Origin of the sequence: Nitrosovibrio sp. Nv4 (assembly GCF_900215485.1) — a bacterium.
In the GTDB taxonomy this organism is placed as follows: domain Bacteria; phylum Pseudomonadota; class Gammaproteobacteria; order Burkholderiales; family Nitrosomonadaceae; genus Nitrosospira.
This window is the reverse complement of the sequence record NZ_OCMZ01000002.1, coordinates 747506-805176: the sequence shown is the minus strand read 5'-3', so window position 1 is coordinate 805176 and position 57671 is coordinate 747506. Positions and strand designations below refer to the sequence as shown.

Sequence of the window (57671 nt, the reverse complement as noted above, 5' to 3'; positions counted from 1 at the left end):
CGCTTGGCGCCCAGACCCATCAGGACCTACCATTCGAGCAACTGGTCGAAGCGCTGCAGCCTGAACGCAACCTGAATCAGAACCCGCTGTTTCAGGTCATGTACAACCACCTGCGCGAGGACTACCGCGCGCTGGAGCAGTTACCCGGACTCATGGTGGAGAACCATGAACTGGGTGAGCAGACGGCCCAGTTCGAATTAACCCTGGACACTGTCGAGCAGCCGGACGGCCAGCTTGAGGCGACCTTGACCTATGCCCCCGAGTTGTTCGAGCCGGGCACCATCAGACGACTGGGCGAGCATTATCTTCATCTCCTTCGGCAACTGGCCGAGCATCCCGAACGCAGCCTGGGCGACATTGACATTCTTAATGAGGCCGAGCACTCACAGCTCAGGGTGTGGGGCATCAACGAGAAGCGCTACGCCGATGCCGAGCCTGTACACAGGCTGATCGAGCGTCAGGTGGAAGCGCACCCCGAAGCGACCGCACTGATCTTTGGGGATGCCGAACTGAGCTATGCCGAGTTGAACCAGCGCTCAAACCGGCTGGCGCACCGGTTGATTGCGCTTGGCGTTGAGGCGGAGACCGGGGTGGGCATGGCGGTGGAACGCTCCATCGACATGATCGTGGGCCTGCTGGCGATACTGAAGGCCGGTGGCGCTTATGTGCCGCTGGATCCCGAGTATCCGCAGGAGCGCCTGAATTACATGGTGTCGGACAGCGTCATTGGACTGCTGCTGACACAAAGCCATCTTCGGGCGCGGATACCGCATTCCGGGGGATGCACTGTGTTGGAGCTGGATACGCTGGAGCTGGGCGGCGAGCCGGACTATAACCCTGCGGTACGCCTGCATGGGGATAATCTCGCCTATGTCATCTATACCTCCGGCTCTACCGGAAATCCAAAAGGCGTGGGCGTGCCTCATCATGCCCTGGCCGAACATGCCCAGATAGCGGTCGACTTCTTTGGCCTGACTCCAATGGATCGAATGCTGCAGTTTTCCACCATCAACTTTGACGGTTTTATCGAGCAGCTTTTTCCGCCCTTGTCCATGGGCGCGGCCATCGTCTTGCGAGGTCCCATGTTATGGGATAGCGAAACCTTCTACCGTGAGCTGATCGATAAACGGATAACCGTGGCCGATCTGACTACGGCGTACTGGTTTCTGCTGGTGCAGGATTTCGCAAGGTATGGATCGCGGAACTATGGCTTGCTGCGGCAGGTTCACGCGGGCGGGGAAGCCATGTCGCCAGAAGGTATCAAAGCCTGGCATCGGGCGGGACTTGGCGCTGTTACCCTGTTGAATACCTATGGACCGACCGAAGCAATCGTGACAGCTACCGTATCGGATTGCAGCGATTACCAAGTGGATGAGGGCGCGATACCTGCACAAGTGTCTATCGGAAGGCCACTCGCAGCACGCCGTATCCATCTGCTTGATGCAAATCTCGCTCCTGTCGCACCTGGAATTCCAGGCGAGCTATGCATCGGAGGAGATCTGTTGGCGCGGGGTTATCTCAATAAAGGAGGTATGACCGCGGAGCGTTTCATAGCCGATCCCTTTGATGAGCGGGGAGGGCGGCTGTACCGTACCGGAGACCTTGCGAGATGGCGCGCAGATGGGCAGATCGAGTATCTGGGGCGTCTGGATCACCAGGTCAAGGTGCGGGGCTTTCGCATAGAGCTGGGCGAAATCGAAGCCCAGCTGCTCGCGCGGCCCGAGGTGAGAGAAGCTGTTGTCATTGCCGGGGAATGGCTCAATGGAACAGGGGGCACAGGGGGTGCAAGGCTTGTGGCCTACGTATCCCTGCATGCCGGTACTGGGGCGGACGCTGTCGCCTTGCGTGGTGCCATATGCAAGGCGCTACCCGATTACATGATTCCTTCGGCGATCGTGGTGCTGGAAAGCCTGCCGCTCAATCCCAACGGCAAGGTCGACCGCAAGGCGCTGCCGGAACCTGAATTTGCCAATATCGGCAATTTCGACAGTTATGAGGCGCCCCAGGATGAAATGGAAGAAGCGCTGGCTGGCATCTGGGCTGAAGTGCTTGGCACTGTGCAAGTCGGGCGAAATGATAATTTCTTCGAACTGGGCGGCCACTCGCTTGCGATCCTGCAAGTTCAACAGAAGGTGCAACAGGCATTATCCGTTTCACTGCCTTTGCGCCTGCATTTCGAAAATCCCGTGCTGAAAGATATTGCCGCGGCCGTAGGGGAGAAACGTTCTTTAATATCGGATGAATCTGCCGAACATGCTGAGCTGCTGGGGATGTCGGAATTACTCGATTTACTGGAGAGCTGAATGGAATTGAACAAGCAGGATATTGCCGAGCGGTTTGCGGCCCTTGCTCCGGAGAAGCAGAAAGAATTCCTGAGCGCGCTGAAAAAACGGGGATTCGATTTTTCTCTTCTTCCCATTGTCCCGCAAAAAGCGGGAAACCGGCGGGTTCTCTCCTATGCGCAGCAGCGTCACTGGTTTTTATGGCAGTTGGAGCCCTTGGGTACGGCTTATCACCTGAGCGGTGGATTGCGGCTGGTGGGGAAGCTGGATATTGACGCGTTGCGTTCGAGTTTTGAGGCATTGAGAAGGCGGCATGAATCGCTACGCACGGTATTCTGTGCCAATGCGGAAGGGCTGCCCGAGCAGATCATTGAAGACGAACCCAAGCTCGATATTCCGCTGATTGACTTCTCCAGTCTGCCGAGGGAGCAAGGCGCGGCACGGGCGCACGAACAAGCCAGCCGGATAAGCGCCACCCCATTTGACCTGACACACGGTCCGCTGCTCAGGCTAGCCCTTATCCGGATAGCACCGGAAGAACACCTTCTTGTGGTGGTGATGCACCACATCATATCGGATGCCTGGTCCAATCGCATCGTCATTGACGAATTTGCCGTCCAGTACAGAGCACGAATTAACGGACGAGAACCTTCTTTACCGGCGCTGCCGATCCAGTACGCCGATTATGCGATATGGCAACGCAACTGGCTGGAAGCGGGAGAAAAAGAGCGCCAGCTTGCCTATTGGCGCAGCCAGTTAGGGGAAGAACATCCGGTACTACAGATTCCCACCGATTACCCGCGGCCATCCAACGCCAACTACCGGGCTGCACGCCATACGTTTACGCTACCGGCCGGTCTGGTTACACGCTTGCAGCGCCAGGCCCAAAGCCAGGGGGCAACTCTCTTCATGGTATTGCTGGCGGGTTTCCAGGCCTTGCTGCACCGCTATACCGGGCAGCAGGATATCCGTGTGGGCGTGCCGATTGCCAACCGCCACCGGGTTGAAATAGAAAACATAGTTGGTTTCTTCGTAAACACGCAGGTATTGCGCAACCATATTGACGGGCGCATGCCGCTCAGGGCCATTCTCGATCAGGCCCGTGAAGCCGCGCTTGGCGCCCAGACCCATCAGGACCTGCCGTTCGAACAACTGGTTGAAGCACTGCAGCCTGAACGCAACCTGAATCAGAATCCGCTGTTCCAGGTAATGTACAACCACTTGCGCGAAGACTACCGGGCGCTTGAGCAATTGCCCGGACTTACGGTGGAAAATCATGAACTGAGTGAGCAGGCGGCCCAGTTCGAATTGACCCTGGACACTGCTGAGCAGCCGGACGGAAGGTTAGAGGCGACCTTCACCTATGCGTCTGAGCTGTTTGAGTCTGCCACCATCGAGCGGCTGGGCGGGCATTACCTTCATCTTCTGCAGCAACTGGCCGAGCACCCTGAACAGAGCCTTGGCGACATTGACATACTGGGTGAAGGCGAGCGTGCGCAGTTTAAGGCCTGGGGCATCAATGAAAAGCGTTATGGGGATACAGAACCTGTACACAGGCTGATCGAGCGGCAGGTAGAAGCGCGGCCGGAAGGAGTTGCGCTGATTTTTGGCGATACCGAACTGAGCTATGCCGAGTTGAATCGGCGGGCGAACCGGCTGGCGCACCGGCTGATTGGATTAGGGGTTGAGCCCGAGACCAGGGTGGGCATTGCGGTGGAGCGCTCCATCGACATGGTGGTTGGGCTGCTTGCCGTCCTGAAATCAGGCGGCGCGTATGTCCCGCTGGATCCCGAGTATCCGCAGGAGCGGCTAGCCCACATGGTAGCGGACAGCGCCATTGAACTGCTCTTGACGCAAAGCCATATTCAATCCCGCATTCCGCATCCGTCCAAGTGCCAGGTGCTGGAACTGGATGTGCTCGATCTCGAGGATGAGCCTGAGGGGAACCCACAAGTCTGCCTGCATGGTGAAAACCTCGCCTATGTCATCTATACCTCCGGCTCCACCGGAAAACCAAAAGGCGTGGGCGTGGCGCATGGCCCTCTCGCAATGCATGTCCAGGCGATAGGCGAAGCTTATGGCATGGGCCCGGCTGACCGGGAGCTGCAATTTGCCTCGATCAATTTCGACGGCGCGCACGAGCGCTCGCTGGTCCCCCTGGCTTTCGGCTCGGGCCTGATGCCGCGCGATAACGAGCTTTGGCCCGTGGACCGGACGGCTGCCGAAATCGCAAGGCATGGCATCACCATCGCCTGTTTCATGCCGAGCTATCTGCATCAGCTTGCCGAACTGATGGGTAGTGCGGGTCGAAATCTGCCGATCCGTTTCTATATCGTAGGTGGGGAAGCGACGAGTCGGGCGAGCTTCGAATTCATCCAGGAGACGCTGCAACCTCCCCGTATCATCAACGGATATGGGCCGACGGAAGCCGTTATCACACCGCTCATTTCAAAAGCTTATCCCGGAACGCGCTTCGAGTGCGCCTACCTGCCGATCGGCAGTCCTGTCGGCGACAGGACAGCGTACATCCTTGACGCGAACCTCAGTCCGGTTCCTCAGGGGGTGGCTGGAGAGCTGTATCTTGGCGGCACTGGGTTGGCACGCGGCTATCTCAACCGCGGCGGGCTGACAGCGGAACGTTTCATTGCTGATCCCTTCGATGAGAGAGGAGGGCGTCTCTACCGCACAGGAGATTTGGCAAGATGGCGCGCGGATGGACAGATCGAATACCTGGGACGGCTGGATCATCAGGTCAAGATACGGGGATTCCGGATCGAGCTGGGCGAGATTGAAACGCAATTGCTGGCTCAGCCTGAAGTCAGGGAAGCGGTGGTGGTTGCGCGGGAAGGGCAAGGTGCAACAGGCGGAGCAAGGCTCATTGCCTATGTTTCCTTCCACACGGGTGCGGAATTGGAGGTTGCGCGACTGCGCGAAGCCCTGGCCAAGGCTTTGCCTGACTACATGCTTCCTTCCGCGATTATAGTGCTGGAGAGTCTGCCTCTCAACCCGAGCGGCAAGGTGGACCGCAAGGCCCTGCCTGAGCCGGAATTCGCCAATACGGATAATTATGAAGTGCCGCAAGGAGAAGTGGAGGAAGTGCTGGCTGGCATCTGGGGGCAGGTGCTGGGAGTGGGACGGGTGGGACGGCACGACAATTTCTTTGAACTGGGGGGAGATTCCATTCTCAGCCTTCAGATTGTCACCAAAGCACGGCGGGCCGGCTGGAAGATCACACCCCGCCAACTGTTCGAACGGCAGACCGTCGCGGAGCTCGCGAGCGTCACGACATCGCTCAAGGCATCATTGGCAACTGCAACCGCAAACCCAAACCCAAATGTAGCCTCGGTTGTGACATCGAAGGAAGGAATAAATGCAGACAGGAATAAAGGAACCAGGGATGGCTTCATACCGCTGCTCCCTATTCAGGCTGAATTCTTTGAACAGAAAATTCCAGCACGACATCACTGGAACCAGGTCGCATTGCTGAAAAGCCGAGAGCCTTTAGACCCTGTCAATCTTGCACAAGCATTGGAAGCCGTGGTACATCATCATGAGGCGCTTCGCTTTCGCTATGTGAAAAATGCGAGTGGCGACTGGCAGCAGTTTTGTGGGAAATCGGTTCCAGGTGATTTGCTGCGGGTCCGGAAGGCTGGGACTGAAAAGGAGCTGGAAGCGTTATGCAACGAGGCCCAGCGGAGCCTGAATCTCGCAGAAGGCCTGCTGCTGCGTGCCTTGCTTGTCCATATGGCGGATGGTAGTCAACGCTTGCTGTTGGTCATCCATCACCTCGTGATCGACGGCGTTTCCTGGCGCGTCCTGCTCGAAGATTTGCAGAGTGTTTACAGTCAGGCCCGCGGCAGCAATCCGATTACTCTACCGGAAAAAACCGAAAGCTATGAGGACTGGACCCGGCGACTGCAGGCTTACGCGTGCGAACATGCAGAAGAGTTGGTTTACTGGCGGGCGTTGGCGGGGGTGCCCGTCACGCTGCCTTGCGACAATCCCTATGGCGCCAGCACCGCTCGCCATCAGTCCAGTGCAATACTTAAGCTAGGCCGCGCGCAGACCCTGGCCTTGCTTAAGCAGGCGCCCGCAGCGTATCGTACCCAGGTGAATGACCTTTTGCTCACCGCGTTGGGAAGCGCCCTCTGCCGGTGGAGTGGCCGCAAGAGAATTCTGATTGACCTGGAAGGCCATGGACGGGAAGATTTATACGATATCGACCTTTCGCAAACGGTCGGCTGGTTTACCAGCCTCTATCCAGTGATGCTCGATCCATCCGGCGATCTGGATAAGAGAATCAAGTGCATCAAGGAAAACCTGCGGAGAATTCCGAATAAAGGACTGGGCTACGGGCTGCTCAAATACCATGGAACACCCGAACAGCGTGAAGCCATGACGTCGCTGCCTAAACCTGAAATCGTGTTCAACTACCTGGGGCAACTCGATGCGAGTTTTGACGAAAGTGCCCTGTGGACGTTGGCGACCGAGCCGGTAGGGGATTTGACCGCTGAAAATGCGCCCCTCAGTCACGATATTTCCATAAACGGGCATGTGTACCAGGGTGAACTATGGCTCACGGTAAGCTATAGCGAGAGGCGCTACCACAAGCGCACTATCGAAGCGCTTATCAACGTCTACCGCACCGAGCTTGAAACGCTGATTGCCCATTGCACCAGCGGTATCCACAATGTTACCCCATCGGATTTTCCCCTGGCGGGCATCACCCAGCAGGAGCTGGACGGTTTGCGGATACCCCCGGCGCAACTTGAAGACCTTTATCCGCTTTCTCCGATGCAAACGGGGATGCTGTTCCACGCCGTACTGGATATGAACAGCGGCGTTTATCTTAACCAGTTGAGAGCTGACATCGAGGGTTTGGACGTAGCACGATTCAAGTCGGCATGGCAGACGGCATTGGAGCGTCATGAAGTATTACGTACAGGTTTTGTCGTTCAGGATGGCAAACCCTTGCAATGGGTTGCCAAGTCCGTCGGGTTGCCGTTTAGAGTATACGACTGGTCTCATCAGGCTGAATACGTACGTGAGGACCAGGAGCGTGAACTTGATGAACTGGCGCAATCAGAGCACGCTTCAGGTTTTGATCTTGCGAAGCCGCCGCTTATGCGCCTCACGCTTGTGCGGTTGGCGGAGGATAGATATCACCTCATCTGGACGGTCCATCACCTGCTGCTTGATGGGTGGAGCATCGCACAACTGATGGGGGAAGTCGTCCGGCAACATGGAGGCAACGCCCTGCCGGCACCGGAATCCGGAAGCCGGCTCCGCTACAGGAGTTTTATCGAATGGTTCCTGGGCCGCGATACGAAGGCGTCGGAAGCATACTGGAGGGAGCGGCTGGATGGCATCGAGGCGACCCGATTGGCCGGCTTGGTACCTGTGCTTCCCGATGATTCGAGCCATGGGAAGCATATCAGTGAACTGGAGCCGGCTCTTACCGAAAGGTTAATTCAGTTCGCAAGGCGCGAACGCGTTACGCTCAACACCCTGATACAAGCAGTCTGGGCAATTTTGCTTAATCGGTATACCGGGAAACAAATTGTTGTCTTTGGCGCTACCGTGGCTGGTAGACCTGCAGATTTGGCGGGAGCGGAGCGCACGCTTGGGCTATTCATCAATACGCTGCCAGTGGTCGTTATGCTTAAGCCGGAGCAAGAGATAGGTGGCTGGTTGCGCGATCTGCAAGCGCAGAATCTCGCCTCCCGAGAACACGAGCATACACCCTTGTACGAAATCCAGCGCTGGCTGGGGCAAAGCGGTCAGGGATTATTCGACACCATTCTGGTGTTCGAGAACTATCCAATAGACGAGGTCTTGCAGCAATCCGCCCGCGGGGGGCTTGCCTTCTCGGAAGTCAGAAGCAGGGAGGCGACAAATTATCCGATAACCGTATCGGTGATGCAAAGCGATACTCTATACCTGGAATATATTTACGCTACCAACCATTTTTCCGCGGATTTGGTAAGTTCTATCGCTACGCATGTTATCAAGTTGCTGGGGGAGATTGCGGATGGTTTGACTGGCTCTGCGAAGCGTCTGGGCGACATTGACATACTGGGTGAAGGCGAGCGTGCGCAGTTTAAGGCCTGGGGCATCAATGAAAAGCGTTATGGGGATACAGAACCTGTACACAGGCTGATCGAGCGGCAGGTAGAAGCGCGGCCGGAAGGAGTTGCGCTGATTTTTGGCGATACCGAACTGAGCTATGCCGAGTTGAATCGGCGGGCGAACCGGCTGGCGCACCGGCTGATTGGATTAGGGGTTGAGCCCGAGACCAGGGTGGGCATTGCGGTGGAGCGCTCCATCGACATGGTGGTTGGGCTGCTTGCCGTCCTGAAATCAGGCGGCGCGTATGTCCCGCTGGATCCCGAGTATCCGCAGGAGCGGCTAGCCCACATGGTAGCGGACAGCGCCATTGAACTGCTCTTGACGCAAAGCCATATTCAATCCCGCATTCCGCATCCGTCCAAGTGCCAGGTGCTGGAACTGGATGTGCTCGATCTCGAGGATGAGCCTGAGGGGAACCCACAAGTCTGCCTGCATGGTGAAAACCTCGCCTATGTCATCTATACCTCCGGCTCCACCGGAAAACCAAAAGGCGTGGGCGTGGCGCATGGCCCTCTCGCAATGCATGTCCAGGCGATAGGCGAAGCTTATGGCATGGGCCCGGCTGACCGGGAGCTGCAATTTGCCTCGATCAATTTCGACGGCGCGCACGAGCGCTCGCTGGTCCCCCTGGCTTTCGGCTCGGGCCTGATGCCGCGCGATAACGAGCTTTGGCCCGTGGACCGGACGGCTGCCGAAATCGCAAGGCATGGCATCACCATCGCCTGTTTCATGCCGAGCTATCTGCATCAGCTTGCCGAACTGATGGGTAGTGCGGGTCGAAATCTGCCGATCCGTTTCTATATCGTAGGTGGGGAAGCGACGAGTCGGGCGAGCTTCGAATTCATCCAGGAGACGCTGCAACCTCCCCGTATCATCAACGGATATGGGCCGACGGAAGCCGTTATCACACCGCTCATTTCAAAAGCTTATCCCGGAACGCGCTTCGAGTGCGCCTACCTGCCGATCGGCAGTCCTGTCGGCGACAGGACAGCGTACATCCTTGACGCGAACCTCAGTCCGGTTCCTCAGGGGGTGGCTGGAGAGCTGTATCTTGGCGGCACTGGGTTGGCACGCGGCTATCTCAACCGCGGCGGGCTGACAGCGGAACGTTTCATTGCTGATCCCTTCGATGAGAGAGGAGGGCGTCTCTACCGCACAGGAGATTTGGCAAGATGGCGCGCGGATGGACAGATCGAATACCTGGGACGGCTGGATCATCAGGTCAAGATACGGGGATTCCGGATCGAGCTGGGCGAGATTGAAACGCAATTGCTGGCTCAGCCTGAAGTCAGGGAAGCGGTGGTGGTTGCGCGGGAAGGGCAAGGTGCAACAGGCGGAGCAAGGCTCATTGCCTATGTTTCCTTCCACACGGGTGCGGAATTGGAGGTTGCGCGACTGCGCGAAGCCCTGGCCAAGGCTTTGCCTGACTACATGCTTCCTTCCGCGATTATAGTGCTGGAGAGTCTGCCTCTCAACCCGAGCGGCAAGGTGGACCGCAAGGCCTTACCTGACTCCGATTATACTGAGATGGGAACCTATGTACCTCCATCCACTGAGGAAGGCAGGTTGTTGGCTGAAATCTGGCAGGAAGTTCTAGGCATAGAGCGAGTAGGGGAAACGGACAATTTTTTCGCTCTGGGAGGAGATTCGTTATTGTGCCTGAAAGTAATGTCACGAATGAGCAGTCTGGGAAGCATCAAATTCAACTTCAAAATTCGTGATCTGATGGAGCGGCCTACCATTGCCACATTGCTCCAGTTGGAACCGCAAAATCAAAACGGGCCATACATGCCCTTGACATTGAACCTTTCTCATAAGAAAACAGAAACCAGATCGTTATTCTGCGTCCATGGAGGATCAGGCACAGTATTTGACTACCAGCCATTAGCACGGCATTTACAGGGAAAGTGGAATGTTTATGGGCTACCCTCCCGTATGCTTACTGATCCCGCACACCGTGACATTTCTCTCGATCGGATGGCGGCCGATTATTGTCAAAGCATTCGACGCGTTCAGCCTGAAGGTCCATACCACCTGCTAGGCTGGTCCCTGGGCGGTGCCCTTGCAGCCATGATAGCGGCTTTCCTTGAGGCGGATGCGCAATCAGTCTCATTCCTCGGCCTGGTTGATCCATTTATTCCTGGTAATGCGGAGCGAGGCAACGATGATTGGCAAGCGGATTTTCTGGATTTTCTTTCGGTGGTCATTCCGGGCAGCGAGACGGGAGACGTCATGAACGCCGCGTTGTGGGGCGTGGAATCGGAGAAGACGATTATTAGCGTGCTGGAACATTTGATTTCAGCCGAGCAGATGCGTAAACGCGAGCAGACAAGAGGTGCGCGGACTCCTGGCTATGCTGATATGGGAGCAGAGCAGTTGGCGCAAATTTTTATTGTAACGCGTCGATTGAAAGCCCTTGCCTGGCAGGCGGAAGCCCTAAATCCTCTACAAGTGCAACCTGTTTGCTGGTGGGCGGCGGAACGTACATCGTCGGATCGGCTGGCACTTGCCTCGCAAATAGACCAGGATAAATTGCAATCGATCGAAGTGGATACTGATCATTTCGCCATTGTGCGTCATAACGCCTTGCTGCTAGGGGTCGAGTCTGCATTGGAAGATTCGCTTCCCACACCAATGGAGACAGAGATGGCGCTCTGATCCAGCGCAATCAGTGGCCAGAAGATGCCATGAAATTGGAGGGAACGGTCCAGTTACGACCAACTCAACAGCGGGTTTTATGTAGTCAGCTTTGAACGATCAATTTCAGGAATAGACGCCTGTAAGACGTGGATGGCTGGGTGATCAGCCCCCAACTTCCGCTTCCTTCACCGCAACAAGGGATGCTGATCGGGTTGACGCTCACGATCTTTATTCCGGAACTATCAAGTGCTGGCATTGCCGACGCCCACTTTCACCCGATCCAGCAACACGGCAAGATCGGGGGTCAGGTCCTGCCAGGCGTTCCCCCGCTATAGTACAGCAGGGTTTTGCCGGCATATCAAAACCTCAGTTTCAATGTCCCTACAACAGTACGTCGCGACCCCAGGAAGAAGCTCCCGCTGCCTGAGGCGGGACCTGCAGTAAAGTATTTTTCATCAAATATGTTATTCGCATTGATGAGAAACTGCCAGGGGCCGTGATCATATCGAAGGACCGCATCGAACAGGGTGAACGACGGCGTAGTGCTGGTGTTTGCCTCATCATTAAACACTCTGCCCACATAGCGTACGCCGCCCCCAATGAAGAATCCTCTCAACGCGTCGACATTCAACGTGCCGAGGTTATAATCGAGCCAGCCCGAGGTTGTCAGATTGGGAACGCGGACTGGCATGTTACCTTCAAAACCAAGGCTACTTTCGGTTACCTTGACGTCGACATAGCTGAAAGCGCCGATCGCATTCAGGCCTCGAAAAACCTCTGTCCTTGCTTCCAGTTCCGCGCCCCGGGAGCGAACCGCACCTGCTACCGACAAGCCAAGCGGTGTGCGAGGATCAGGAGTCAGAACGTTGGTTTTGGTCAACTCGAACAACGCTGCCGTGAACAAATTCCTGGTGCCGGGAGGCTGATACTTGATGCCCACTTCATACTGGGAAGCGCGCGTAGGTTCGAAGGGACTGTTATTAAAAAAATCGAGCCCATATTGAGGCAGAAAAGATTGCGAATAACTGAAATAAGGCGCGACGCCGTTGGAGAAAAGGTAGGTCAGGCCGGCCCTGCCGGTGTACGCTGAATCTTTGCTCGCGGTATGCTGCGGGTTGAAAATATTAACGTCAGTAACGCTCGACACCTTGTCGTGGCGGCCGCTTAGAGTTAAAACCCAGCGCTGATCAAACTTGATTTGATCCTGTACGTAAAAGCCAACCTGGTCTATCTTCTGGACGCCGTCGATGAACAGGGAATCCGGTGTGGGTATTGGCAGGTTATAGTTGGGATTGAAAACATTAATGGAGGGTGTTGGAGCACTGGCGTTAAAATATTTGAGGGTGGATTCGACGCGGTTCCAGTCGATTCCAACCAAAGCCGTATGCCTGAAAGGACCTGTGTTAGCACGAGCTTCCACGTGCGTATCGAGCACCGTTTGATCCACTCGTTCCCGGGTACCGAATGCACTGCGACCCAAGGTTCCATCTGCGGCAAGTCCCGCTGGATTAATGTCTCTGTACCTGCCATCGAGCCGCATGAAACGGAAGTTTTGCCGCGCCGTGAAGGTTTCATTGAAATGGTGCTCAAGTTTATAGCTGAAGGAGGCCTGGTCGGTCGAAAACTGCGTATAGTTGGGTACCCCCAGAACTGTTCTGGTCGGGCGGCCATCTGGCGCAGCCTGGTAAAAGGCAGACGCTTCGCTGCGATTATTCAGGATATCACCAAAAAGAGTGACGGATGTCCTGTCGGTGGGACGCCAGGTCAGCGACGGCGAGATGTAAAAGCGCCTGATCTGGGCGCGGTCTCCTCCTGTATTGGCAAAGCGTAGCTGGGTACCCGTGTCGAGCGCGGAGGTCACAAGCCGGAACATCAGCGTTCCATCTTCATTGGCCAGGCCGAAGTCCCCCGCGATTCGCTTGCGGTCAAAATTGCCGTACTGGAGTTCGATCTCGCGGATAGGAGCGGCAGTGGGAAGCTTGGTTATCCTGTTCACGATACCTCCGGCATCGCCGCGTCCAAACGTGACTGAGGTGGGACCGCGCAATACATCCACCCGCTCGAGAGAATAGGGATCGGTGATGAAGTCGGCGAAAAAGAGCCCTCTTCCCTGCTGGCTTAAATTATCCCGGAAGTTGGCAGTGCTCAGGGAGTTGAAGCCCCTCATGCTTACATACTCGAAACCCCGTCCATCAAACCCGAACTGGTCTGCCGTTACGCCCGGTATATAACGCAGTGCTTCGGTGAAATGGAGGTTCACGCCGCGCATGGTCATCTCATCGCGGGTAATGACGGTCATCGACTGGGGTATTTCGATAATCGGGGTCTTCGTCTTTGTCGCTGTCATGGTATCTTTCGTACCATACTCGACTTTGTCAAGTCCTGTATCCTTGATAACCATTGTTGGCAAGACAGTTTCCCCCTGCTTGCCCGGTTCAGCCGGCGTTTGAGTATCTTTTGCAACCGGTGCAGCCTTCACTTCTGAAGTTTTTTCTTTCGATTCGGATGATGGTTCTGCAGAGGACTGCCCGGTGCTACCTTCTCCCGGAAGAATTTTCCTTTCGGACTGCCCAGCCTTGGCCGGTTCTGGAGAAGCCTGTTGTGCATGAGCATATCCTGTCATCGACAGGCTGAGGAGGGCGTACTGTAGCGCGGTTGCGAGTTTGGTGCGTTGGATGCGGTGGGTAAGTGGACGGCGCCCTTTAATAGTTTTTGTATAGGCTTTCATTTTTTTGTTTGCTGGAAGTTAAAAAAAGTTAAGTATCTGCATTCGATATTTTAACCGCTTTAATGCGACTGAGAGCGATTTTCGTTTCTGTTTTCGTTTCTATTTTTATACTCATTGGTTTGCCACTGCGCGTATCTGGCTTCCTGCCTGGCTTACATCCTTCTGCTCGATCGTGTCAAACAGGGCATGGCCTATCTCATCCGTCCTCACTGCAATCACCGAAAGCAGCGTATCGCTTAAACCATGAGTTTCTTCGCATGCTCCTTGAAGAAAGATAGCCGGATGGAAATTGGGTGTGCTCTTCAAACGATAGTGGCGGTCAACGGTGAAGCTGCCCATGTAGGGTGAAAGTGGCCGCAGCAATGACTTGTGATAATCTCGTCGGTAACCGGTCGCAAGCACCACCACGTCGTACAAAGCGTTGTACTCGCGGTCCGTATTGAGGTCGCGAAGGAGCAGCTCGATTCGTCCTTCAGGTAAAGTGCGGACGGAGCCCACTTCATGGCGCCTGAGGAATCGGTGGCGTAAATCGCCCGTAACCCTTTGCTGGTAGAAGGCATTGAAGATTTGTTCGATCAGGACAAGATCGGGCGCGGCGTAGTTGGTGTGCCAGACTTCCTCCAGCAAGGCGGTACGGTCCGGCTCGGAGCGGCTGAAAATAAAGTCGGTGAAATCCGCATTGAAAATTTCGTTGACGAATGGGCTGTCATCAGAGGGCTTGATCGCGCGCGCGCGCATGATCAGGTCGACGTGGGGGGCGTCGGGGCGATTATGTAGGTCCATGAAGATTTCGGCGGCGCTTTGCCCCGCGCCGACAACCGCTATCTTTTCGGCGTTCCCATGCCGGGCGATCTCACGAAGATAGCTATTCGAATGAAAAATGCGCCCATCATTTCTCAAATGATGGAAGCACTCGGGAATACGGGGCACTCCCCCCACGCTGACGATCAGGTTGCGTGCGAATCGCTCCCGGATCGCCCCCTGCGAATCGCGCGAACGCACCCGCAGCAGCGTTACTTCGTCATTCCGTTTTTCCGGCAGCACTTCCAGCACTTCTTCACCATAAGCGCAGCGATCGTCGAAGTGGGACGCAGCCCAGGCAAGGTAATCGTTGAACTCGTGGCGGCTGGGAAAAAATGTCTTGAGGTTGATGAAGTCCTGGAGCCTCTGCTTCTGGTGCAGATAATTGATGAACGTGAAATGGCTGGATGGGTTGCGCAGGGTAGCCAGGTCCTTCAGAAAGGATATCTGCATATGTGTGTTATCCAGCATCATGTTTGCATGCCAGGCGAAATTTGGTTGCTTCTCGATAAAGAATGCGTCTATTTCGTATCCTTCCTGTTTCTTTTCCTCCAGGGTAATTGCGAGCGAAATGTTAGAGGGGCCAAAGCCGATACCGATCAGGTCATGTATTTGCATAGCTGTCCTCAGGATAAAGATGTGGAATAGGTTGTTGCGACAGCGTCCCGCGGTACCCGCAGCCATTGTCCGAAGAAGCGCTCCCGCAACAGCATCCCCAGCGTGGTTCGTTTACTCGAGTTTTAGTTGATCTGCCTGCTGACGAAGCCATCACGTGGAAATTTCCGCTCCGTCCCTGGATTGCAACAGCAGTCTGCCGCCATCACAGCTCGATACATGAGTGACCTGGTCGGGACCACTTGTAAAAGGCGTAGCACAGCGCTGCAAATTCAGGCCTTGCTCATGTAAATGTCCCATCTATCAGTTCCCAGCCAACGGTTGTGTTTCCAGTGCGAATAGGTGCCAATTGCGAACCGCCAGTTCGATCCCTTATGGTGGTCATTCTGCTTAAAGACGAATGAGAAACATTATTTTTTACAATTGTGGTTTGGTTTGCTTTCAATGCCGCTCAATTATTTTCTGTTTCCAGGCTGTGAAAAAAATCTGTATGCGGTATTCAAGCGCGCGCTCACACATTCCTTCCATTCCTGGCGTGTGAACTGTTTCGAGTGGTTTGAAGGGGGCCAAATACCGAGGTCTGGCGTTGGCTACGGGAAGTAGCAGATATGCGTTCGCATGGCACCACCGGGCAAGCGGCCCGGGGAACAATTGCGCGAGGAGTGCATCGCCCTGCAAAGCGCATGGCCAACGTATTCAGCCTTGTCGAAATCAGCAGCCGGCAAGCAGCCAGGAATTGCATGAGCGCTTCCGCAGCTGGCTTTCACCGCTGCGGCACCGTTATCACTCTACGGCACGTTCATGGGAGTAGCGACTGAACCTGGCACATGAACGTATCGCCGAACTTTGCGGGCAGCTCAAGCTCTCCACCATCGCCGAGGCACTCCCTTATCCGGCCCAGAAAGCCGAATCCATGGCACCCCGTTCATCGCAGCCCTCACCCTCGATGCTCCGAATCGGCCAGCTTCCCTCACACATACCTGCCATCTGGGCCAGTCCCTGATACAACGCCGGAAACAAGCTGTTGTTGAAGTTGTTCCAACGCAGTTCCAGGATGGTGTCCTGCGGACTGATCTTCGTGTTGAGGACGTCGACGATCACCTCGCCGGAGTCGACGCCGTTGTCCATGTAATGGAACGATGCACCCGTCATGTCCGCCACGGGTACGGGAGCGGTTTCCATCGTCGTCCAATCAACCACCTTGAGGCCCCTTGCCCCATACAGCGCATCCAGCGTCGCATACGCGCCGCGGCGCTCATGGGGCGAGTCCAGACGGGTGATGCCCGGATGGATGTTGACCATCTTGCGATGGAATGGAGTGCCCGGCCGGACCAGCTCATCCAGGATGATGAGCAACCCGTCCACCACGACGAGTTCCGCCCCCACGGCCAGCAGCGTGTCCTGAAGGCACGCCTCGAAGGCGCTCTTGCCTGCCGGCCGATCGGCAGCATCGAGGGAAAGCCTGCGATAGACGGACGGAACCCCGTGGAGAAGATCGTTCAGGCGCTGGCCCTGTACCTCGAGATCCGGGGGATAGAACCACAGCCCGCCCGGCCGGCAAAAGAACCCGTACTCCTTGACCTTCTCACGATCCCGCGCCGATCCCTCGTCGTCGTCGAAAATCACCGCTTCCAGGGAATAGGCCGCACCGAGTTTCGTCCCGTTCAGAGCCTCGACCAGGTACTCGAGCGGGGACTTCATGTACCGCCGCTCTCCCTTGTACTCGACGTACTGCCCGGCCTTGTCGGCCGCGGCGTTCCTGAATGAACAGATGTAGGCAAGCTTCGTTTTCGACATGTCCGTGCAATCGCCATGAGGTTGTGCGTTACGTTCAAGACGATTTGCGACCTACAATGTTTAGTGTCCCCTGGTGAAGATTTTCGCCAAAAGTGATTTGGGGTACTCAGACCGGCTCATAAATATTTACGATACTGGTTCGTCTCTTCACTATCACTATATTGCGAGAGAGCCATGCTCAAGTATCTTATCAACCAATCACGGATATTGTTGGCGGGTGCTTCATTGGTGACCGTGTTTCACGGTGCTTGCAGCGTTTTTCTGGTTGCGCAGATCAGTTCTGCGCTCACCGCGACAGAGCAGGAAAGTGGAACAATGGCGCCAACGTTCATTGCTACCGCCGTTGCGGTAATGCTAAGTTATGTCGGCGCTGCGATTCTTTTTGAGCGCCTGGGCCAGCGCGCGCACGCAGACCTGCGCAGCTTTGTCGCGAGAAAGGTTCTGGCAGCTGATTACCGTAATCTCGAGACTGTCGGCGCCGCTCGCATACAATCGGTCCTGGCTGAGCATTGCACCCGCGTAGCGGAATTTTTTGTCAGCTTTCCAGTAATCCTGATGAACGCCGTCATCGTCGCTGGGTGTCTTCTGTATATGGCGTGGCTCTCGTCGCAAGTGTTCCTGCTTGCTATTATCGTAGTCGGCTTGGGCTCCGTGGGGTACCATTTAGCGCATTTGCGCGCAATACGCCACCTCAATAATGCGTCCCTGGAACAGGACAAGTTATTTTCCTACTTTCGTTCCCTCACAGATGGGGCCAAGGAACTTCGCTTGAACCAAAAAAAACGAAAGGCGTTTTATGATGACGTGCTCGCGAGCTCGATTGAAACCGTGCGCCGTGAAAGGACCTTTGGGATGTCGGTCTTCGTTGCTTCTGGTGGTTGGGCGCAATTCCTGCTTTATGCGTTTGTTGGGATGGTATTATTTGCCCTGGTAAGTGACGGACCCGATCGAGCTTTGATCATGACGGGCTATGCGCTGGTATTCGTCTACATGGTGGGTCCGCTCGAAGCGCTTCTATTGCATATTCCGCGCGCCAACCTGGCCAAGGTTTCCGCGGAGAGAATAGAAGAAATAACACGGGAGATGACCACATTGGAGATAGAGTCCGATAGTTCTTCCCCCCCTGGGTTGCAGTCCATCCTGCTTCAGGGTGTGTTGCACCGGTATTATCATGAACAGAGCGATGAGTTCTTTACGCTGGGTCCGATCGATCTCGATTTTCATCCGGGAGAGATCACTTTTCTCGTTGGCGGCAATGGCAGCGGCAAGACCACTTTGGCCAAGCTCCTGGTCGGGCTTTATCCGCCGGAGGAAGGCCGGATAATTCTCAACGGCGACGTGGTGGATGAGAGCAATCGTGACCGTTACAGGCAGCTTTTTTCGACGGTTTTTTCCGATTTCCATCTTTTCGACCGCTTGCTTGAAACAGGCAGGGCTGATCTGGATAGCGAGGGTAACAATCTTTTGGCCAAACTGCATTTGCAAAACAAGGTTAAGGTGCAGAATGGTGCTTTTACCACCCTCGCGCTCTCGCAAGGGCAGCGCAAGCGTCTGGCTTTGGTCGTTGCCTATCTGGAAAATCGCCCGTTTTTTATCTTCGACGAGTGGGCAGCGGATCAGGATCCCGTATTCAAGGAAGTGTTTTACCGCGAACTGCTCCCGGAACTTCGCGCGATGGGTAAGGCTGTACTCGTGATCTCGCATGACGATCGTTACTTCCATCTCGCCGACCGCCTTGTGCGCATGGAAAGCGGATGTTTGACCTTCAATAGCCGGGGACCAATGAAAGACAGTGCGACAAAAAACAGCGGCACGACGCCTTCGCTAGCGCTTGACAGCATAATTTAACGCCGTGAAACGAATTATCGCATCTGCGATGCCTGACTCAGTCGGTTCACCGGCGAGACAAGCGGCTGGCAAACGGTCTATCGGCCGCAATATTTTTGTCCTGATGCATCGTTGGACCGGACTTTTTCTGGCTGCATTCCTGTTCATTTCCGGGTTTACCGGAGCGATCATCTCATGGGACCATGAACTGGATGAGTGGCTCAATCCGGATTTATTTGAAGCGCAAAGCGAAGGTGTTCCCCGGTCCCCGTTGGTACTCGCCGAACAACTGGAAGCGGCCGACCCACGGTTGCTGATAACCTGGCTGCCGTTGACGATCGAGCCCGGGCACAATCTCGGCCTCGCGGTGAGCCCGCGCCTGGATCCGGCCACAGGCAAAGCGCTCGAGCTCAACTTCAACAATGTTGCGCTTGATCCCGTGGATGGGGAAGTACGAGGAAAACGGATGTGGGGGGAGATTTCGCTCAGTCGTGAGAACCTGCTTCCTTTCCTGTACAAGTTGCACTACAGCATGCACATCCCCGATGGATTCGGTGTTGAGCTTGGCATCTTGTTCATGGGTATTCTGGCAATGGTCTGGGCTCTGGATTGCTTCATCGCACTGTGGATTTCATTTCCCAATGCGAGCGCGTGGCCTAAATCGTTTGCATTCCGTTGGCGGCAGGGGCGTTCAAAGCTGAATTTTGACTTGCACCGCTCCGGTGGAGTCTGGGTGTGGGGATTTCTGCTGCTTCTCGCGGTCACCGCTGTCTCGATGAACCTCAATCGGCAGGTAATGCGACCGCTGGTGTCGCTATTCTCGACGCTAACGCCGAGCCCTTTTACGGGTACCCCCAGTCCACCGGACCAGCCCATCGAACCGGTAGTCGGCCGGCGCCATATTCTCCAGCTTGCCATTGCGGAAGCTGGAAAGCTCGGCTGGAGTGCCCCTCCAGGCGGGATATTTTATGTGCCGGAGCATGGAATTTATGGGGTAACATTCTTTGAACCGGGGCACGAGCATGGCGATGTCGGGCTGGGTAATCCATCCCTGTACTTCGACGGCAGGACTGGAGACCTCGCTGGGCTTAAAATACCCGGTACCGGCAGTGCGGGAGACATCTTCATGCAGGCCCAGTTCCCTTTGCACTCCGGCCGCATCATCGGCCTGCCCGGACGCATTTTCATTTCAGCAATGGGGCTGCTGGTAGCGATGCTCTCCATTACCGGCGTGATCATCTGGCAGAAGAAACGCTGGGTACGAAAGAAAATGCTCGCAAAAACCGAATAAAGGCTTTAGAAGAAGACCCTGCCGGGGTCAGATATTTTGCCTGTCGGCAGATTCGTGAGCAGGCTCACTCGCAGCTTTTGGCGGCTCCTGATTCTCATCCGCTGGTTCTGCTGGTTCTTGCTCCAGATGTTCCATGATCGCGTACGTCAGCTCCTTGCACCCCTCGCCAGCCAGCGCCGAAATAGTAAAGCTTCTTCCCTTCCAGCCGGCGCTGCGAATGAATTTTTTGCATATTTTCTCCCGTTCATCTTCGGGTAGCAGGTCGACCTTATTGAGCACCAGCCAGCGAGGCTTCTGATAAAGAGATTCATCGTACTTCCTGAGTTCTTCAACAATGGCCTTGGCTTCGTGCACGGGATCAACGTTTTCATCCAGGGGCGCTACATCCACAATATGCAGCAACAGACGGGTGCGGGTGAGATGTTTCAGGAATTGATGGCCAAGTCCCGCACCTTCTGCTGCGCCCTCTATCAGTCCGGGGATATCCGCCATCACAAAACTGCGGTTTTGATCCACCCGTACCATGCCAAGGTTCGGATGCATCGTAGTAAAGGGATAATCGGCAACTTTTGGGCGAGCGGCCGAAACCGCCCGGATTAGCGTGGATTTACCGGCATTAGGCATGCCCAGAAGCCCGACGTCCGCCAGAACCTTTAGTTCAAGCTTCAGATCGAACTCCTCCCCCGGTTCGCCAAGGGTAAATTGGCGGGGGGCCCGGTTTGTGCTGGATTTGAAGTGCAGGTTGCCAAGTCCTCCCCCTCCCCCCTTTGCCAGCAGCGCCTTTTGCTCATGCCGCTTCAAATCGACAACCAATTCTCCTGTGGCGGCGTTAGTGATAACCGTGCCTACCGGCATGCGCAACACGATATCGTCCGCGCCCTTCCCATAACAGTCGGAACCGCGGCCGTTTTCACCTTTTTTAGCGCGATGCATGCGGGCAAAACGATAGTCCACCAGGGTATTGATGTTCCGGTCGGCGATGGCAAAAATACTGCCGCCGCGTCCGCCATCGCCTCCCGAGGGGCCACCTTTTGGAATAAATTTTTCCCGTCGGAAACTTGCGACACCGTCGCCCCCTTTTCCGGCAATTACCTGGATGATCGCTTCGTCTATATATTTCATAAGCCTTTCCAATTTACCACGATACAAACAAAAAAGCCCTATCGGACTGACAGGGCTTTTTTGCGGAGATAATTAAAATTATACCGGTATGACGCTCACTGTTTTTCGTTGCTGCGCACCTTTCGTGCTGAAGTTTACTTTGCCGTCAACCTTGGCAAACAACGTGTGGTCCTTGCCCATTCCAACATTCTCGCCGGCATGAACCCTCGTGCCACGTTGACGAATGATGATGCTTCCAGCCGGGATCAGCTCGCCGCCAAAGGTTTTTACGCCCAAACGCTTGGAATTCGAATCGCGGCCATTTCTGGAACTGCCGCCTGCCTTTTTATGTGCCATGGTAAACTCTCCCTATACCGAAATGCCGGTAATCTGAATTTCGGTGTAATTCTGCCGGTGGCCTTGATGTTTCTGGTAGTGTTTGCGCCGCTTCATCTTGAAAATACGTATCTTGTCGTGTCTGCCCTGCTCCAGCACCGTTGCCTGGACCGACGCGCCGCTTAGCAGAGGCTTGCCCACGGAGACATTGTCGCCATCAGCAACCATCAGCACCTGATCAATCGAGAGTTCGCTCCCGATGTCCGCCGGTATCTGTTCTATTTTGAGTTTTAGCCCGGCCTCGACACGGTACTGCTTTCCGCCGGTTTTGATGATTGCATACATGTTTGGATTCCCTATTGCTCTCTTGTGAAAGCACCCTGAAAAGAGTAAGCGCGAATTATACATAGTCCCCTATACAACGTCAAAGGACTGTTGCGGATGAGTTTTGTGTCAAAATGCCGGGAGGTCCCGATTGCCGAACTTGACACGTTGGCAGGGACGTTTCTACCATGGCATCTTTTTTGCAGGAACCTCTGTGTCAATTGAACGTATAAGAAGCCTTATCGCCCAGGATATGGGGGCGGTCGATACCGTTATCCGCGAGAAACTCCACTCCGAAGTGGCGCTCATCCGGCAGGTAAGCGAATACATTATCAACAGCGGCGGGAAACGCTTGCGACCCTCGCTGGTAATCCTCTCCGCCGGTGCTTTCCGCTATGCCGGAAAATATCATTACAATCTCGCGGCAATCGTGGAGTTCATTCATACCGCGACTCTGCTGCATGACGACGTGGTTGATGCTTCCGAATTGCGGCGCAGCAAGGCGACCGCAAATGCCCTGTTCGGAAATGCCGCCAGCGTGCTGGTCGGCGACTTTCTATACTCCCGCGCGTTTCAGATGATGGTTGAAGTGGACAACATGCGCGTCATGCGGGTACTGGCGGACGCCACGAATACCATAGCCGAGGGCGAAGTGCTGCAGTTGCTGAACTGCCGTGATCCCGATGTTGACGAGGAGAATTACCTGCGGGTAATCCGTTATAAAACTGCCAAGCTGTTCGAGGCGGCGACGCGGCTCGGCGCGATCCTCGGCAATGCCACCTTGGCGGAGGAGGAGGCGATGGCCGCTTACGGCATGCATCTCGGCACAGCGTTCCAATTAACCGATGACATGCTGGATTACTCCGGGGATTATCACGAAACCGGCAAGAATCTGGGAGACGATCTGGCTGAAGGCAAGCCCACGCTTCCTCTTATTTATGCGATGAGAACAGGGTCAAGCGCGCAGGCAGGGATAATACGACGTGCAATAGAGCAGGGCGGGGAAGGCGGGTTTCAGCCAGTTTTAGAAGTTATCCAGCAGACCGGCGCACTGGATTATGCCCGGCAGAGGGCGCAAGCCGAATCCGAGACGGCTTCCGCAACGATTTCATTGTTGCCTGATTCCGATTACAAGGAAAGTTTGTTACAGCTGAGTACGTTTGCGGTAGCGCGAAATTATTGAGATGTTCCTGGTGCTGCGCATCTCCAGTTTGAATAGTATCGGTCGCATCGAAAAATTTGGATTTGCTCGGAAATCCCTTCCTGCGTACAATTGCTGCCCACGTACTCGGACGCGAATCGCCATGAGCGAAGAAGCACGGGGTAGATAGTTTCGGGGTGTAGCTCAGCCTGGTAGAGTACTGCGTTCGGGACGCAGGAGTCGGAGGTTCGAATCCTCTCACCCCGACCATTCGGTTTGTTCATACTGACCTTTTCCAATTTCGAGTCTCGTCTGAGAAGCGATCCCTCAGGGTTTGGGGTGCTCAAAATCCTGTCAGCACGAGGTCGATTTTATGCTGAGATTGACCAGCAGTTCATCTCCTTCAAAGTGAAGCACGTCCAGCACGCTCGTGCCAGCCAAACTGACCTGCCTGAACGAGCCTTCGGCAAAAGAATGCGTATAACTGGCACCCCTTGCTCCTTCATTCCCGCGAAAGCGGGAATCCATGTTTTTTAAAAGCTAACAGCTGGATTCCCGCTTTCGCGCACTGCTGTCCGGAATAAATCTGTTGACAAATTCATGAGAACAGCCCTATCTGTACCTGTGCCAATTGTTCAAGCCGGGATCGTCGCCTTCGATATAAAGAAACGTCGATATCGGGACGCTGAAATAGCGTGGCGCGAATCAGGCACAGGCACTCCCATAGGCTCTGCTTCAAGCCCTGCACCTGTTTATAGAGCACTACCAGCAAATAGCTGATGAGCGCGGTCAATATCTGGATGCGCACGGCGTTTTCACTGCATCCGAGAAATTGCTTGATCTTCAAATGCTGTTTGATCCATTTGAAGAACAGTTCGACTTGCCAGCGACCCTGATAGCGCTGCGCAATTTCCAGTGCCGTGCTGCGCAGGTCGTTGGTCGCCAATATCAGGGGTATTGGCTTGTCGCATCTGGCAATACTGATGTAGCGCAGCGGCTTGTCGTAGAGGTTCACGCAGCCACCGCGTGGATGCTTGTGCTTGAAGCGCACGATCCGGTCCTGCAGCACGATGGGCGCAGCTTCCGGCGGGATAGGCAGTTCCTGCTCGACCCGTAACGCAGCATTGCGTTTGAAGCGGGTGACGAATTTTGCCCCTGCCGCATCGATCCGATGCCACCAGTTGTAGTCGCAGTAGCCTTTGTCAAACACATACAATGCCCCCTCCCGCAGTGGCACAGCGATAGCTTTTTCTACATCGTTGACGTTGGCAGCACTGAAGTCGTGCCAGACCGGCGCATGCGGCTCTGAAGCCAACAGCACGTGCAGCTTGATGCCTTGGGTATTGCGAGTGCGATTCTCCAATGTCCAGGTATCAAACTTTGCTCCTTTGAGTGTGATCGAGGTCGAATCCAGCAGATACAGCAATTGTTTGACCTGCTTGCGCATTTGCCGTGATGCCTGTCCCATCAGTAACTGCGCGGTGTCGGCAAACACCGCTTCCTTGCGCTTGCCGTTGGCATCAGCCAGGGTGGAGCGCTTGATGCAGCCGGTATCGAGGTGATAGTGGTGAGCAATGTGACTATTAAAACCCGCCTCCACTTGCCGCAGGCTGCCTGCTCCGCTTAATTGGCCATATACCATCGTCAGCAGTTGGTCCCAGCAACGGAATTTCTTGCTGTATTTGTCCGCTTGATGCTGCTCGACAATGCGATCGAACGCTCCACGCGATAACCCCTTCATTAATTCCTGAAATCGGCTTATCCTAAACATGGTTGCAGGTTTGGTTTTTAAGTTGGCAAACAGGGTTTTAACCCTTTAAACCAATGCCTGCAACCCTTTCCAGATTTATGGATAAATTTATTCCGGACAGCAGTGCGCTTTCGCGGGAATGACGAAGCAAGGGTGATTGCCGCCTTCGCGGGAATGACGGAACAATCCGCTTTCGCGGGAATGACAGTCGTGGATATGGTTGAATGGAACGGAATCCTGCCGTCTATATACTGGCAAGCAAGCGTAACGGCACGTTATACATCTGTGTGACCAGCGACCTGGTGAAGCGGGTATGGGAGCACAAGAATGATCTGGTGGAAGGCTTTACCCGAAGATATAGTGTGCATACGCTCGTTTACTTCGAAATGCATCACGAAATGGTCGAGGCAATCCAGCGCGAGAAACAATTCAAGAAGTGGAACAGAGCCTGGAAGATTGAATTGATCGAAAAGACCAATCCTCTATGGCGAGATTTATGGCAGGACATCGTCTAGCGACTGGATTTGACTGGATTCTCACTTTCGCGGGTATGACCCCCCTTGGATCACAAAGCTGTGATTCGACGATCCAGCAGAATTATCTTTGTCGTCTTCAAAGCATTGGCGCAATGGGATACGGACAATGGCTCAAATGATGCGAATCAATGGGTCAAGTGATGCTGTTTAGCCGATCGCAATACTTTCCGATCAACGCTATGCTTCCTCCTTTCTGAAAACATCTGCCATTGCGTATGACGCTTGCGCAGTACCATACAACCAGTAGAATGTGATTATACTTTTAAACGGGATATGGCCGATTTTGATACGTCAACGGAGGCGGCGCATTGGGTAGACTGCTATTTTTCGCTCTTATTGCCGTACTGGCTTTCTGGGTAATAAGAAGTTATCGGCGCGCGCTTAAAAAGCGGGACGAAGAAGTGCATAGGGAATCGTCATCCCTTGAGGGAGAGGATATGGTTCGCTGTACCCATTGCGGCGTGCATTTGCCCAGAAGTGAAAGCATCGCTTCGGAAGGCAAGTTTTTTTGTAGCGAAGAGCATCGGCGTTTACATTTGCAACCGTAGTTCTCTTTCCCAAACAAAAGCGATTCAAGAAGAGTGAAGGCAGCATACGAACAACTGGAAGCAGAGTGCAGGAACGAGCGAATCAATAAAGTTGATGCAACGGATTACTTGCACAATGTACGTGTTGTTTTTTCACCCAATTGCGACGAACGTCCGGCCGGGTGCGCGATAAGCCTGCTGGTGATCCATAATATCAGCCTGCCCCCCGAGGTGTTCAGCGGTGATGGGGTGGTGGAATTTTTTACCAACAAACTCGATCCCGAAGCTCATCCCTATTATCAGACTCTCCGCGGCCTGCAGGTTTCCGCGCATTTTTTCATCCGGCGGGACGGCGAGACCATCCAGTTCGTTCCTTGCGAAAAGCGCGCCTGGCACGCGGGAGAATCGTGCTGGCAGGGAAGGAGTCGCTGCAATGATTTTTCCATCGGGATAGAGCTTGAGGGCAGCGATACCATGCCTTTTACCGATACCCAATATGAAGCATTGGCAGTGCTTACTCGGGCACTACAAAAGACCTATCCCATTACCGACATTGTGGGACATTCCGATATCGCACCAGCCAGAAAGACCGATCCCGGTCCTTGTTTCGACTGGGATCGTTACCGCACCGGGCTGGCTTGAGTCCACATTTCTCTGTTAGAGATAACTCTCGGGAAGCGTTATCTCGATGAATTGCCTCGACGAATTACCTGGACGACGCCCGAAGTTTTTCCCTGGATGGCGTTGAACTGCCACCACGCGCGCCAGCGCTATCCGCACCGACACCTTGGCCCCGTAGATAGTCTTCGTAACTGCCCTTGAAATCAGTGATCCCATCCGGTTTCATTTCAACGATACGGCTGGCCAGTGATGACACGAATTCCCGGTCATGAGAAACGAAAATCAGTGTGCCCGTATATTTCTCCAGCGCGGCGTTCAGGGATTCTATCGATTCCATGTCCAGGTGATTGGTTGGTTCGTCCATGAGCAACACGTTGTTTCGTTGCAGCATGAGCTTGCCGAACAACATGCGTCCTTCCTCTCCCCCCGAAATGACCTTTACCGATTTCTTGACTTCGTCGCCGGAAAACAGCAGTCGTCCGAGGACGCTGCGTACAGTCTGGTCGTCATCGTGTTCGCGCCGCCACTGCGTCATCCAGTCGGTAAGCGACATCTCCGCTTCAAAGTCGGCGGCATGATCCTGCGCGAAGTAACCAGGGCGCGCTTTCTCCGCCCACTTTACCTCGCCCGCGTCCGGAGCCAAATCCTCGGCAAGGCAGCGCAGCAGCGTGGTCTTGCCAATGCCATTGGGACCAATGATGGCGATCTTCTCGCCAGCTTCGACGTTAAGGCTGAATTTCTGAAGCAGCGGCTTTTCCATGCCCGAGAAATGCTTGCTGATGCTTTGCACGGAGACCGCCAGGCGATGCAGCTTTTCACGCTCGTCCACATCAATACGAATGTAGGGGTACTGGCGGCTGGATGGCTTCACATCTTCCAGTTTTATCTTCTCGATCTGGCGCGCGCGACTCGTGGCCTGTCGCGCCTTGGATGCGTTGGCGGAAAAGCGGCTGACAAACGATTGCAATTCCGCGATCTGGGTTTTCTTCTTTGCGTTATCGGCCAGCATGCGCTCCCTCACCTGGGTGGACGCGGTCATATAGTCGTCATAATTCCCGGGATAAATCCGGATTTCGCCATAATCCAGATCAGCCATGTGTGTGCAGACGCTGTTCAGAAAGTGGCGATCATGCGAAATGATGACGATGGTACTCTTGCTTGTGTTGATTACATCTTCCAGCCAGCGGATGGTATTGATATCGAGATTATTGGTCGGCTCATCCAGCAGCAGGATGTCCGGATCGGCAAATAATGCTTGCGCCAGCAGGACGCGGAGCTTGAATCCGGGTGCTATCGCGCTCATTGGTCCCTGGTGTTGCGGCAATGGAATACCGACCCCTAACAGCAGTTCGCCGGCACGCGCCTCGGCGGAGTATCCGTCCAATTCGGCGAAGCGCGCTTCGAGTTCCGCGGCATGCATATAGTCGGCGTCGGTGGCGTCAGGATTGGCGTAAATCGCGTCGCGCTCCTGTTTCACTTGCCACAACTCATCGTGCCCCATCATTACGGTATCGATCACGAGACAGTTCTCAAAGGCGAACTGATCCTGGCGCAACTTGCCCACCCGCTCGCCGGCGTCTACGCTGACATTGCCGGAACTCGGCTCCAGATCGCCGCCCAGAATCTTCATGAATGTGGATTTGCCGCTACCGTTGGCGCCGATCAAACCGTAGCGGTTGCCGTCGCCGAATTTGACCGAGACGTTTTCGAACAGGGGCTTGGCCCCGAACTGCATAGTGATGTTGGCTGTGGTGATCAAAGCTTTTTCCTTGGAAAGGATTTGGAAAAACCCTCTATTTTATACGTTTCTTCAGTGAATTCCGAATTCATTTGCGCTGGGCTGTCGGCCAGGCGGGCGAAAAGTAATGTCAAGCGGCATGCATCCGCAACGTGCATTATTTGAAATGGCTCAGTTAGGAACGGATTCGGTCTCTTGATTTATTTGATGACGAATATGCTCCATTATTATTGTCATTACCCATTACCCATTACCCATTACCCATTACCCATTACCCATTACCCTTGAGATGCCGCATCAGAAACTGATGGCCAATGATGTTGTCAGAAATATGTTTCTATCCGATGTATGACCATCATTTCGGGTAAAAATGCGATCTTTACTGCCCAATGTTCTCGCTTCTATACGCCACAATATGTGATTCGTAACGTGGTAATCGAAATTGGTTGATAAGCCCCAGGTTTTAAAGCCATTGGGCGTATCGGAGCCAATGATTACGCCGTACCTGTCATCGTAATATTCCGCCCTGACGGCAATGGCGGTTTTTGCGGTAGGCGTATACCTCAGGATAACCGTTGGATTGAACCAGGTATTCATGGCTGAGGAATTCCGGTTTCTTTGCTCGATACCAATATCAAAACCAAGCGTTGCAGCAAGAGCACTATTTATTTTGAAAATACCGTAGAAATTATGAAAGTAGCGCATTTGCCTCGCATCGTCAGGCTTGTCCGTGCCGATGAATGTGCTGCTATTCAGGGTTATTCCTGAGGAAGGCGTATAAATAACCTGGGTGCCGAATGCGGGCAGAGTATTCCCCTCCACAGGTTTGATGCGTTGCCAGCCATTCAGAACCAATGCGCTGAAGAACCATTTTTCATCGTCTGATCTATAGCCGAGTTTGGCGCCTGTCTCAAAATAAGGCGTGTTCTCTGCCATGATACTTCTGCTTAAAGTCCAGTTCTCTTTCCCCATTGCACTTTCAAAACCGATGTGTGAGGGGAAGACACCCACGTCCAGCCACAGGTTATTTTCTTTAGACAGCTTTACGCCAATATTACCTTCATAAAAATTTCCCAATATCCCAGGCTCAGCTGCATAGTTGGCATTGATATAGCTGCCGACCGCTAACGCGAGGTTTGCCCTGATATTGTTTGCGTTGTACGAACCTTTCAGGAAAGCCAGGTTTACCGAAACTTCCTCATCCTTGGTGAAATTATACAAAAAGGAAGGCCTTCTATCGTTGGCAGGTCTATTGAAATCAACGCCATAATATGTTTCGACGTAACCGCTAACGGTTAATGGGGAGAGGAGATTGCGGGTAATTCCGGCGCCATGCTGTGCATGGGTTTTCTCGCTTGTCAGCAGACAGATGCCCAACGCGACAAGCGTAGCAACGATCGGATTGAAAGAGTTTCTTAACATTAAGGTTAATTCTCATGTCAGGTGTCCGGATGTTTTTTGACCTCAGCCGACAGCCGCATTAACACATGCGTATCCTATAAGAACCCTTGGCATCAAGCTAAATTTGCTGTCGATATACCTGCTTCGGAGAATATGAAATCGTAACGGTTTGATTCGTTCCTGATACAGTCGTCGGTGTTTTGGTATTCCTGTATCATTGCACGTTTCAATTTATGCCCGTGCTCCATGAAAATTACGTTTCTGGATTTCGAGCAGCCTATCGCTGAGCTTGAAGCAAAAATAGAAGAATTGCGTTTTGCACAGGACGATTCGGCGGTGGATATTTCAGCCGAAATCCTGCGTCTGCAGAAGAAAAGCCATTCGCTTACCAACAGCATATATGCAAAGCTCACACCATGGCAGATTTCACAGGTCGCCCGACACGCGCAACGCCCTTATACGCTTGATTATATCCAGCATCTGTTTACGGATTTCGAAGAGCTTCACGGTGACCGCAGTTTTGCCGATGATTATGCAATTGTCGGTGGATTGGCGCGGTTTAACGGTCAGTCCGTTATGGTGATCGGCCATCAGAAGGGACGCGATACCAAGGAAAAAATTCATCGTAATTTCGGCATGCCCAAGCCTGAGGGTTACCGTAAAGCACTGCGCCTGATGCGTCTCGCGGAAAAATTCGGTGTGCCGCTGATTACCTTCATCGATACTCCCGGTGCCTACCCGGGTATTGGCGCCGAAGAGCGTGGTCAGTCCGAGGCCATCGGAAGAAATCTCTATGTTCTGGCGGAACTGAAAGTGCCGGTGATCTGCACCATTGTGGGGGAAGGCGGTTCTGGCGGAGCATTGGCAGTGGCGGTGGGCGATGTGGTACAGATGCTGCAATATGCGACTTATTCCGTCATTTCTCCCGAAGGCTGCGCTTCTATCCTCTGGAAAAGTGCTGACAAGGCGCCCGAAGCCGCCGAGATCATGGGCCTCACTGCTCATCGCCTCAAGACCATGGGGCTGATCGACAAGATCATCAGCGAGCCTCCTGGCGGTGCCCATCGCGATTACATGACTATCATGCAATCCGTGAGGAAGGAGTTGCAGGAATCGCTCAGGCACTTGCAGGATTACTCCACACAGTTGCTGCTGGAGAAACGCTTTGAGCGACTGATGGGATATGGCAAATTCAAGGAAGTCAAAATCAAATAGTGTTTTCAGCAAGGCTGAAAATGTTTTGCGTGAACAAATTCAGTGCGGCAATCATCTGGCTGTAGCGTTGAGCGGCGGAGTGGATTCGGTCGTTCTGCTGGATTTTCTTGTTCCGCTATCGGCCCAAATGCAGTTTTCGCTCTCTGCCATTCATGTCAACCATGGCATTAGCATTAATGCAGACCAGTGGAGCATATTCTGCCGCAATCTATGCCGGTCCAGCGGCGTCCCGCTTAAAGTTGTCAGGCTGAAAATCAACCAGGAACCTGGGGTCAGCCTTGAAGCTACCGCTCGCGACGAGCGCTATCGGGTATTCGGAAAACTGAAAGCGGATTATGTAGTGTTGGCTCAGCACCTGGATGACCAGGCTGAAACGCTGCTGTTGCAATTGCTGCGTGGCGCGGGTGTGAGGGGGCTGGGAGCCATGCCGGTAGTTCGTCACTTTGCAGCAGAAATCAATAAGCAAGGAATCGGAGCCGGAACGTCAGAGTTGTCAGGAGGTCGACCCCGAATACTGCGCCCGTTCCTTGAAGTGTCGCGGCGTGAAATCGAGGATTACGCCAGCGAACATGCGTTGCAGTGGATTACCGATGAGAGTAACGATGACATCTCTTTCGACCGGAATTTCCTGCGTCACGAGTTTTTCCCCCTGCTGGAAAAGCGTTTCCCTTCTTATCGCACTACTTTCATGCGCGCAAGCCGGCATATGGCGGAGGCATCCTGCCTGCTGGATGAACTGGCCGAGGCCGACAGCAAGGCATGTGTCGTCCCGGGAAAACTGCACGTTGAAGACTTGCGGAACCTGGGTTTTTTGCGCGCCAAAAATCTATTGCGCTACATCTTGGCGCAGCAGGGCGCGATTCTGCCCAGCACAATAAAGCTGGAAGAAATTCTGCGGCAAATGCTGTCTTCGCGTCCCGATACAAAATTGCATTTGATTTTCGGAAATACCGAGGTTCGCTGCTTCAAGGGGGAGGTTCACGTGCGCAGCGCCCGCTCGTTGAGAAAAGGTACCTCACCAGTGACGGAATGGCGGCTGGTATGGAAAGGAGAGCAGGAACTCACCATCGCCGAGCTTGGCGGCACCCTCAAATTAACGCGCCACGAGGGCGCGGGGCTCAACTTGCAAAAACTCTCCGGGCAGGCAGTCACAATACGACCGCGTCGCGGCGGGGAGCGTTTGCGCCCGGATTGCAACCGTCCGCGCCGAAGTCTCAAAAACCTTCTAAGGGAAGCGTCGCTACCCCCATGGGAGCGGGAAGCGCTGCCGCTGATATTCAGCGAAGAACGTCTCGTCTGTGTGCCGGGAATCGGTGTGGATTGCGATTTTCAAGCGGTAGCCGGAGAGCCCGGCTTGCTGGTGGAGTGGCAGCCTACTCCAGACCTTGTTTTAACCGGTGAGAAGGTATCATAAATTTTCTCGGGGATCATGTTCGGCAAAGGTGTGTTTCACAGATTAAATAACAAGTTCGTCATTCCGCTCGACGCGAAATCCGTTCAAACCAGCCCTGAGCGGCGTATGGGGCTCTCTGTCACATGACATCTGTATCCTTTATTCGGCTGGTAGTAATGACAATAGGGCGACGTTGCAGAATTCCAAGCGGGATACAGTCAAGATAGGCTCTACCACAACTCTAAAACAAGCGCCTCTGCTTTCCTCCCCTGATCGAGAATCAGGTGGTTTTCTCCGGTAAGTTTGGCACCATCGCCTGCCTGCAAAAGCGTGCCATTGAGTGACACGCTGCCGCGTGCAACATGGACATAAATAAAACGATCGTCTGCTACCGTATGCTCTACGCGTTCTCCGTCATCCACCAGCCCGGCAAACATCTTTGCATCAGCGTGAATTTTTACAGAGCCATCAGCGCCATCCGGTGAGGCGATCAGACATAGCCTGCCGCGCTTTGCCGCATCATCAAAATATTTTTCTTCGTAGCCTGGGGGGATACCCGTTTTATTGGGCAGGAACCATATTTGCAGAAAATGGACCTGTTCGCTTGATGAAGTATTGAATTCACTGTGCTGTACGCCCGTGCCAGCGCTCATGCGTTGTACGCTGCCCGGATGAATGGCAGAACCATTACCCATATTGTCCCTGTGCGCCAAGGCCCCCTCCAGCACGTAGCTGACGATTTCCATGTCGCGGTGACTGTGCGTGCCGAAACCGCCGCCGGGCTCGACGGTGTCATCATTGATGACGCGCAACGCACGAAACTGGGTATGTTCGGGATCCTGGTAATCGGCAAAAGAAAAGCTGTGCCAGGAATTCAGCCATCCATGATCGGCATGTCCACGCTCCTGGGCTCGACGTATTTCCATCATGAATATTCTCCTTGTATGAATAAAGATTGAAGACTAGACACGCACCGGCACATCATACTGTCAGGCAGCCGGGAAAAAAATAAGCCCAGCAGGTCGGCTGCGGTTTTACGGACCGGTTGCCATTGAGCTGTCCGTGGATGCCGTCGGCGCGCCTCCGACAAAATGGGATACCTTGGGTGCTGCACTCCCGGTATGAAAACGGAGAACATTTTCCTGGACGCGTTGGTCCTCACGGGTGACACGAGTATGCTGGCGCAAATGATCAAGCCAGGAATCGTGCTGGAAAAATTCGACATAACGGCCGGGCATGGCAATATCCTCAAAAACGCCCCAGGCAAATGCGCCATCGCGCCGCCGGATGGCACCGAGCGGCTGGATTGCCTCCAGGAATGCTTCACGTTGCTCCACCGCAATTTCATATTCGATGGTGACCAGTACAGGGCCGCGACGTTTGTCCAGCTCCTCCGCTTCTGGCGGGTGGGGCGGCCAATGGTAAGATGGAGCCAGATCGGGGGCCTCTTGTGTTCCTAGGCTGAACCCACGAACGGCCAGGGCGGCCAGCACAGCCCCGGTAGCGGACAGCAGCAATGCAGCGGGAATATTGGTCTGGGCTGCCACCCAACCCCATAGCAGGCTTCCGAGCGCCATGCCGGCGGAGAAGACCATAATGTAGAGCGATAACGCGCGTCCCCGGACCCAGGCTGGAACCGAAATCTGCGCGGCTACTTGCAGAGACCAGAGGACACCGACCCACGCCGCGCCGCAAGCAGCCATAACGCCATACAAAACCGCTTCGCTGCGGATCGTCGCGAGGGCCGCAGCCGTCAAGGCATAAACTATGCTTGCGACAAGCACCAGTCGATCCCGGGAGATATGCGTTTGTAGCCGCGGCAGGATAATAATGCCGCCAACCGCTCCAATGCCGACAAAGGCCAGGAGAAGTCCATAGGTTCCTGGTCCTCCCGCCAGTTCGACTCGTGCAATCAGCGGGAGCAGTGCCCATACGGAGGTTGCGAAGAGAATGAAAGCTGTGGCGCGAATCAGCACAGCGCGGAAAGGCGACGCCATATGCGCATAGCGCAGGCCGGCACGCAACGCCTGGAAGAAGCGCTCGGGCGGCAGAGATCGCTCAGCCGGCTCATGCTTCCAGTACCACAACATCAGTATCATGCCGATAAACGAGATAGCATTAACGCTATAAGCCGCCCATGCTCCAAACTGCACCAGCAACAGGCCGCCAATGGCAGGGCCAATAGAACGGGAGAGATTCATTGACAGCGAACTCAAGGCAACAGCCTGAGGCAACAGATTTCTGGGAACGAGCTCGGGCGCAGTAACATTCAGCGCGGGCGTGGCCATTGATGCACCGACACCGAGGGCGAATGTCAGGATCAGCAGATTCCACACATCAATCTGGTCCGTGGCGGCAAGTACAGCCAGTATCGCCGCCGTCAGTGCCATCCATATTTGTGTGATGAGCAGATAGCGGCGGCGATCCACAATGTCGGTGAGGGCGCCCGCCGCCAGCGCGAAAAGTACCATCGGCAGGGACGTTGCTGCCTGCACCAGGGACACCATTACGGGCGAGGGCGACAGGTCAGTCATTACCCAGCCGGATGTCACTACATTGATCCAGGTGCCGATGTTGGAACCGAGCGCGGCAAACCAGAAAACCCGAAAAACGGGCAATTTGAGCGGCGAGTATACGCCGGGATTCGAAATGTTCGAGGTATTCGGGGTGGTATCTGCGGCTGGATTGCTCATCAAGGGAATAATAGTTTTTTAATGCTTCATTTTTTCTGCGTAGTTTTCATTTATAAACAATTCAATCTAAATAGCAAGCTCTTATTCGAAGCAAGTTTTCGAGACGCAGCTTCTTCGTTTGTAGCATGGCGTTGGAATATCAGTACATGCCGCAGGGAGCACAGAATCAGTAGCGCGGTTAAACGCCAGTCCCGCCACGCTTTGTGAACGAGTTAGAATGGTAATCAAAGTATCAAACTAATGGAGATGATATGGGCGATATATGGCTGATCGAAAAACAGATTGAGCAGAATTGGCATGCGCCGTCGTGCTGTCGCCCAGAAACAGATGAAGGATCGATCTGGCTCTGGATCGCAGTCATGCGGATTACGGCATGTTAATTTCTTGAAAATGGCTAAAACAAAATCCACTTATTCCTGCACCGAATGTGGTGGCCAGACTCTGAAATGGCAGGGTCAGTGTCCGCATTGTCAGGCATGGAACACGCTGGTCGAGGCAATCGCGGAGAAAACGGTATCGCGTTTTACTCCCGTATCCGAAACCGGCCAGGTGCAGAATTTGAGCGAGGTGGAGGCGGGGGAGGAAGAGCGTTATTCCACTGGTGTGGCCGAATTTGACAGGGTATTGGGCGGTGGTCTGGTGCATGGCGGGGTTGTACTGCTGGGAGGAGACCCGGGAATCGGCAAATCGACACTGCTGCTGCAAGCGCTATGTCATATGTCCGTTATGCGCGACGTGCTGTATGTGAGTGGTGAAGAATCGGCGCGGCAGGTGGCGCTTCGGGCAAAGCGCCTGGCGCTGGATGCAAAGGCGGTGCATCTGCTGGCGGAAATCCAGTTGGAGAGAATCCAGGCAGCGCTGACGGAGCGTAAACCCGATATAGCAGTAATCGATTCCATCCAGACCATTTATTCCGATGCCATGCAATCAGCGCCCGGTTCGGTGGCGCAGGTGCGCGAGTGCGCAGCCCAACTGACGCGGCTTGCCAAGGCCAGCGGCACATGTATTATTCTGGTGGGACATGTCACGAAGGAAGGTACCTTGGCCGGGCCTCGCGTACTTGAGCACATGGTAGATACGGTGCTTTACTTCGAGGGGGATACCCATTCCAGCTTTCGCCTGATCCGCGCCTTCAAGAATCGCTTTGGCGCTGTGAATGAGTTGGGCGTATTTGCCATGACGGAAAAAGGCTTGCGGGAAGTGAGCAATCCTTCCGCTCTGTTTCTTTCGCACCACGGCGGTCAGGTGCCGGGTTCCTGCATAATGGTGACCCAGGAAGGCACCCGCCCATTACTGGTGGAAATTCAGGCTTTGGTGGATGAAGCCCACGCGCCGAACCCTCGACGGCTGAGCGTGGGGCTGGAACAGAACAGGCTGGCGATGTTGCTGGCGGTATTACACCGCCACGCTGGCATTGCCTGTTTTGATCAGGATGTGTTCGTCAATGCGGTGGGTGGCGTGAAAATAACAGAGCCAGGCGCGGATCTGGCAGTATTGCTTGCTATTGTTTCTTCCCTCAAGAACAAGCCGCTGCCGGAAAAGATGGTGGTGTTTGGCGAAGTGGGGCTGGCTGGAGAAGTGCGTCCAGTCCAGCGCGGTCTCGAAAGGCTGAAAGAAGCGGCCAAGCTGGGTTTTGTTCAGGCCATCGTTCCCAAGGCCAACAAGCCGAAGCAGGGAATTGCCGGCATCGAGATTATTGCGGTGGATCGGGTGGACGATGCAGTAGCGAAAATGCGGTGAAAAATACTTTAATGCGCTCCCGTCAGGGGGTTGCCAGCTACTGTTTCAACGCTGTTTTGGTTGCCACCAAAAAAAATAGATTATGCAAATCCCAGGAACACAACCAGGGCGCGATTGATAGCTAGTAGGGCTTCATCGTCCAAATGTCCGATAACCCCACCTATCTTCTCGCAGGGAATGGTTTGTGTCTTGTCTATCATAATTTGAGACGGTTTGAGTAGGCCATTATTTGAGTTTGGTTGTACTGTGATGCGAAACAAGGGCGCTCCCCGAAGCACACTGGTCACGGGCAATACGGTAACGGACGAATGCTCATTGAATAGGTCGGACTGAATGATCAGTGCCGGGCGCGGCTTGCCGTAGTCACCTTTTACCGAGATTGTGACCAGGTCGCCGCGCCTCATTCCCATCCGTCTGTGTCAGCAATGGCGGATAGCCACGCTGATGTTTCCAGTTCGTGCGGGTCGTCGCGCAACAGGCGGGATTGACGGCGGCATTCCTCCGCAAAGCCGGGACGGCGAGTGTCCGGTACCCAGATCTGTACGGGGCGCAGACCCGAGGCGCGTAGCCCAGCTCGATACTTTTGCACACGCGCTGAAGTAGTTGTTCTCATAATCGCCTCCATGGAATTATGTTACATGCAACATTATAAGCAAGAATATCGTTACATGCAACGCTTCGATTGATGTGGGATTATCCATGAATGACAAGCGCCGCTTATGGATGCTGAGCCTTCTTTCCGCAGGCATGCTGCTGCTTGCAGTGATTATTCCGCCAATTCCCCAACCGCTTGAATATCATCAGTTTGCGGATCAGCGCACTTACTTCGGTATTCCCAATTTTTTCAATGTTGTTTCCAACGTCGCTTTTCTGCTTGTCGGGATCGCGGGTCTGGGTTTTCTCCTATGCTCCGGTGGAGCGCGTATCGCCAAAGCTTTCGTCGATTCATCGGAACGCTGGCCCTACCTGGTTCTCTTCCTCAATGTGGCGATGGCATGCATTGGTTCAGCCTATTATCACCTCGCACCGGGCAATGAGCGATTGATGTGGGATCGGTTGCCGATAGCGATCGGCATAATGGCGCTGCTTGCTGCGGCGCTCAACGAGCGGGTCAATCCAAAGGCGGGATTGCTGTTGCTGCCTGTTCTGATTGCGGTAGGCGTGGGAAGCGTGATGCATTGGCATTGGAGCAAGCAGCGCGGGGCCGGCAATCTGAACTTTTATATCGTCGTGCAGTTCTATTCACTGCTGGTTATTATTCTGCTCGGGATTTACTTCCCGTCGCGATATACCCATGGGTCTGGTATTTATATGGCGCTTGCCTTCTATGCCATTGCCAAGCTGGCTGAAATCGGGGATCGGGCAATTTATGATATTGGACAGGTGATAAGCGGCCATACCGTAAAGCATTTGCTTGCCGCTGCGGCCATCTACTTGGTTGTGCGCATGTTGAGAAAACGCAGGCCACTGCCATGAATAAGGCGGGTTTTTCCCGCATGGCTTAATATGGCTTAGTATAAGGCTATGAGGTTGTCAAAGAAAAAGGAGAGAGTCAAATGCACGTCGCGACATCATACGAACGGATAGGCGGTGAAACAGCCATACGCCGCCTTGTCGACCGCTTTTACGATCTGATGGATGAGGATCCGGACTATTTCGCCGTCCGCAAGCTTCATCCGCAGGATTTGACCCATTCCCGGCAGAAGCTGTTCATGTTTCTTTGCGGCTGGACGGGCGGTCCGTCCTTATATACGGAAAAATATGGCGAGCCACGTTTGCGTACCCGCCATATGCCTTTTCCTATCGGCGTTCCCGAGCGTGATCAGTGGTTGTCTTGTATGAGTCGCGCAATGGTGGACATCGGACTCGATGATGAACTGCGCAAAAAACTTGACATGGCGTTTGATCAGACAGCGGATTTCATGCGAAATCAGCCGGAGTAGCAAGCGATCGCCCCTTCTCAGGTCGTTCTTCTCACATGATTTTTTTGGAAAGGTCGAATGAGGTTATAAGCTATACCAGAATGTCCATTTCATGGCTGCGTCAAGCTGCGGCCATCTTACCTTACTGTCCTGAATGAAAACAAACGGCCGCATTGTCCCATTCATCTGGGCAATGTGGCCATTTTCAGAGCGGATCGGCTTACTTGGTTCTGGAATAAGGGCTGGCAGTGCTGCTGTTCCCGAACGAGTTGCTCCGGGTATTTCCGCCGCTATTGCCCCTTGCGCCACCCCGTGTATTACCCCACGTATCACCCCGGCCAGCGCTCGGTGAACGGTTGCGGCTATCATCCCAATTTCCGTTGGCGCTGTTGGCGCTACTGGTGTGGCGTGGGTTATCGTTCGACCACGTACGGCTACGTTTATGAGCGACGCTCGGCGCGCTTCTGGATGCTCCGCCTGCGCCAACGCGTGGCTTGAATCGCGGCTCCAGACCAGGTACCTCGTGCGAGGCGATCCGCTGGCCAGTGAAGCGTTCGATTTTTTTCAGATTAATCCCATCCTTGCCCGAAGCGAATGACACCGCGATTCCCGATGCGCCGGCGCGACCTGTGCGGCCGATGCGGTGCACATAGTCTTCGGCAAATTTCGGCAGATCGAAATTGATGACATGGGTTATGCCTGCCACATCGATTCCTCGTGCGGCGACGTCAGTGGCTACCAGAACGCGCAGCCCACCACCACGAAGCTTCGTAAGCGTGCGGGTACGATCTCGCTGGTTCATATCGCCGTGCAACGCGGCGGCTTCATGCCCCTGCGCTGAAAGGTTGTCCGCCAGCGTATCGGCGTCGCGCTTGGTCGCCGTAAAGACAATGGCCTGTTTCAACGCCATATCGCGAAGCAGATGGTCCAGCAGACGGTTCTTGTGCGAAATGTCATCAACATAATGCAGCCGCTGTTCGATGTTATCGAGTTTTGCCTGCTGCGTCGCGATCTGAATGCGCTTGGGCGATTTGAGCAGACGCGCCGCAACATTGTTTATTGCGCTATCCAGGGTGGCTGAGAACAGCAAGGTTTGGCGGGTTGCAGGCGTGGCTGACGCGATTCGCTCCACATCATCGATGAAACCCATGTCGAGCATGCGGTCGGCCTCGTCCAGCACCAGCATTTCCAGGCGCGAAAAATCGATGCGTCCACGCTGAATGTGATCAATCAAACGACCCGGTGTTGCGACGAGAATATCGACTGACTGCGAGAGCAGCTTGTTTTGCAGCGGGTAGGGCATTCCACCAAGTATGCTCACCACCTTGACACGCGACAGATGCTTACCATATTTTGCGGCCGCTTCCGATACCTGGAGCGCGAGCTCCCGCGTCGGGGTCAACACCAGTACACGCGGTCCACGGCTGTGTACTGCGGAAGGCGTGGCAAGGCGATGCAGCGCCGGCAACATGAATGCGGCGGTTTTGCCGGTGCCGGTCTGCGCCGAGGCCATGATATCGTGCCCGGCCAGTAATTCCGGAATGGCTTGTTCCTGAATGGGAGTGGGTGATGTATAACCCGAGTCGATAATGGCTTTAAGAATGAGTGGGTGAAGATTCAGATTTTCAAAAGACACGTTGTTTTTTTCCTATTAAATGAAAAAATATGGTGCATCTATAAATCCTGATTCCGTGGCTTTATTGCATTGCTCAAAAGGATTTTGCCGCTTGCATATGAATTACGATGGAAATACGATGCAGCGCTTCAAAATTTCTTCGAAATCCGCGTTGAAGGCGCATTGCCCCTCAATTCGCATCCGCCTTTCTGCCTGGAACTTTCGAATTATAGATACGCCCTAACGCGCGCAAGCAGGATATGACTCCTGGAAACGAATGGGCAAAGTACCGCTAGCGCACATATAAGACATCGCCGCTAACCACGGTACCGCACAATTTCCGTTGGAGACTTGAAAATCGAAGAGAGGTCAGGAACGATGAACCGAAAAAAAGCCCTACAAGATATAAGGGATTTTCATCGAAGCGCGGAGTATACAGGAATCAGAGTCTGTATAGAAACTTTTTATTCGAATTTTTGTTCCTCGAATAAAAAAACAGGCGGGAGCCGAACTGGGCTGCCTTCCCATACTACTTCAAGCCCCTTTCAAATGTCATGCCATCGCCGGAATCTTTGAGCCGGTGATGATCTCGCGCTTCATGGCTTCTATCTCAGGCTCATTCAGGGTTTCGGCCTCGAGCAATTTTGCCGCAGTCCGATCGAGCAGTGCGCGGTTGACTTTCAGGATGGCTACCGCACGCTCCAGCGCATGGTCCACAAGTGCGCGCACCGCATTATCGATGGCGTTTGCGGTTTCCTCGCTGTAATCCCGGCTCTGAGGCATGGGTATGCCTGGTTGGAGAAAAACGGACCGCTCCCGATCATAGGCGACGTTGCCCAGGGCGTCGCTCATCCCGTAGCGCAGTACCATGGCACGGGCAAGATCAGTAGCCTTGACGAGATCGTCCGTGGCGCCCGTCGATATCTCGCCGAACACCACGCGCTCTGCCGCGCGTCCACCCAGCAGCACCGCCATTTTATTTTCAAGTTCCGCTCGCGTCATCAAAAATCGGTCCTCGGTCGGACGTTGAATCGTGTAGCCAAGGGCGCCGACCCCGCGTGGAATGATTGAAACCTTGTGCACCTCGTCGGCGCCGGGCAACGCCAGTCCCACCATCGCATGTCCTAATTCATGAAATGCCACCACACGGCGCTCCTCCGGATTAAGCAGGCGGTTGCGTTTCTCAAGGCCGGCAACGACCCGCTCAATCGCATTATTGAAGTCCCCCATTGTTACCGATATACCATTACGTCTGGTAGCAAGCAGCGCTGCTTCATTGACGAGATTCGCCAGATCCGCACCGGTGAAGCCTGGCGTCAATGCCGCGATCTGCTCCGGCTTCACATCGGTGTCGAGCTTCACTTTTTTCAGATGCACCGCCAGAATCTGCTCGCGACCCAATTTGTCGGGCCGATCCACCAATACCTGACGATCGAACCGCCCGGCACGCAGCAACGCCGGGTCGAGGATCTCCGGCCGGTTGGTTGCGGCTAGCAGCACCACGCCGCTTTTTGGATCAAAACCATCCAGTTCAGCCAATAACTGGTTCAGCGTTTGCTCCTTCTCGTCGTGGCCGCCCAATCCATATGCGCCGCGGGCTCGTCCAAGCGAGTCCAGTTCATCGATAAAGATGATTGCCGGGGCCATTTGACGCGCCTGCTCGAACAGGTCGCGTACCCTGGCCGCGCCGACACCGACAAACATCTCGACAAATTCCGAGCCGGAGATCGAAAAAAACGGAACATTCGCTTCCCCGGCAACGGCGCGTGCCAACAAGGTTTTGCCGGTGCCGGGCGGGCCCACCAGCAGAATTCCCTTGGGCACACGACCGCCAAGGCGGCTATATCCCGTCGGGTCCTTCAGGAAGTTGATGATTTCCACCAGCTCTTCCTTCGCTTCATCGACGCCCGCCACATCCGCAAAAGTAACTTTGGTTTCTTTCTCCACGAACACCTTTGCGCGGCTTTTGCCGATCGACATCAGTCCACCGCTGATGCCGCCTGGATTCATGCGCCGAATGATAAACAACCATATCCCGAAAAAGATTGCCATGGGGACTATCCACGACAGCAGGTCGCGGATCCAGGTACTTTGAATCACCCCGGTATAGGTAACGTTGTGCTCATCCAATTTATCGGCCAACTCGGGTTCGACCCGCGTAGTAACGAAATCCTTGAACCCATCCGAGCCTTCTTCCTTGAGCGTGCCGTAAATATGATTTTCGGTTATCGCGATCTCCGCTATCTTGTCCTGATCCAGTAATGTATGAAAGCGGCTGTAGGGTATAGGCTCAACCTTCGTATATTGCGAGTACAGATTCTGTATCAGCAAAATGCCGAATACCGCAATGATGATGTACCAAAAGTTGATTTGCGTTTTCTTGTCCATTGAATTTTCCTTGCTATGCACCCCTTTTAAAGACAGTTTGGAGAACTGTTTGTTTCAGCGTAGCACATGGCAAAAAACAGGCAAGCAACGGCGCAGTCCAGAATTGCGCCACAGATGATAAATGCCGGATTCCAAGCCATGAAGCAGGGCGCGTTTTATCCAGGACAAGTCATGAATTTAAGCGATATCATAGGTAGGGCCTGGACGTATTCCTATTTTACGAGGATCTTGAAAACCAACTCGAGGGATCAAATGCAGGAAGTAGCAGACTTGATCGCCTGTGAAGAATGCGATGCAATTCACAGCAGGTCAGCGCCAGGTCGCAATGAAATTGCGCTCTGCAGTCGTTGCGGCGCTGAACTGGAGCGCGATATGAGCGCCTATAGCAGACGTGTTTTGCCACTGGCGATTGCCAGTTTCTTGATATACATCATTGCCAATACCTTCCCCATTGTTGAAATGGAGCTTCAGGGTATCGTCAGTCGAACCACGCTCATAGGCTCGGTTTTATCCTTGAACGCCGCGGACATGCCTTTCGTCGCGTCCCTGGTGCTTGCCACAACGATTCTGTTTCCATTGATACAACTTCTTGTTTTGATTTATTTGCTTGCCTCAGTCACGCGATCCGGATATCACCCGGCTTTCAATTTACTGGTGCGCTTGATTCAAACCTTGCAGCCCTGGGTCATGGTGGAAGTGTTTCTGCTCGGCACCATCGTTGCACTCGTCAAACTGACCAATATGGCAACCGTATTGCCTGGCGTTGCGCTATGGGCTTTTGGCGCCCTCACAATCCTTCTTGCAGCCGTGTCTTCCTTTAATCCCCGCTATATCTGGAAGATGGCTTTGTCGAAAAAAACGGAGAGAAGCCATGTCAGCTAACAACACGCCGAACACAGCGCAAGCAGTCAAACAAACCTTGAAGGGCGAATCAGCCGGGAAGGAATTGCCCGCCAGGACTGCTGCCAGCCTGGGCATGGTATCGTGTCATCACTGCGCCACCTTGTGGAAAGATGTCAAGGGTCATGATCGCTGCGGGCGCTGCGGTGCGAGGCTGCATATGCGAAAGCCGGATAGCGTGAACCGAACCTGGGCTTTTCTGATTGCGGCCTGCATAATGTATGTTCCCGCGAATACATTGCCTGTCATGACTACCGCCTCCCTATTGGGGGAACAGCCGGACACCATCATGAGCGGCATCATTTATTTCTGGGTTTCCGGTTCGTGGATATTGGCGGTCATCGTTTTTATTGCGAGCTTTCTGGTGCCTCTGTTCAAACTGGCAGCCCTGATTCTGTTATTAATAACGGCACAGCGGGGCAGTAACTGGCGTCTTTTGCAACGAGCAAAACTTTATCGCCTTGTTGAAGTGACAGGCCGTTGGTCCATGCTCGATGTTTTTGTCGTAACGCTCCTGGCCGGACTCGTACAGATCAAAGGTTTCGCCACGGTCTACGCTGGCGCGGGTATAGCCGCTTTCGCTGCGGTGGTGGTGCTGACCATGCTTGCGTCGCTCAGTTTTGATCCCCGTTTGACCTGGGACGTTAATGAACAGGAATCGCGGAAACGCGTATGAGTAAAGAAAAGACAGGAACAACGGATGACGTGGCAGATGACCTGGTAGAAGCGATACCTGCGCCAGTGAAGAAGCGGCAATGGGACTGGATTCCCTCGTTAATCTGGCTGATTCCCATACTCGCGGCCGTTATCGGCATTTCGCTGGCGGTTCAGACCTGGGTCCAGCGTGGCCCCGAAATCACGATTACATTTCACTCTGCCGAGGGATTGGAAGCGGGCAAGACAAAGGTCAAATATAAAGAGGTGGAAATCGGTACAGTGCAGTCCATCACGTTGAGCGAAGATCACGCTCTGGTGCTGGTTACCGTACTATTGAAGAAAGAAGCCAAAAGCTTTACCGCGGCGGATAGCCGCTTCTGGGTCGTGCGCCCAAGGGTTGCCGGCTCTGGCGTATCCGGACTTAGCACGTTGCTGTTCGGCCCTTATATTGGAGCCGACGCTGGTGCCGCAAAAGAGAAAGCAGACCACTTTACAGGCTTGGAAGTGCCACCGATCGTTACACGCGATGCCTCGGGCAAACAATATGTTTTACATGCCAACGATATCGGTTCCCTGGATATCGGCTCGCCTGTATATTACCGCCGCATCAAAGTGGGACAGGTGGCCGCGTACGATCTGGATGACGACGGCAAAGGCATTACCGTACGTATTTTTGTTAATGCTCCCTATGACAAATTTGTCGGGATTAATACGCGCTTCTGGCATGCCAGTGGTTTCAACATGCAAGTAAACGCCAGCGGCTTTACGCTCAATACGCAAGCGCTGGCCACTGTTGTGCTCGGTGGTCTTTCGTTTCAGGCACCGGAAGACAATCCCGGTACTCCCGCCAAAGAAAATACTGCGTTTGTTCTTGCGGAAAACCAGGCTGAAGCGTTAAGAGAACAGGATGGCCAGGCGCAGATGGTATTGCTAAATTTCAAGCAGTCCGTACGTGGTTTGACGCCGGGCGCCGAAGTAAGCTTCCGCGGGCTGGTATTGGGACAGGTTAAATCGATTGGCATCGAATATGATCCTGCGCGACAGGAATTCAGTATGCCGGTACTTGCCGAAGTTTATCCGGAGCGCTTGGGTCGGAAATTCATCGAATATCAAAGACAGTCAAAATTGACACCGCAACACCGTTTACACCTGATGATCAATCGCGGCCTGGGCGCTCAATTACGAATCGGCAACCTCATTACGGGGCAGGTCTATATTGCCCTCGATTTTTTTCCAAAGATCGTTCCAGCAAAAAAAGGCAGCGCCGAAAATATGGCCGGTTTGGATACGCCCGGTTCATTATTGCAATTGCCGACCATTCCCAGCAGTACTGACGAAATTCAAACCCAGGTTTCAGAGATAGCGCTCAAGTTAAGTAAAGTGCCCTTCGACCAGATTGGCGACGAGTTGCAGCAATCGTTAAAAGTGCTCAAGGAGACACTGGACAGCACCGGACAGCTGGCGGAAAAATTGAATAACGATGTTGCGCCTGAAATTACCGTGGCGATGCAGGATGTACGTAAAACCCTGAACGCCGCTGAGCGTACGCTGTCCGAAGATGCACCGCTTCAACAGGATTTGCGTCAGACGTTACAGGAACTGACGCGCGCAGCTGCTTCACTTAGAATTTTAACCGACTATTTCGAGCGTCATCCTGAAGCCGTGATTCGGGGTAAGCGGGGGGATAACCAATGACAGGTCTGTCACGCAGCGTGTTCGCCATAATGACAGCATCAATGGCAGCCTTATGGGCTGCTGGCTGTGCATCAGTCCCGGAAACCCGGTTCTACACGCTATCGGCGCCGTTCAGGCCATCTACCGTAGAAGACAGGATGCCGCGCTCGATCACACCAGTTTATATTGAGGTGATGCCGGTCAGTGTGCCCGAGCGGCTGGCCCGTCCGCAACTGATTGTGCGCTCCCAGGGTTTGGGACAGGAAACACAGCTTTTCGTCCTTGAACAGGACCGATGGGCATCGCATTTCAATGACGAATTGCGTGACGCGTTTGCTGCCGGCATTGCCGGTCAAACCGGGGCGATAAGCGAAGCACGCGGTGCTCGCCCGGCGCATGCGCCGGATCAGCCGGTCTATCGAATTGCGATCGAGCTTAGCCAATTCGACGCAGTAGTTGGCGAGAGGGTAAAGGCAAGATTCAGCTGGGCGATAACGCGTTTGACCGACACACGTAGCGCAGCCTGTTATGCAGCGATTTCAGAGCCGGTTGACGCTGGTATCTCGGGCGTGGTAAAGGGCATTCAGCGTGTCGTGTCGACTGCGGTAGAGGATATATCAAAGAATTTGATCGAAATGGATACCGGCCATCCTGTAACCTGCAAGCCATATAAAACGGTTAATTGACACGTTCTCTTGGCTAAATGGCGGCGCAACCATTTGCCATTGATACCGCACAGGATAGCTTCTCTACGCGTGGTTGCCGCTCCAGGCAAAAAGAGCGGCTTGTAGTCCAGAAGCAGCTTTCCTGGGAACTCGCTTGGGACCCTGCGGGCAAGAGTTGGTCCTCCCTTCCGTTTGGATAGTTGCGATGTCGGGCTTGGCTAGGTATTATCCGATAGCGCCCTTATCGGTTCAGCCGGCCATGGCCGTCTTCGATTTGATCCCGCAATATCCCTTTATCCCTTTTGCGGTCGATTGTCTGCACGTACCTTCTGAATTCCAGTTTTCCAGCCGTATACCTGCCGGGCAGCTATACCAAAACTCTATCTGACTGCAGTCACAATCGCGAATATCTCACGCGTTTGTGGCTCAGTTTTCCAAGGCGTGATATCCCGCTTGCCATGTCTGTCCCCGAATATTTCACTCATTCCTGTCCAGGGCGAATATGGATATCAGCGCTCATCCTGTGGCTCATCCTTTTTACCCTGGGGAATGGCAGGGCCGAGGCACAGCAATTTGGGGCTAAAAACAGTTCGCCACATGTCACGATTTCCGCTCCTGAGCCATTGCAGGATTTGCTGAAGAATCATTTTCAGCTGCCAATCGCACCGATTCTGGATGAAACCGCTCGTGCCACTTTCATGCGCCGGGCGCAGCGGGAAATAAGCGAACTTCTCGCTACCGAAGGTTATTTCACTCCTGCCATAAACCTGCATCTCGACCCATCCAGTAAAACTCCGGTCCTGGAGGTCATCCCCGGACCCCGTACATTCGTCACGGAGGTCAGTATCGAGTTCAAGGGCGATCTGGCAACTGAAGAACCCAGTCGACACGCCCGTATTGAGAAGCTGAGAGCTGCCTGGTCTCTGAGTGTAGGTCAACCATTTCGCTCCCCGGCCTGGGAAGAAGCCAAAGCGATATTGTTATCCAGTGTGGCAGGGGAAGATTATGCCGCGGCAGAGATAGAGGAAAGCAAGGCGGAGGTGGATTCCGCTTCTTCCACCGCGCGCTTATCGGTAATTCTGGATTCCGGACCCGCTTTCCGCTTTGGAGATCTGATGATCAAAGGGCTCAATCGCTACGACCCATCGCTGATCACCGGCCTGGTCCCATTCAAGACAGGCGATCCCTATCGCCGGGACCAACTGCTTTCGTTCCAGACCAAATTACAGAATTTACCCCAGTTCAGCTCAGTCGCCGTCAACATCGACCCTGGCGCGGCAACCCATCAGGCAGCGCCCGTAGAGGTGGTTTTATCGGAAGCTCAGGCGCAGCGTGTGTCAGCCGGCGGAGGCTACAGTTCCAATACCGGCGCCAGAGGCGAGCTCAGCTATACAAATAACAACTTTCTGGATCGCGCTTTGCGCCTGAACGGCGGGCTGCGCATAGAGCAAAAGCGGCAGACCCTCTCTACTACAATCGACAGCGTCCCTGACCAGGCGGGCCAGTGGTTTTCTTTGGGAGCAGGGGTCGAGAGAACTTTTATACAGGAACTGGAAACCATACGCGAGAAAGCGGGTGTTAGCCGTAATCAACTTTCCGGCAAGGCGGAAACCCGGCTTGCGCTGAACTGGCAACGGGAAGACCGGCAACCAACGGGCGGCGTGCAACAGGTCAATCAGACTTTCGTATTGGACGGGCAGTTGCGCTACCGTTCAGTGGACGATCCGTTGTTTCCTCGGGATGGCAGCGTAACGGAACTGCGTGTTGGCGGCGGAAGCCGGCAATTACTCTCCGATCAGGATTTTATCCGCACCTATGTAAGGCATCAGTCCTGGTATCCCGTGGGAGACCGCCATGTGTTGTTCCTGCGTGGCGAGTTGGGGTATACGTTCGCTCCATCACGATTCGGCATCCCCCAGGAATACCTGTTCCGGGCAGGGGGCATCCAGTCCGTACGAGGTTACGCTTTTCAGCGTTTAGGCGTGCGTGAAGGCCAGGCCATAGTCGGCGGCCGGGCAATGGCTACCGGTACCATTGAATACAATCACTGGTTCACGCGCGAGTGGGGCGCAGCCATCTTTACCGACATTGGCGACGCGGCCGACACTATGCGTCGGCTGGACCTGAATGTTGGATATGGCGGCGGAATCCGCTGGCGCAGCCCTGTCGGGCCGCTTGCTCTGGATCTCGCCCGGGCACACAACGACGGTAAATTACGTTTGCATTTTTCGATCGCCGTGGCGTTTTAATAGCGCATGAATCAGATCAACGGACATCAAACCAAAAACTCGGATAGGCATAAGCCATGGTTGCGTCCGGTTCTGCTGCTTGCTGTTCTCATCATCATGGTCATGGGCGCTGGCGTCTGGCTGGCAACAACCAACTCCGGCCTTAGATGGCTTGGGTCGACCGTATCGCAACTGAGCACAGGCAAGATATCGCTTGAAGGACTGGACGGTAAGCTATTCGGATCGATCGAAGCGGATATCGTGCGTTTTAAAAGCGATGATCTGCTTGTCGTTGCTCGAAATGTGCAACTCAACTGGCAACCCGATGCGCTGAAGTCGAGGCAACTGAAAATAATCGCTTTGAGAGCAGAGGACGTGGAGATCGTTTCACCCCCTTCGTCAACACCCGCTTCACCGCCTGATAACCTGGAGTTGCCATTGTCGTTGCTCGTGCAAAAGGTGGATATTGAGGCGCTACGCGTATTGCATGAGAAGGGCGGCACGCTGGTTTTTGCTGCGACAGATCTTGCGGCGCGATTGAAAAGCGACGGCCGTATGCATGAGTTGACCGAGTTGAGTGCCAGCCTCGAATTTGGCAAATTGATCGCGTCGGGCCGGATAGAGGGCGTCAGGCCTTTCGATCTGCATGCTGAGGCAAAGCTTGCTGGCGTCTCCATACCGGTGCCGTCGCAAACGTCCGGAGTATCGCCCGAAACGTTGGAAGCGCGAATATCCGCCACCATTACCGGCAACCTGGAGTGGCTCGATGTCAGACTGGAAGGAAATGGCGCAGGTTTGATGGGGAAAGGCGAGGCACAACTGCAGCCTTACGCCCCTTTCATCGTCGCTGGGCTGCGGTTGTCGGTAAGCGGGTTCGACCCGCACGTCTTTTCACCCGCCGCCCCCAAAGCCAGTCTTTCATTGCAAGCGGATTTGCATGAAAACGATGCCGGGCAGCTAGAGGGTGACATGAGGGCCAAAAACAGTGCTGCCGCGGCTCTCGACCGAGGCGGCTTGCCTCTGCTCGAGATGCGGGCGCGTCCGATACTTTCGGCCGAATTGCTCCAGCTTGACGATTTAATGCTGGTTGCGCCCGGCGATGGCTCGATCTCCGGAAATTTGGCCTGGCAGCATAAACAGGGAACTGTTTCCGCCGATCTGCTGATCAATCGTGTCAACCCCGCCGCGCTGGATACGCGCCTCCGCACGGCGAACCTCAACGGGAAGGTGAGACTCAGCGGCGACGCAACAAGCCAGCAGGGCACCTTGTCACTCCACGACCGAGACAGGGCACTGCATATGGATGCCGATGTGTCGAGAGCAGATAACATGCTCGTCCTGGAAAAGATGCAGCTCAGACATGGCCGATCCCGGCTTGCAGGACACGCCAAGCTCGGGTTGACCGGACGGCGAGCGTTTGCTTTCGACGGAAGGCTTCAGCACTTCGATCTTTCCGCATTCGTGCAGACACCGCGAACCGATCTGAACGCGACGCTAAAACTGGCAGGCGAATTGGAGCCTGAGGCGGGGGACGGTGCGGCAGGCACAGTTCATTTCGCGATGGCGAACAGCCACGTTGCGGAACAACCCATGTCCGGCAATGGCCGAATAGAGTTTGCGGGCCTTGCTCGGGCTAAAGGAGAAGTGGAATTACGCATTGGTATCAATCAGCTTATTGCACGCGGCGGTTTTGGTAGCAAGGGCGACCAATTGCGGCTAGAGCTTGTCGCACCCGCGCTTGCGCAAATCGGATACGGATTCAGCGGGGCCCTTACTGCCGAGGCGATACTGGAGAGCAGTTCTGTCAATATGGGTAGCAGTAATTTTGAATGGCCGGATATGACCTTTAATGCCCAGGGAGATGGCCTCACGCTTCCGGGCGAACATCATCTTGGCAGCCTTGCCGCCGATGGTGCCCTGCATGGTGACACCGTTGCGTTGATGATAACAGCCGCTGACTATGGAACCAGGGCAAAAAAGCGCTTGCAGAGTCTGAAGCTTGAAGTGGAAGGCCAGAGATCGCGACATGAAGTGCGAGTTGCCGCACGTCTGGACGATAACCAGAATCTTACCCTGCGAGCGAGGGGAGAACTGAACAAGCCGGCTCGGCAATGGCATGATGCGCAGTGGCTCGGGGAGCTGTCTGAATTATCGGCAGCCGGTCGATTTCCCTTTCATCTAACGGATGCCGCTCCCTTGGAGATTAGCTCGCAACGCGTATCGCTTGGCACAACGAAGTTTGTCGTCGCCGGCGGCGAGATGCAGATCAGCTCAACCGAATGGACCCCTCAGAAGTGGAGTACCAGGGGCTATTTTACCGGCGTGGGATTGCGCCCCGGTATTGACACACCCGACGGTGAAGAGCCAGTTAATGAGGCGCTTCGTCTGGGTGGGAAATGGGATATCACAGCCGGCGCCCAATTGAAGGGTACCCTTAGCGTTGCACGCGAAAGCGGCGACTGGGTGCTGCCGGCGGACCCGCCGCTTCCCCTGGGTTTGGAGACGCTTCAGCTGGTTGCCCGTGCCGTGGACGGCAGGTTCACGGGAGAATTGAAAGCGCGAGGAAAGCGTCTGGGGGAGGCAAATGCCGGCATCTCCGTGCCCGTTACAAAATCAGCCGAGTCGGCCATGCATTGGACGGTGCTGCCTGATGCAGCCTTGGCAGGGAATGTATTCGTCAATATGGACGATATTTCCTGGGTTGGACCCGCCCTCGATACTTTCGATAACAACATCAGAAGTGGCGGCAGGCTCGCTTTGGAAGCGGATGTGATCGGAACTTTCAGCGCGCCACGCCTGAAAGGCCGGATACGCGGCGATGAGCTGACGATGGCTTTGCTGGAGCAGGGCGTGCGGCTCGAGCAGGGAAAGCTGGCGGCAAGTTTCGACCAGGAATCTCTGAATATGGATGTTCTGGAATTTATCGCTCCTCACTTACCGCGGCCCGATGACCCGCTGCTTAAGAACGTGTCGCTTGAGAAAGGTCCGGGCAGATTGCGGGCATCGGGCATCATGGACTTTACAGGTGAGCGCGGCAATCTGGAAATTACCGCCAGCCTTGTGCCCTTGGCGCAGCGGCCTGATCGCTGGATTATTGCCTCCGGGAACGGTCGCGCCAGTCTGGAAAACAACGTCCTCACTTTGAGGGGCAGCCTCCACGCAGATGCCGGTTTACTTGCCCAACCCACGGCCGGGCATCCACAACTGGCGGACGATGTCATCGTCGTTACCGGACGAGAAACAGCGGACCAGCAGCGACCCGAGCGTAGAGGACTGCGTATAGACACGGAGGCTGGTCTTGATCTCGGCGAGCAATTCCACATACGTGCCTCCGGCCTGGAGGGAAGACTGGCTGGCCAGTTGCGTTTGCGCGCCGAGCCTGGGCAGAAACTGCGCGCCACCGGCACGATCACCGCCCGCAATACCAATTTTGAGGCTTATGGCCAGCGTTTGGTCGTGGAGCGCGGGATCGTGAATTTTCAGGGCCCGATAGACGATCCTGCATTGAATGTGCTCGCTCTGCGCAAGGGGTTGCCGGTGGTGGCGGGCGTTGAAGTGACGGGCAGCGTGCGTCACCCCAAAGTGCGACTGGTATCCACGCCAGTTGTCTCGGATCTGGAGAAACTCTCGTGGATTGCACTGGGCCGCGCCCCGGGCGGGAAAGCCGACGCATCATTATTGCTCGCTGCAGCAGGTTCCATTCTGGGCGGGCAATCCGGCGGGGTCACGGACAAGATCAGTCAGGCGCTTGGCGTGGATGAGTTATCGATACGGCAGGCGGGGAGCGATGCATTGATGGGGCAGGTGGGTACTATCGGCAAACGGCTTTCGAAGCGAGCCTATCTGAGCTATGAGCAGGGAATGACGGCGGTGGTCGGCGTAACAAAACTGACCTATACCCTGACGCCTCACATCACGCTTGTAACGAGGGCTGGTTTTGATAATGCGATAGACCTGCTTTACACGTTACGTTTTGATTAAGGCTTGCGTCCCTCGCTCCATTAGCGAAACCTGTCTCATTTGCTATCGGTGGATTTCGATTGTGGCAAGGCATTGATAATGCCCGGATGTGCTTGACACTTTGCGCGGGTTTGCGCTACTTTCAAATCGACCGGGGCGGAAATTGCCCTTCTTCTCCCGAATCAATAGCTCATCGGTGGAAATATGGTAACAGCGGATCAGATTGTTAACACCGCGGTTGAACTCGGCGAACAGAAATCCTGGGAAGCCGTGCGACTGCACGACGTGGCGGCTGCGCTGGAGATTACCCTGGACGATGTGCACGCGCATTTTCGCGAAAAAGAGGACATCGTCGATGCCTGGTTTGAGCGCGCCGATAGAGCCATGCTCAAAATCACGCAAGCCCCCAACTTTTCCTACCTGACACCGCGTCAGCGCCTGCATAAGTTAATCATGACATGGCTTGGAGCACTTTATCCTTATCGCAAGACAACCAGGGAAATGATCTACGGCAAATTGGAACCGGGGCATATTCATGTCCAGGTTCCCGGATTGATGCGCATAAGCCGCACTGTCCAATGGATGCGCGAGGCCGCCGGCCGGGACGCGACTTACGTCCGGCGAGCGATGGAGGAAACGGCGCTCACCACGATTTATCTGGCCACTTTTTTTCGCTGGATGAACGATGACTCTTCCGGTGCGACCAGAACCAGCAGGTTTCTGGACGGATGCCTTCTTATGGCTGAGAACCTGGACCGCATGGCCCGGTTTACTCGACGTGGCTCGGGGGACAGAATGGACAGCGAAAAAATGCCGCAAAGTATCTGAGTTCTCCCCTCTCGGGCGGAATCAGTTATCGCGTCTCCGTTTCAGGCTGCATGGCGTACCATAATCCTCAACGAAATATCCTGATCACAGATGGCGATGAGGTGTTTGCGATGAGACTCGCGCACTTTCCAATCCAGTAGCCGAGTCTGTTAGCGCCAGGCCGAACGCAGAGATGCCGCAGAAGCACCGTCGGTCACGGCGAAGGCCTGCGGTATGGTAAAGAATTGCATTTACGCTCTGGTGGCCCTTGAAACTCCGGTGGCCATTGCTCATCTCATTTACAACAATTTCTGGGCCGGTCTCATGAAATATCCAACGTAGCAACGTGGATACGCTGACCCATGCTTTGAGCGGCGCATTGCTGGCGCGGGCAACTGCCCCGGTAGGTCATTACGCAGGCCAGTTGACGATACGTGCGCGCATGACGGTCGGGTTTGTAGCAGCCGCGTTTCCCGACTGCGACTTTGTGCTGCGCCTGTTTGATACGCTTACGTATGTAAGCCTGCACCGGGGCGTCACTCATTCAATCATCCTTTTGCCTGTTTGGGCATTGCTGGTGGCTTGGCTGCTTTCCGTCCTTACACATCGGCGCTATTCATGGCAGGCTATATTCGGTACGGCTGCCTTGGGTATTGCCATTCATATCGCGGGGGATGTTTTCACCGCTTACGGCACAATGCTGCTAATGCCTTTTTCCAGCCACCGTTTCGCAATTCCCTTCACGTTTATAATCGACCCATACTTCACCGGAATTATTGCGACGGGGCTGGCGGCTGTCATGATCAAGCCGCAAAAGAGACATGCGGCTGTCATCGCCTGCCTGGTACTGGGATGCTATGTAGGGTTTCAGGGCATTCTGCATTCCCGTGCTGTCACCATTGGCGAGACATACGCGGAGAATCACGGATTAATGGAAGCGGAAGTTCACGCTTTCCCTCAACCACTATCGCCTTTCAACTGGAAGATCATCGTCAGCCATGAAGGCAACTATGACATAGCGCTTGTCAATCTGTGGCGTACACAAAGCCGGCAGATACCTGATCCAGCTAGCGGATTGCTGGGTATGTGGGGAAGGATCGCCGCGGGCTATCGGCCTGTTTCAGCGGCTACATGGGTGCGCCGGAAACGGTTCGGCGAAACAAAATCCCAGAATGTCCTTGCCCGCGAAGCATGGGAGCAGGACATTTTTGCGCGATTCCGCGAATTCGCGGCATTTCCCGTTCTCGATCAAATCGAGTCTCGCGGGAGTCGTGTTTGCGTATCATTTTTTGACCTGCGCTTCTCCGTTCCTTCACTCCCCCCGTCTTTGGTATTCGGCCTGTGCCGCGATAGCGCCGTCGGACCCTGGCGGCTCGATGATAGTGGCATCTTCGGAAGAGACTGACGCAAAATTTCACGCGTACTCAAACCGGACCAGAAGTAGATAGCTCCCCCTCAGTATCTTTCATTATCTGGAAGATCTCCGATAAGTCCCATTTTGATCGCTCCGCATGGCCATTTGCTAATTTGGCCATATGCTCGCATGCCCTTTTGTGTGTTGCGATAGTGGGTGAGCTGAGCTCTTCCCAAAAACATTCACCAAAGTTGACATTGATCAAGGTTTCATTGCCTTGCGCGCACTACGATTCGATACCGGATAAGAAAATCCGATTATCTCTTTAATGTTTGATCGGACGTGTCGGGAGGTGTCGGGAGAGATCCATAAAAGGATTCGGAGTTTTGGTCTATTGGATCCAGATGCAGGTTCCATGGCGAGTCAGTAATCAAGCGGGGATGATATGAACAGAGCAGCAGCAAGCATAGTGGGGATGATGGCGATCGCATTGTATTCCGGAATGGGAATGGCGGCGGCGGATCCTTACCAGTTGAATTTGCCCGAGCCGCAGACGATCATAGCCAGGCAGATATATGATCAGCACACCATGCTTTTATGGATTTGCCTGGCGATCTTCATTGGTGTATTTGGCGTCATGTTTTATTCGGTACTCAAGCACCGCAAGTCTGTTGGTTACAAAGCGGCAAACTTCCATCACAGCACCACGGTCGAGATCATCTGGACCATCATCCCGTTCTTCATTCTGGTCGGGATGGCTTTTCCTGCCACCAAGACCATCATCGCCATGAAGGACACCTCCAGTCCTGACATTACCATCAAGACCACCGGGTACCAGTGGAAATGGGGGTATGACTACCTGACGGGAGAAGGGGAAGGGATCAGTTTCTTAAGCAACCTCGCCACACCCCGGGCGCAGATAGAGAATGCCTCGCCCAAGGAGGAGAACTACCTGCTGGAAGTGGACAACCCCGTAGTGGTGCCCATCGGCAAGAAGGTTCGCATCATCATCACCGCCAACGACGTCCTGCACGCCTGGTGGGTACCGGCATTGGGCGTCAAGCAGGACGCCATCCCCGGCTACATACGCGACGCCTGGTTCACGATCGACAAGCCCGGCACCTACCGTGGGCAGTGTGCGGAGCTATGCGGCAAGGACCACGGCTTCATGCCGATCGTGGTGGAAGCGGTGGAGCCTGAAAAATATACCCAATGGGTGGCGGAACAGAAGAGCAAATCGGCTGCGGCAGTAGTGGATGTCAGCAAGGAATTCACGATGGACGAGTTGAAGGCCGAAGGCGAGAAAGTGTATGCCGCCAACTGTGTTGCCTGCCATCAGGCCAATGGCAAGGGTATTCCCGGCACATTTGCCGCGCTGGACGGATCGAAGGTAGCCACGGGTCCGAAGGCCGGCCACATCGACATCGTCATGAACGGCAAGACTGGCACGGCAATGGCTGCATTCAAGCATCTGTCGGATGTACAAATCGCGGCGGTGGTCACCTACGAGCGCAATGCCTGGGGCAATACGGCAGGCGACGTAGTGCAGCCATCGGAAATCAACGAACTCAGAAAATAGCATCAAGGAGGAAAACCATGGCAGCACACTGGGTACGCCCGCCACCGTCATCCCGTCGGCTTGATGCGCTGGTTGATCATTACCAATCACAGACATTTCCGAAAACAGGGTCGAGGAGAATACCATGGCAGCAGTAGAGCACGATATTCCGCACACGCAAGAACATTATCCCACCGGCGTGATGCGCTGGCTAACCACCACCAACCACAAAGATATAGGCACGATGTATCTTTGGTTCAGCTTCCTCATGTTCCTGACGGGCGGGGTGATGGCGCTGACCATCCGCGCCGAGCTGTTCCAGCCGGGCTTGCAGATTGTCAATCCCGAGTTTTTCAATCAGCTGACCACGATGCATGGCCTGATAATGGTCTTCGGCGCCATCATGCCAGCCTTTGTCGGTTTTGCCAACTGGCAGATTCCGATGATGATCGGCGCTCCCGACATGGCCTTCGCCCGTATGAACAACTGGAGCTTCTGGCTGCTGCCGCCGGCGGCCCTGCTGCTGATCACTTCATTTTTCGTGCCGGGCGGTGCGGCGGCGGGCGGGTGGACATTCTATCCGCCGCTGTCGGTACAAATGGGCATAGGGATGGACATGATGATTTTTGCCATTCATATCCTTGGCGCGTCTTCCATCATGGGCGCGATCAACATCATCACGACCATTCTGAACATGCGCGCGCCGGGCATGACGCTGATGAAAATGCCAATGTTCGTCTGGACCTGGCTGATCACCGCCTACCTCCTGGTGCTGGTAATGCCGGTGCTGGCGGGCGTGGTCACCATGCTGCTGACCGACCGCAACTTCGGCACCAACTTCTTTAATGCGGCGGGCGGCGGTGACCCGGTGATGTTCCAGCATATTTTCTGGTTCTTCGGGCATCCGGAAGTCTACATCATGATTTTGCCCTCATTCGGCATTGTCTCCGAAGTCATCCCGACTTTTGCACGCAAGCCATTGTTCGGGTATTCGTCGATGGTTTACGCCACCGCCTCGATTGCCATCCTGTCATGCATCGTCTGGGCGCATCACATGTTCACCGCGGGCATGCCCGTAACCGGACAGTTGTTCTTCATGTATGGCACGATGCTGATCGCTGTGCCGACGGGAGTGAAAGTATTCAACTGGACCGCCACCATGTGGCGCGGCTCCATGACTTTCGAGACCCCCATGCTGTTCTCCATCGGCTTCATTTTCCTGTTCGTTATCGGCGGTTTCAGCGGCGTAGTGTGCGCAATCGTCCCGATAGACGTTCAAGTACAGGATACCTATTATGTGATTGCACACTTCCACTA

General features: G+C 54.5%; 40 protein-coding genes and 1 tRNA gene (2 of these 41 running past the window's edge). 26 read left to right on the top strand and 15 right to left on the bottom strand.

Annotated elements, in window-relative coordinates; all coding sequences use genetic code 11:
• The 3 genes from CRO05_RS11875 to CRO05_RS15585 all read left to right on the top strand — a co-directional run.
• Positions 1 to 2303 carry the 3' portion of a non-ribosomal peptide synthetase gene (locus tag CRO05_RS11875; RefSeq protein WP_097067367.1) on the top strand. Its footprint begins 1102 nt before the window's first position, so 2303 of the gene's 3405 nt are visible here — the last part of the coding sequence; its start codon lies beyond the left edge, outside the window; its stop codon occupies positions 2301 to 2303.
• A complete protein-coding gene (locus tag CRO05_RS11870; protein ID WP_097067366.1) occupies positions 2304 to 11069 on the top strand; it encodes a non-ribosomal peptide synthetase in 8766 nt (2921 codons plus the stop codon).
• A gap of 140 nt (positions 11070 to 11209) precedes the next feature.
• A complete protein-coding gene (locus CRO05_RS15585) occupies positions 11210 to 11386 on the top strand; it encodes a hypothetical protein (RefSeq protein ID WP_159462737.1) in 177 nt (58 codons plus the stop codon).
• A 23-nt stretch (positions 11387 to 11409) separates the two neighbouring features.
• Here the strand turns inward: CRO05_RS15585 and CRO05_RS11865 are convergent, their stop codons facing one another.
• Together CRO05_RS11865 and CRO05_RS11860 are read right to left on the bottom strand one after the other, a co-directional pair.
• On the bottom strand, positions 11410 to 13779 hold the full coding sequence (locus CRO05_RS11865; RefSeq protein WP_097067365.1) for a TonB-dependent siderophore receptor: 2370 nt from the start codon (positions 13777 to 13779) through the stop codon (positions 11410 to 11412).
• Between the two features lie 111 nt (positions 13780 to 13890).
• Positions 13891 to 15198, bottom strand: coding sequence for a lysine N(6)-hydroxylase/L-ornithine N(5)-oxygenase family protein (locus tag CRO05_RS11860; protein ID WP_097067364.1), 1308 nt, complete (start codon positions 15196 to 15198; stop codon positions 13891 to 13893).
• Positions 15199 to 15803: 605 nt separating this feature from the next.
• Between CRO05_RS11860 and CRO05_RS11850 the strand changes: the two genes are divergently transcribed.
• Positions 15804 to 16013 (top strand): hypothetical protein, encoded by a 210-nt coding sequence (locus CRO05_RS11850; RefSeq protein ID WP_097067362.1) that lies wholly within the window; start codon positions 15804 to 15806, stop codon positions 16011 to 16013.
• 70 nt (positions 16014 to 16083) lie between these two features.
• On the opposite strand, the gene CRO05_RS11840 is transcribed toward CRO05_RS11850, so the two are convergent.
• Positions 16084 to 16992, bottom strand: a complete 909-nt coding sequence (locus CRO05_RS11840; protein WP_107758425.1) for a N(5)-hydroxyornithine transformylase PvdF — start codon at positions 16990 to 16992, stop codon at positions 16084 to 16086.
• A gap of 174 nt (positions 16993 to 17166) precedes the next feature.
• On the opposite strand from CRO05_RS11840, the gene CRO05_RS11835 reads away from it, so the two are divergent.
• Both CRO05_RS11835 and CRO05_RS11830 read left to right on the top strand, forming a co-directional pair.
• Positions 17167 to 18840, top strand: a complete 1674-nt coding sequence (locus CRO05_RS11835) for a cyclic peptide export ABC transporter (RefSeq protein WP_235001422.1) — start codon at positions 17167 to 17169, stop codon at positions 18838 to 18840.
• A 4-nt stretch (positions 18841 to 18844) separates the two neighbouring features.
• On the top strand, positions 18845 to 20110 hold the full coding sequence (locus tag CRO05_RS11830; protein ID WP_235001421.1) for a PepSY domain-containing protein: 1266 nt from the start codon (positions 18845 to 18847) through the stop codon (positions 20108 to 20110).
• A gap of 27 nt (positions 20111 to 20137) precedes the next feature.
• Here the strand turns inward: CRO05_RS11830 and cgtA are convergent, their stop codons facing one another.
• From cgtA to rplU, 3 genes are all read right to left on the bottom strand, one after another.
• Positions 20138 to 21232: an Obg family GTPase CgtA gene (gene cgtA, locus CRO05_RS11825; RefSeq protein ID WP_097067360.1), complete on the bottom strand. Its 1095-nt coding sequence runs from the start codon at positions 21230 to 21232 to the stop codon at positions 20138 to 20140.
• A 78-nt stretch (positions 21233 to 21310) separates the two neighbouring features.
• Positions 21311 to 21568 (bottom strand): 50S ribosomal protein L27, encoded by a 258-nt coding sequence (gene rpmA / locus CRO05_RS11820; RefSeq protein WP_097067359.1) that lies wholly within the window; start codon positions 21566 to 21568, stop codon positions 21311 to 21313.
• Positions 21569 to 21580: 12 nt separating this feature from the next.
• Positions 21581 to 21892 carry a 50S ribosomal protein L21 gene (gene rplU, locus CRO05_RS11815; RefSeq protein ID WP_097067358.1) on the bottom strand — a complete coding sequence of 104 codons (312 nt, stop codon included), beginning with the start codon at positions 21890 to 21892 and terminating at the stop codon, positions 21581 to 21583.
• Positions 21893 to 22085: 193 nt separating this feature from the next.
• Between rplU and ispB the strand changes: the two genes are divergently transcribed.
• Together ispB and CRO05_RS11805 are read left to right on the top strand one after the other, a co-directional pair.
• Positions 22086 to 23054, top strand: a complete 969-nt coding sequence (gene ispB / locus CRO05_RS11810; RefSeq protein WP_097067961.1) for an octaprenyl diphosphate synthase — start codon at positions 22086 to 22088, stop codon at positions 23052 to 23054.
• A gap of 151 nt (positions 23055 to 23205) precedes the next feature.
• Positions 23206 to 23282, top strand: a tRNA-Pro gene (locus tag CRO05_RS11805).
• Between the two features lie 328 nt (positions 23283 to 23610).
• Here the strand turns inward: CRO05_RS11805 and CRO05_RS11800 are convergent.
• On the bottom strand, positions 23611 to 24753 hold the full coding sequence (locus CRO05_RS11800; protein WP_200814297.1) for an IS4 family transposase: 1143 nt from the start codon (positions 24751 to 24753) through the stop codon (positions 23611 to 23613).
• A 233-nt stretch (positions 24754 to 24986) separates the two neighbouring features.
• Between CRO05_RS11800 and CRO05_RS11795 the strand changes: the two genes are divergently transcribed.
• From CRO05_RS11795 to ampD, 3 genes are all read left to right on the top strand, one after another.
• Positions 24987 to 25277, top strand: a complete 291-nt coding sequence (locus tag CRO05_RS11795; protein ID WP_097067357.1) for a GIY-YIG nuclease family protein — start codon at positions 24987 to 24989, stop codon at positions 25275 to 25277.
• 329 nt (positions 25278 to 25606) lie between these two features.
• Entirely contained in the window at positions 25607 to 25846 is a 240-nt protein-coding gene (locus CRO05_RS16045; protein WP_097067356.1) for a PP0621 family protein, read from the top strand.
• 33 nt (positions 25847 to 25879) lie between these two features.
• Positions 25880 to 26467, top strand: a complete 588-nt coding sequence (ampD, locus tag CRO05_RS11785) for a 1,6-anhydro-N-acetylmuramyl-L-alanine amidase AmpD (RefSeq protein WP_369831623.1) — start codon at positions 25880 to 25882, stop codon at positions 26465 to 26467.
• A 64-nt stretch (positions 26468 to 26531) separates the two neighbouring features.
• Here the strand turns inward: ampD and CRO05_RS11780 are convergent, their stop codons facing one another.
• Positions 26532 to 28205, bottom strand: coding sequence for an ABC-F family ATPase (locus CRO05_RS11780; RefSeq protein ID WP_097067355.1), 1674 nt, complete (start codon positions 28203 to 28205; stop codon positions 26532 to 26534).
• A 276-nt stretch (positions 28206 to 28481) separates the two neighbouring features.
• Entirely contained in the window at positions 28482 to 29606 is a 1125-nt protein-coding gene (locus CRO05_RS11775; protein ID WP_097067354.1) for a porin, read from the bottom strand.
• Between the two features lie 225 nt (positions 29607 to 29831).
• On the opposite strand from CRO05_RS11775, the gene CRO05_RS11770 reads away from it, so the two are divergent.
• Entirely contained in the window at positions 29832 to 30800 is a 969-nt protein-coding gene (locus tag CRO05_RS11770; protein ID WP_097067353.1) for an acetyl-CoA carboxylase carboxyltransferase subunit alpha, read from the top strand.
• Positions 30769 to 32214: a tRNA lysidine(34) synthetase TilS gene (gene tilS, locus CRO05_RS11765; RefSeq protein WP_097067352.1), complete on the top strand. Its 1446-nt coding sequence runs from the start codon at positions 30769 to 30771 to the stop codon at positions 32212 to 32214. Before CRO05_RS11770 ends, tilS begins: the two co-directional genes overlap by 32 nt.
• A gap of 209 nt (positions 32215 to 32423) precedes the next feature.
• Here tilS and CRO05_RS11760 read toward each other — a convergent pair whose 3' ends face one another.
• Both CRO05_RS11760 and CRO05_RS11755 read right to left on the bottom strand, forming a co-directional pair.
• Positions 32424 to 33122 (bottom strand): pirin family protein, encoded by a 699-nt coding sequence (locus tag CRO05_RS11760; RefSeq protein ID WP_097067351.1) that lies wholly within the window; start codon positions 33120 to 33122, stop codon positions 32424 to 32426.
• Positions 33123 to 33227: 105 nt separating this feature from the next.
• Positions 33228 to 34886, bottom strand: coding sequence for an MFS transporter (locus tag CRO05_RS11755; protein ID WP_097067350.1), 1659 nt, complete (start codon positions 34884 to 34886; stop codon positions 33228 to 33230).
• A 390-nt stretch (positions 34887 to 35276) separates the two neighbouring features.
• Here CRO05_RS11755 and radA point away from each other — a divergent pair, with 390 nt between their 5' ends.
• Positions 35277 to 36626: a DNA repair protein RadA gene (gene radA / locus CRO05_RS11750; RefSeq protein ID WP_097067349.1), complete on the top strand. Its 1350-nt coding sequence runs from the start codon at positions 35277 to 35279 to the stop codon at positions 36624 to 36626.
• Positions 36627 to 36706: 80 nt separating this feature from the next.
• Here radA and CRO05_RS11745 read toward each other — a convergent pair whose 3' ends face one another.
• Together CRO05_RS11745 and CRO05_RS11740 are read right to left on the bottom strand one after the other, a co-directional pair.
• Entirely contained in the window at positions 36707 to 37030 is a 324-nt protein-coding gene (locus tag CRO05_RS11745; protein ID WP_097067348.1) for a type II toxin-antitoxin system PemK/MazF family toxin, read from the bottom strand.
• A complete protein-coding gene (locus CRO05_RS11740) occupies positions 37027 to 37239 on the bottom strand; it encodes an antitoxin MazE family protein (protein WP_097067347.1) in 213 nt (70 codons plus the stop codon). The genes CRO05_RS11745 and CRO05_RS11740 overlap by 4 nt, the downstream gene beginning before the upstream one ends.
• An 86-nt stretch (positions 37240 to 37325) precedes the next feature.
• Between CRO05_RS11740 and CRO05_RS11735 the strand changes: the two genes are divergently transcribed.
• Together CRO05_RS11735 and CRO05_RS11730 are read left to right on the top strand one after the other, a co-directional pair.
• Positions 37326 to 38102, top strand: a complete 777-nt coding sequence (locus CRO05_RS11735) for an alkaline phytoceramidase (protein ID WP_235001420.1) — start codon at positions 37326 to 37328, stop codon at positions 38100 to 38102.
• An 80-nt stretch (positions 38103 to 38182) separates the two neighbouring features.
• Positions 38183 to 38569 (top strand): group II truncated hemoglobin, encoded by a 387-nt coding sequence (locus CRO05_RS11730; protein ID WP_097067346.1) that lies wholly within the window; start codon positions 38183 to 38185, stop codon positions 38567 to 38569.
• Positions 38570 to 38768: 199 nt separating this feature from the next.
• Here the strand turns inward: CRO05_RS11730 and CRO05_RS11725 are convergent, their stop codons facing one another.
• Positions 38769 to 40184: a DEAD/DEAH box helicase gene (locus CRO05_RS11725; protein WP_097067345.1), complete on the bottom strand. Its 1416-nt coding sequence runs from the start codon at positions 40182 to 40184 to the stop codon at positions 38769 to 38771.
• A gap of 531 nt (positions 40185 to 40715) precedes the next feature.
• Positions 40716 to 42551 carry an ATP-dependent zinc metalloprotease FtsH gene (gene ftsH, locus CRO05_RS11720; RefSeq protein WP_097067344.1) on the bottom strand — a complete coding sequence of 612 codons (1836 nt, stop codon included), beginning with the start codon at positions 42549 to 42551 and terminating at the stop codon, positions 40716 to 40718.
• A 252-nt stretch (positions 42552 to 42803) separates the two neighbouring features.
• Between ftsH and CRO05_RS11715 the strand changes: the two genes are divergently transcribed.
• The 10 genes from CRO05_RS11715 to ctaD form a co-directional block, all read left to right on the top strand.
• Entirely contained in the window at positions 42804 to 43433 is a 630-nt protein-coding gene (locus tag CRO05_RS11715) for a paraquat-inducible protein A (RefSeq protein ID WP_097067958.1), read from the top strand.
• A 94-nt stretch (positions 43434 to 43527) separates the two neighbouring features.
• Complete coding sequence (locus tag CRO05_RS11710) at positions 43528 to 44127, top strand: paraquat-inducible protein A (protein ID WP_235001474.1); 600 nt, start codon at positions 43528 to 43530, stop codon at positions 44125 to 44127.
• Positions 44124 to 45803 (top strand): intermembrane transport protein PqiB, encoded by a 1680-nt coding sequence (locus tag CRO05_RS11705; protein ID WP_097067342.1) that lies wholly within the window; start codon positions 44124 to 44126, stop codon positions 45801 to 45803. The genes CRO05_RS11710 and CRO05_RS11705 overlap by 4 nt, the downstream gene beginning before the upstream one ends.
• Complete coding sequence (locus CRO05_RS11700) at positions 45800 to 46468, top strand: membrane integrity-associated transporter subunit PqiC (protein WP_097067341.1); 669 nt, start codon at positions 45800 to 45802, stop codon at positions 46466 to 46468. The genes CRO05_RS11705 and CRO05_RS11700 overlap by 4 nt, the downstream gene beginning before the upstream one ends.
• 437 nt (positions 46469 to 46905) lie before the next feature.
• Positions 46906 to 48696, top strand: a complete 1791-nt coding sequence (locus tag CRO05_RS11695) for an autotransporter assembly complex family protein (RefSeq protein WP_097067957.1) — start codon at positions 46906 to 46908, stop codon at positions 48694 to 48696.
• A gap of 6 nt (positions 48697 to 48702) precedes the next feature.
• A complete protein-coding gene (locus CRO05_RS11690) occupies positions 48703 to 52656 on the top strand; it encodes a translocation/assembly module TamB domain-containing protein (RefSeq protein ID WP_097067340.1) in 3954 nt (1317 codons plus the stop codon).
• A gap of 183 nt (positions 52657 to 52839) precedes the next feature.
• On the top strand, positions 52840 to 53463 hold the full coding sequence (locus CRO05_RS11685; RefSeq protein ID WP_097067339.1) for a TetR/AcrR family transcriptional regulator: 624 nt from the start codon (positions 52840 to 52842) through the stop codon (positions 53461 to 53463).
• 325 nt (positions 53464 to 53788) lie between these two features.
• Positions 53789 to 54847, top strand: a complete 1059-nt coding sequence (locus tag CRO05_RS11680; protein ID WP_159462735.1) for a metal-dependent hydrolase — start codon at positions 53789 to 53791, stop codon at positions 54845 to 54847.
• A gap of 427 nt (positions 54848 to 55274) precedes the next feature.
• A complete protein-coding gene (gene coxB, locus CRO05_RS11675) occupies positions 55275 to 56375 on the top strand; it encodes a cytochrome c oxidase subunit II (protein WP_219909433.1) in 1101 nt (366 codons plus the stop codon).
• Between the two features lie 124 nt (positions 56376 to 56499).
• Positions 56500 to 57671: the 5' portion of a cytochrome c oxidase subunit I gene (gene ctaD, locus CRO05_RS11670; protein WP_097067336.1), read on the top strand. The gene runs 406 nt beyond the window's last position; 1172 of the gene's 1578 nt are visible here — the first part of the coding sequence; it begins with the start codon at positions 56500 to 56502; its stop codon lies off the right edge, out of view.

Bases quoted from the DNA above. Each gene is read 5' to 3' on its own strand.
- CRO05_RS11870 (WP_097067366.1), top strand. From the start codon at position 2,304: ATGGAATTGAACAAGCAGGATATTGCCGAGCGGTTTGCGGCCCTTGCT.
- CRO05_RS11865 (WP_097067365.1), bottom strand. From the start codon at position 13,779: ATGAAAGCCTATACAAAAACTATTAAAGGGCGCCGTCCACTTACCCAC.
- CRO05_RS11860 (WP_097067364.1), bottom strand. From the start codon at position 15,198: ATGCAAATACATGACCTGATCGGTATCGGCTTTGGCCCCTCTAACATT.
- CRO05_RS11850 (WP_097067362.1), top strand. From the start codon at position 15,804: ATGCGTTCGCATGGCACCACCGGGCAAGCGGCCCGGGGAACAATTGCG.
- CRO05_RS11840 (WP_107758425.1), bottom strand. From the start codon at position 16,992: ATGTCGAAAACGAAGCTTGCCTACATCTGTTCATTCAGGAACGCCGCG.
- CRO05_RS11835 (WP_235001422.1), top strand. From the start codon at position 17,167: ATGCTCAAGTATCTTATCAACCAATCACGGATATTGTTGGCGGGTGCT.
- cgtA (WP_097067360.1), bottom strand. From the start codon at position 21,232: ATGAAATATATAGACGAAGCGATCATCCAGGTAATTGCCGGAAAAGGG.
- rpmA (WP_097067359.1), bottom strand. From the start codon at position 21,568: ATGGCACATAAAAAGGCAGGCGGCAGTTCCAGAAATGGCCGCGATTCG.
- rplU (WP_097067358.1), bottom strand. From the start codon at position 21,892: ATGTATGCAATCATCAAAACCGGCGGAAAGCAGTACCGTGTCGAGGCC.
- CRO05_RS11800 (WP_200814297.1), bottom strand. From the start codon at position 24,753: ATGAAGGGGTTATCGCGTGGAGCGTTCGATCGCATTGTCGAGCAGCAT.
- CRO05_RS11795 (WP_097067357.1), top strand. From the start codon at position 24,987: ATGGAACGGAATCCTGCCGTCTATATACTGGCAAGCAAGCGTAACGGC.
- CRO05_RS11775 (WP_097067354.1), bottom strand. From the start codon at position 29,606: ATGTTAAGAAACTCTTTCAATCCGATCGTTGCTACGCTTGTCGCGTTG.
- CRO05_RS11770 (WP_097067353.1), top strand. From the start codon at position 29,832: ATGAAAATTACGTTTCTGGATTTCGAGCAGCCTATCGCTGAGCTTGAA.
- tilS (WP_097067352.1), top strand. From the start codon at position 30,769: ATGGCAAATTCAAGGAAGTCAAAATCAAATAGTGTTTTCAGCAAGGCT.
- CRO05_RS11760 (WP_097067351.1), bottom strand. From the start codon at position 33,122: ATGATGGAAATACGTCGAGCCCAGGAGCGTGGACATGCCGATCATGGA.
- CRO05_RS11755 (WP_097067350.1), bottom strand. From the start codon at position 34,886: ATGAGCAATCCAGCCGCAGATACCACCCCGAATACCTCGAACATTTCG.
- radA (WP_097067349.1), top strand. From the start codon at position 35,277: ATGGCTAAAACAAAATCCACTTATTCCTGCACCGAATGTGGTGGCCAG.
- CRO05_RS11745 (WP_097067348.1), bottom strand. From the start codon at position 37,030: ATGAGGCGCGGCGACCTGGTCACAATCTCGGTAAAAGGTGACTACGGC.
- CRO05_RS11740 (WP_097067347.1), bottom strand. From the start codon at position 37,239: ATGAGAACAACTACTTCAGCGCGTGTGCAAAAGTATCGAGCTGGGCTA.
- CRO05_RS11735 (WP_235001420.1), top strand. From the start codon at position 37,326: ATGAATGACAAGCGCCGCTTATGGATGCTGAGCCTTCTTTCCGCAGGC.
- CRO05_RS11730 (WP_097067346.1), top strand. From the start codon at position 38,183: ATGCACGTCGCGACATCATACGAACGGATAGGCGGTGAAACAGCCATA.
- ftsH (WP_097067344.1), bottom strand. From the start codon at position 42,551: ATGGACAAGAAAACGCAAATCAACTTTTGGTACATCATCATTGCGGTA.
- CRO05_RS11715 (WP_097067958.1), top strand. From the start codon at position 42,804: ATGCAGGAAGTAGCAGACTTGATCGCCTGTGAAGAATGCGATGCAATT.
- CRO05_RS11710 (WP_235001474.1), top strand. From the start codon at position 43,528: ATGGTATCGTGTCATCACTGCGCCACCTTGTGGAAAGATGTCAAGGGT.
- CRO05_RS11705 (WP_097067342.1), top strand. From the start codon at position 44,124: ATGAGTAAAGAAAAGACAGGAACAACGGATGACGTGGCAGATGACCTG.
- CRO05_RS11700 (WP_097067341.1), top strand. From the start codon at position 45,800: ATGACAGGTCTGTCACGCAGCGTGTTCGCCATAATGACAGCATCAATG.
- CRO05_RS11695 (WP_097067957.1), top strand. From the start codon at position 46,906: ATGTCTGTCCCCGAATATTTCACTCATTCCTGTCCAGGGCGAATATGG.
- CRO05_RS11690 (WP_097067340.1), top strand. From the start codon at position 48,703: ATGAATCAGATCAACGGACATCAAACCAAAAACTCGGATAGGCATAAG.
- CRO05_RS11685 (WP_097067339.1), top strand. From the start codon at position 52,840: ATGGTAACAGCGGATCAGATTGTTAACACCGCGGTTGAACTCGGCGAA.
- coxB (WP_219909433.1), top strand. From the start codon at position 55,275: ATGGCGATCGCATTGTATTCCGGAATGGGAATGGCGGCGGCGGATCCT.